Source organism: Micromonospora inaquosa, assembly GCF_003857055.1.
Classification (GTDB): domain Bacteria; phylum Actinomycetota; class Actinomycetes; order Mycobacteriales; family Micromonosporaceae; genus Micromonospora; species Micromonospora inaquosa.
The window spans coordinates 1-42,850 of the sequence record NZ_QGSZ01000257.1; the positions used below are offsets into that span (position 1 = coordinate 1).

The following is a 42,850-nucleotide window of genomic DNA, read 5'->3' on the forward strand; positions in this document are numbered from 1 at the left end:
GTCCCGCCGCGTCCGGCGGCCCCGTTTCCGCCGCGCCGGGAAGATCCACTCGGGTTCCATGAAGTCGGGCTATCGCAGGGCTCCAGACACCCCGATTTCCGTGAACCCGAGTCGATCAGGGCGGTGGGGCTACTCCTCGGGCGGCAGGTCGGCCACACCGACGGCCAGGAGGACCCGGCCGTCCGCCACCGAACCGATCCGGTCAGCCGGTACGTAGACCGCGCCGGTGCGGGTCAGCTCGGTCGAAACCTTCAGGTAGCCGCTGTGCAGCAGCCGCGCCGCCAGGTCGGCCGGCACGTCCGGCTCCTCTACCGCGGTCGCCTCGATCAGCTCGTCCAGGCTGCTGCCCGGGTCGGCGGTCGGCGTCTGGACGGTCACCGCGTTCGGGTCACCCCGCTGGACGAGGTCAACGGTCCCGACCTCGGTGCCGGCTGAATCGATCACCGGCATCCCGGTGGTGATCCGCGAAATGGTCGCCTGCTGCTCGTCCTGCTGATCCATCCCGCTGCGGTTCCCAGCGCGGCACGCCGCTAAACGCCGCCACCAGCCCAACGCGCAGCACCCGCATCACACCCGCGCGCGCATCGCGTCGTGCCGGCTCAGCTGTTCGGGAGGGTCCAGCCGCCCGGTGGGCGGGGGGACAGCTCCCGCCAGGTGTCCGGGCCGTCGAGCAGCGCCCGGACGGTCTCCTCAGCCTCGTCCACACTGCCGTACTCGTAGAAACGGGAGATGCCCTCGGCGCCGCCGGCCCGCTGCTCGACGTGCCACCGGTCGGCGTCCACCCGGAGGAAGACGTCCCGCCGGGCCAGTCGCCCCCACTTCCCGTTCCACCAGTGCTTTCGCTGCTCCATGGCCGGACTCTATCGAACACACGTACGAGAGGGTGCGGCCCCTGCGGGAATCCCACAGGGGCCGATGTGCATCCGTTCGGCGTCAGCGCTGCGTCGGCGGCTCGGGACGGCGGCCCAACACGTCGTCCAGTGCCCCGCGCTGCTGGACGGGGGTGGTGTGGCCGGCGGAGACCAGGGCGTCCCGGATCTCGGTGAGCAGCTTGACCTCCTCGCTCGGCGCCGCCGGCGGCGGCTCCTCGCCCCGCTGCCGCCGCTCGGCCAGCTTGTTCATCGGGTAGACCACCAGGAAGTAGAGCGCCAGCGCGGTCAACCCGAAAGTGATCACGGCGTTGATGAAGCTCACCCAGTCGAACTTGACGCCCTCGATATCCCAGGCGGTTCCCTCGAGGCCCTTGTCGCTGCCCGTGATCAGCACGCTGATCAACGCGATCAGCGGCTTGAGGAAGGAGGTGGTGAGCTGGGTGACCACGCCGGTGAACGCGGCGCCGATGACGACACCGACCGCCAGATCGACGACGTTGCCGCGCATGATGAAGTCTTTGAAGCCCTTGAGCATTCGTACTCCCGAGGTGTCCGCTTTTCTGTCGGGCACAACCTATGCCCGTACGGCGGGTTCCAGAAAAGCGCCGGCTTCGAGCGCCGCCCGGCCGGGATCGCCGGCCCGGATCGCCTCGATCAGCCGGGTGTGGTCGACGTAACGCTCGGGGGTGAGCGCCCCACCCATGGCCTGGGCGACGGTGCTGCGCAGGGCGGTGCCGACCGAGGCGTACAGCTCGGCGAGCATGGCGTTGTGCGCGGCGGCGACGACCGCGGTGTGCAGTGCCGCGTCGGCCTCGACGAACGCGTCGACCCGGCCGCCGTGCCAGGCGGCCTCGCGTTCGGTGAGCGCGCCGTCGAGCGCCGCCAGGTCCTCCGGTGTACGCCTCAGCGCGGCGAGTCGGGCGGCCTCCACCTCGAAGGCGCGGCGTACTTCGATGACCTCGGTCATCCGGTCGTCGCCGAGCCTGCGGGCGACCACCGGTGCCAGTTCGTCGGTGGACACCACGTAGGTGCCGGAGCCCTGCCGGCATTCCAGCACCCCGGCGTGCACCAGGGCGCGGACCGCCTCGCGGACCGTGTTGCGCCCGACGCCCAGCGCGGCGACCAGTTGTGGCTCGGTGGGGATGCGCCCGCCGATGGGCCATTCGCCGCCGAGGATCCGGGCGCGGAGCTGCTCGGTGGTCTGCCGGACCCGATGACCGCGGGGCGGCACGGGTGGCTGGCCGCGGGGCGGCACCGGCGGTGCGGAGGGGGAATCGACCGAAGGTGGCACTGGTTACATCACCCGTCCCGAATTCATCCCATGATTGTAGGTTAGCGGTTATGACCCCGCCACCAACCGCCGCTCCGGCGCTGCCTGCACCCGCCACCGTCGACCCTCGCCCGACGCGGGACCCCGGTGCCGGCCGGCGGACGCACCCGGCGACCGGTGGCGCGCTGGTGCTGGTCGGGATGCTGCTGGTCGCGCTCAACCTGCGGGCCGTGGTGACCAGCCTCGGCGCACTGCTCGACGAGGTGCGCGACGGGCTGGGCCTCTCCGGCGTCACCGCCGGTCTGGTCACCACCCTGCCGACCATCGCGTTCGCCGGCCTCGGCGCGCTAACCCCGTGGCTGGTCCGCCGGGTGGCACCGGCCCGGGTGCTGGTGGTCGCCATGCTGGCCCTCGCCGTCGGCCAGGTGCTCCGGGTCGCCACCGACTCGGCCTTGATCTTCGTGCTGACCAGCGCGCTGGCGTTGTCCGGCATCGCGGTCGCCAACATTCTGCTGCCGATGCTCGTCAAGCAGCACTTCCCGCACCGCACCGGCCTGGTCACCGGGGCGTACACGATGACGTTGACAGTGGGCACCACGGTGGCCGCCGCGTCCGCGGTGCCGATCGCGCACGCCTTCGGGTCGTGGCGGGCCGGGCTCGGCGTCTGGGCCGCGATGGCCGCGGTGGCCGTACTCCCGTGGGTGCCCCTGGCGCTGCGGACCCGGGCCGCGGCGCGGCGGTCGACCCAGACGGCGGCCGTCGCCACGCCGACCCGGGTCCGGCCGGCGCGGACCCGGCTCGGTTGGGCGATGGCCGTCTACTTCGGGGCGCAGTCGCTCAGCGGGTACGCGATCATGGGCTGGCTGGCCCAGCTCTTCCGCGACGCCGGATACCAGCCGGAGTCGGCCGGGCTGCTGCTCGCCGGGGTGACCGCGCTCGGCGTGCCGATCGCGCTGCTGATGCCCACCCTGGCCGGTCGGCTGGGCAGCCTGCGTCCGCTGGTGCTCGGGCTGACCGCCGCGTCGGCACTGGCCTACCTGGGGTTGGCGCTCGCGCCGCACGGTGCCGCGCTGCTCTGGGTCGCCCTGATGGCGATCGGCCAGGGCGCGTTCCCGATGATCCTGACCGCCATCGGCCTTCGCGCCCGCACCGCCGAGGGGACGGTCGCGCTCTCCGCGTTCGCGCAGAGCACGGGGTACGTGATCGCCGCCCTCGGCCCTCTGATGGTCGGCATCCTGTACGAGGCCACCGGCGGCTGGACCGCGCCGATCGGGTTCCTGCTGGGCGCCCTCGCCGTGCAGACGACGGCGGGCATGGCGATCGCTCGTCCCCGTTACGTCGAGGACGAGTGACGAGCCGAAGCGGTCAGGAGGAAGCCGGCGTCGATTCGCCGGCGACTGCCTCATCCACCGTCGGGTAGGTGTGCAGCACCTCGACCAGCCCGCTCACCTCAAGGATGCGCAGCACACCCCGCTGCGGGGCGGCCAGCCGGACCACGCCGCCAGCCTCGTCGCAGCTGTTCTTGGCGCGGACGAAGACCGACAGCCCGGTCGAGTCGCAGAACGAGACGTCCGCCAGGTCGAACACCAGCCGGTTGCGGCCCTTGTCGAGCAGGTCGGTGATCTGGTCCTGCAGCTGCGGTGCGGTGGCCATGTCCAGCTCGCCCGCGACCGCCACGACGACCACGTCGCCGCGTTGTTCCGTGTGCACCGTCAACGACATTCGCCAGACCTCCTGTTATCGGGGGAACGGTATCCCACGACCACGGCCGGATGCAGAACGGGAGCCGTGATCCGGTGGCCATCATCATTCCGTTGCTACGGGGCAAGTAGTTGATCAGGCCCCGGTGATAGAGTCCGCCCGGTCCAGGTCAAGGGGGTTCGAAATGGCGTTGAGCACCGAAGAAAGTGGTCGGCTCGTCGCGCTGCTCAGCGGGCAGGACGAACGGGTCACGACTCGGTGGACCGAGATCGTCACCAGTTCGTTGCGGGGCCGGCTGAGTCAGGCGGAGCTTCGCCGACAGGTTCAGGACCTGCACCGTGCCATCGTCGCCACCGGCGACCGAGGCACCATCGACCTGTCCGCCGACAACGCTGCGGAACTGCGCGCCGCGCTCTCCGAGTTGTCCCGTGGTCGGGCCCGGCAGGGCTTCTCCGCCACCGAAACCACGATCAGCATCTTCGCGCTGAAGGACGTGCTGGCCGAGCTGGTGCAGGAGACCGGCGGCCCGAACGCGCTGCACGACTACGTCGCCTTCTCGAAGCTGGTCGACGAGATGGGCCTGTTCACCTTCGAGAGCTTCGTCCGCACCCGGGAGAGCCTGATCGCCGACCAGGCCGAGCAGCTGCTCGAACTCTCCACGCCGGTGGTCAAGCTCTGGGAGGGCGTCGTCGCCGTGCCGCTGGTCGGCACCCTGGACTCGGCCCGGGCCCAGGTCGTCATGGAGCGGCTGCTGCAGACCCTGGTCGACACCAGCTCGCCGTACGCGATCATCGACATCACCGGCGTGCCGGCGGTGGACACCCAGGTCGCCCAGCACATCCTGAAGACCGTGGTGGCCGCCCGACTGATGGGCGCCGACTGCATCATCTCCGGCATCCGCCCGCAGATCGCGCAGACCATCGTGGCGCTCGGCATCGAGTTCGGCGACATCGCCACCAAGGCGAGCCTCGCCGACGCGCTGCGCCACGTGCTGCGGCTCAACGGGGTGGAGACCGCCCGCCGTCAGCCGCGCCGGGACGCCTGATGGAACGGGTGCCGATCCTCAAGATCGGGGACATCCTGCTGGTCTCCATCCAGCTCGACATGTCCGACCAGACGGCGGTCCAACTCCAGGAGGCACTCGCCGAGCGGATCGTCGACACCGGCTGCCACGGCGTCATCATCGACATCACCGCGCTGGACATCGTCGATTCCTTCGTCGGGCGGATGCTCTCCACCATCGCGTCGATCTCCAAGGTGCTCGACGCGGAGACGGTGGTGGTCGGGATGCGTCCGGCCGTCGCCATCACCCTTGTCGAACTGGGGCTGTCGCTGAACGGCATCCGTACCGCGCTGAACGTCGAACGCGGTATGGAGCTGATCGCGGCGGCCCACGCCGACGAGCTCGACTACCAGCTCGACGACGACCCGGACGCCGAGACGGCCAGGCCGTGACCGTGGGCATCGACCTGGGCCAACCACAGGCGCAGTCGGTCCGCAGCGATGAGGACGTGGTGCGCGTCCGGCAACTGGTCCGCGCCGTGGCGGTGGCCAGCAAGTTGTCCCTCGTCGACCAGACCAAACTGGTCACCGCGGCGAGCGAGTTGGCCCGCAACACCCTGGTGTACGGCGGCGGTGGTTCGGTCGAGGTGACGGTCGTGGACAACGGCCGACGCAAGGGCGTACAGATCGTGTTCGCCGACTCCGGGCCGGGCATCGCCGACCTCGACCTGGCCATGACCGACGGCTACACCAGCGGCGGCGGCCTCGGCCTCGGGCTCAGTGGGTCGCGCCGCCTGGTCGACGAGTTCCAGATCGAGACGTCACCGGAGACCGGCACGCGAATCACGGTCACCAAGTGGTCCAGGTGAACGCCGAGGCGGTCACCGACAGTGGCATCTGGTTCCGGGTGGAGGCCAGCAGCGCGGCGAGCGCTGTCCGACGCGCCGCCGAACGCCTGGGCGCGCAGGTGGAGATGGGTGCGGCGCGCATCGCCAACCTGGCCATCGTCGCGGCCGAGCTGACCAGCAACCTGGTCAAACACGCTGACGAGGGTGTGCTGCTGCTCCGGCCGGTACGCCGCGCCGGGCAGGCCGGGGTGGAGTTGGTGGCCATCGACTCCGGGCCCGGCATGGCCGACCTGACCGTCTCGTCCCGGGACGGGCACTCCACCACCGGCACCCTCGGCATCGGTCTGGGTGCCATCGTCCGGCAGGCCAGCTGGTTCGACGGATACTCGCTGCCCGGGCGGGGCACCGTCCTCGCCGTGCAGGTCTGGCCGGCCGAGACGGCCCGGCCGTCCTGGGCCGGTGCTCTCACCCGACCGCTGACCGGCGAGACGATCAGCGGCGACGGCTACGCGGTCCGGGTCGCCGACGGGCGGCACCAGGTGCTGGTCAGCGACGGGCTGGGGCACGGCCCGCTGGCCGGTGCCGCCACCGAGGCGGCCCTGGCCGCGTTCCGCGACGCCCCCGCCGGCCCGCCGACGGTGGTGGTTGGTCACCTGCACCGGAGCATGTCGCACACCCGGGGCGCCGCTCTTGCCGTCGCCGAGCTGCGGCCGGAGGCCGGTGTGTTGCACTACGCCGGCCTGGGCAACATCTCCGGCGTGATCGTCGAGGGTGACGGCCAGCGCCGAGGGCTGGTGTCGCTGCCCGGCATCGCCGGCCACCAACGACCGACAATCCGGGAGTACGACTACCCATTCGGTCCCGGTGCCCGGCTGGTGATGCACAGCGACGGGGTGGTCGACCGGTGGCGGATGGCCGACTACCCGGGCCTGGCGGAGAGATCCCCGCTGGTCATGGCGGCGACCCTGCTACGTGACGCCGGGGTGCGCCGCGACGACGCCTGCGTACTGGTCGCGAGGTCGTGGGCATGACCGAGGAGTCGGCCGCGCTGCCGCTGCTGCAGATGGCGCTGCGGGTCGAGCAGGACATCTTCGTGATCCGCCAGCGGGGCCGCGAGGTGGCGATGGTGGTCGGCCTGGAACACCAGGACCAGGTCCGGATCGCCACCGCGCTCAGCGAGGTCGCCCGGGACCTGCTGCGGACGACAGCTGGAGCGGACGTCTCCTTCCACGTCGACGCCGGTGCCGACGGCCGGTTCCACCTGCGCGCCGACCTGGCCCCGGTGTCCCCGCTCCCGGACGGCCGCTACCAACCGCAGTCCGGCGCGGTGTCCCGACTGGTTGACACACTGAGCGTGTCGACCGTCGAGGGGGTTACGGTCGTGAGGATGTCCCGACGAGTCCCGGCCAGCGCGCCGACGCCGACCCCGGAGCGGCTCGCCGAGTTCCGCACCGAACTCGGCCGCACCGCGCCGGCCAGCGCGCTGGACGAGCTCACCACGCAGAACGGTCAGCTCATCGCCGCGCTCGACGAGGTGCGCAGTCAGCGCGACGAGCTGGCGGTGCTGAACGAGGAGCTGGCCGAGACGAACCGTGGTGTGCTGGCGCTCTACAACCAGCTCACCGAGGAACTGGAGGAGACCAACCGCGGCGTCGTCGCCCTCTACGCCGAGCTGGACGAGAAGTCGGCCCAGCTCCGCGCGGCGAGTGAGTCGAAGAGCCGGTTCCTGGCCAATGTGAGCCACGAGCTGCGCGCCCCGGTGACCGCGATCATCGGCCTGGGGCGGCTGCTCACCGACTCCGCCTCCGACCCGCTCACCGACGAGCAGGGCCGCCAGGTCGACCTGATCCGCTCGTCAGCGGCGGATCTGCTCAACCTGGTCAACGAACTCCTCGACCTGGCCAAGGCGGAATCCGGCCGGATCGAGCCAGACGTGGCCGAGGTCGACCTGCGCCCGGTCTTCGGTCAACTGCGCGGCACCCTGCGCGCCCTGGCCACCCGCCCGCAGGTGGAGCTGGTCGTGGAGGAGCCGACCGGACCGGCTCTGCTGCGCACCGACGAGGTGCTGCTCGGCCAGGTGCTGCGCAACCTGTTGCACAACGGGTTGAAGTTCACCGAGCGCGGCGAGGTGCGACTGCGGGCCAGCCAACACGGCGACCGTTGGCAGTTCGAGGTCACCGACACCGGGCCGGGCATCGCCCCCGAGCTGCATGACCGGATCTTCGAGGAGTTCTACCAGGTGCCCGGAGCCACCCGGGTCGGCGGCACCGGCCTCGGCCTGCCGTACGCCCGGCGGTTGGTGACGCTGCTGGGCGGGACGCTGGAGCTGACCAGCGTGCCGGGCGAAGGCAGCAGGTTCACCGTCTCCCTGCCCACAGGCAGGGCGTGACGGCGTGGACGGCGTGCCGACAACCATCCTGGTGGTCGACGACAGTCGTACCAAGCGTTACCTGCTGGTCAGCTGGCTGACCCGGGCCGGGTTCACAGTGCTGGAGGCCGAGAACGGCGCCGAGGCGTTGGCTCGCGTCGAGGTGGACCGGATCGACCTGGTGGTTCTCGACGTCCGGTTGCCCGACCTGAGCGGCTACGAGGTCTGCGAACAGATCAAGGCGCGGCATCCGGTGATGCCGGTGATCCACGTCTCGGCGCACGCGGTGGACGTGGCCGACCGCGCCCAGGGGTTGACCCGGGGCGCGGACGCGTACCTGACCGAGCCGATCGAACCCGAGGAGCTGATCGCCACCACCCGGGCGGTTTTGCGCTACTACCAGGCCCGGCAGCGGGCCGAACTGCTCGCCGAACGGTTGCTCGGGTTGGCCGACACGACAGTGGCCGTGCACGCCGCGCCGACCTTCGCGCGCCTGCTGGAGGCCGCCGCCGAGGGCGCCGCCCAGATCTTCAAGAGCCCGGCTGCGGTGATCGCCGAGACCTTCGACGGTGACTGCCTCGCGGGTGTCTGCGCCGGGCCGGGCGCGGTGGCCGCCGTGGTGCCGTGGGTCGTCGACGACACCGGGGTGCCGACCGGTGCCACGGTCCGGGTGGAGGCCCCGGCGAACTGGGCGCTTGTCGACTGGCCGGCGGACGACACGGTGACCGTCGCCGCCGCCCGACTGCGCGAGGACCGGGCCCCGCTGTACGTGGTGGTCCCGACCGCCACCCAGACCGCGCGGACCCCGGTGCTCAAGCAGTTGGCTCAGGCGGTGGCGGCGGCCGTGGAGGCGCAGCGCTCCTTCGACGAGGAGCACCGGATCGCCGTCACCCTGCAACGCAGCCTGCTCCCGCGTGGGCTGCCCACCGTGGCCGGCCTGGACCTCGCGGTGCGTTACGAGCCGGCCAGCGCGCAGACCGAGGTGGGTGGCGACTTCTACGAGCTGGTGATGCTCGACGGTCACCTCCTGCTGGCGATCGGGGACGTGGCCGGCCACTCGCTGCACGCGGCGACCGTCATGGCCGAGCTGCGGCACGCGGTGCGGGCGTACGCGGTCGAGGGCCACCAGCCCGGCGAGATCCTGCACCGGGTCAACGAGCTGATGCGGACACTGCTGCCGAACGAGCTGGCGACACTTTGCGTACTGCTGCTGCACCCGCCGACCGGGCGGGTCCGGCTGGCCAGTGCGGGGCACCTTCCGCCGCTGCTGGTCATCGACGGCAAGGTCGAGTTCGTGCAGCACTCGGCACCGCTGCTCGGCGTTCGCGCCCCGCGCCCGGCCGACCTGGAGTTCGTGGTGCCGGCCGGGGCCACGCTGGTCTTCTACACCGACGGGCTGATCGAGCGACGGGACGCCACCATCGACGAGGGGCTGGCCGCGCTGGCCGCGGTCGCGGCGACGGTCGACGGTGACCTGGACCAGTTCTGCGCCCGACTGCTGGTGGAGTTGGCCCCACCGGAGATCCAGGACGACGTGGCAGTGGTCGTCCTGCGTCGCCGCTGATCTGTCAGCTCTGTCGGCTTCCTCAGCGCACCGAGCGCGCGTACGCGGCGGGGGACACCCCGGCCACGGCGGTGAAGTCGCGGACCAGGTGGGCCTGGTCGCTGTAGCCGAGGTCGGCGGCGAGGGCAGCCCAGTTCGGCGGGGTGCCGGCGGCCTGCTCGACCGCCTCCTGGAGCCGGTAGCGGCGGATCACCCACTTCGGCCCGACCCCCACGTACTCCGTGAAGAGCCGTTGCAACCGGCGGACCGGAACGTCGTGCCGCGCGGCGAAGTCGTCGACGCGCAGCACGGTCCGGTCGGTACGGATCGCCTCGGCCAGCCGGACGGCCTCCTCGACCATCGGGTCCGGCTCGGGCTGCCAGCCGGTGAGGAGGGTGTCCAGTGCCCGGCAGCGTTCATCGTCGCCGCTCGCGCACACCACCTCGTCCGGTGCCGCCAGTCGGCCGGCGGGCAGCGGCACCCGACGGTCGGTCAACCCGTTGACCGGTCGCCGCCAGAACGGGTGGAACCCGCCGGGGCGGAACTGCACCCCGGCCACCCGGCCGGTGCCGCTGAGCGTGATCCGGAACAGGTCGCGGCCCACCCCGGCCACCTCGCCGGACTCGGGGCCGTCCCCGTCACGTTGGAACACCACGTTCACGGCCGGGTGCGGCACGACCCGCTGCTCGAACGGCGAACTCAACGCCCAGTCGATCAACCAGTAGTGCTCGACCCACTGGCGCAGCGACTCCGTCGGCAGGTGTCGACGGAAACGCACCTCGCGCAGCAGCCGCCCGGGGTCGAGGATTCCCCGGCTGTCGCCCCGCGGTCGCTGTCGCATTTGTTCAAGACCACCCTCATACGCTGGCCCTATGTCCACTCAGACTAGCGATCTGCTGGCGGCCGCCGCGCCGCGAACCGTCGAGGTGGTGCGGGGCATCTCCGACGATCACCTCGACCTGCCCACCCCGTGCAGCGACTATCTGGTCCGTGACCTGCTCAACCACCTCTTCCAGGTGGTGGTCAACTTTCAGGCGCTGGCCGAGAAGCGGCAGGTGGAGTGGGCCGAGAAGCCCGACCACCTGGGCGACGGCTGGCGGGACCGGTTCGAGGTGGAGACCGGCCGGTTGGTGGCCGCCTGGTCGGACCCGTCCACGCTGGAGGGCGTGTCACCGGGCATGGGCTTGCCGCAGTCCGTCGTCGGCGGGATGGTCCTGCTGGACCTGACCGTGCACGGCTGGGACCTCGCGGTGGCCACCGGCCAGTCGTACCACCCGGCCCCGGAGGCGGTGGCCGAGCTGCACGCGCTGGTGGAGCAGTTGGGCCCCACCGCCCGCAAGATGGGCGTCTTCGCCGAACCGGTCCCACTCGCCACCCCCACCGGGGCAACCACAGCCGAGCTGACCCACCTCCTGACCCAAACCGGCCGCACCCCCACCTGGCCCCAAACCCCCTGACGGTCGCCTCGAACGCGACGCGCTGGTGGCGGCCGCTCTTTCTGCGTGTCAGCACGGCCCCCGACGAGCTGCGCACGATCTGAGGGCTCAGGTCGGGGTGTGGAAGAGCCCGGCCGACCAGGAGATCAGCAGGCCGACGGCGGCGGAGCAGCAGCAGACGAGCAGGGCGGCGGCGACCACGGCGAGGATCAGCCACGCGGAGGTACGCCGGGGCGCCGACCCCTGCTCGTCCTCGTCGGTCATCGCCGCCGCCCCGTCGTCAGGCGCTGCCGATGCGGTCCAGGATCCAGGCGTTGATGAACGCCTCCTCGCGCCAGGAGTCGTAGCGACCGCTCGGGCCGCCGTGCCCGGCGCCCATCTCGGTCTTCAGCAGGTAGTCGCCACCCGGGGCGAGGGCCCGCAGCCGGGCGATCCACTTCGCCGGCTCCGAGTAGAGAACCCGGGTGTCGTTGAGGCTGGTCACCGCGAGGATCGCGGGGTAGTCCACGGCGGCCACGTTCTCGTACGGCGTGTAGGACTTCATGTACGCGTACACCTCGGGGTCGTCGAGGGGGTTGCCCCATTCCTCCCACTCGGTGACGGTCAGCGGCAGCGACGGGTCGAGGATCGAGGTGAGCGCGTCCACGAACGGCACCTGCGCCACGATCCCGGTGAACGCGTCCGGCGCGAGGTTGGCGACCGCACCCATCAGCAGGCCACCGGCCGAGGCGCCCCGGGCGACCAGTCGGTCGCTGGTCGTCCAGCCGGCCTTGACGAGGTGCCGGGCGCACGCCACGAAGTCGGTGAACGTGTTCTTCTTGGCCAGCAGCTTGCCCTGGTCGTACCACCGCCGGCCCAGCTCACCGCCGCCCCGGATGTGCGCCACCGCGAAGACCACACCCCGGTCCAACAGGGACAGTCGGGCCACCGAGAACCACGGGTCCATGCTGGCCTCGTACGAGCCGTAGCCGTACAGCTCGCAGGGTGCCGAGCCGTCCCGGGGGGTGCCGACCCGGCAGACCAGTGAGATCGGCACCCGGGTGCCGTCGTCGGCGAGCGCCCAGTCGCGGTGCTGCTCGTACTCGGCCGGGTCGTACGGTCGCCCGTCCGGCCCGGGCAGCACCGGCTTCTGCTTGAGCAGCACCATCTGCCGGGTGACCAGGTCGTAGTCGTACACCGAGTCGGGGGTGATCAGGGAGGAGTAGCGCAGCCGGACCCGGCCGGTGCGGTACTCCGGGTTGGCGTCCAACCCGACGCTGTACAGCGGCTCGGGGAAGTCGATGTCGTATCCGTCGTCACTGCCCACCGGCAGCACCCGCAGCCCGGTGAGCCCGTCGGTGCGCAGCGACACCACCAGGTGGTTGGCGAAGGCGTCGACGGCCTCCAGCCGGGTGCCGGGGGTGTGCTCGATCAGCGGGACCCAGTCGCCCGGTACGTCCGCCGAGGTGAACGCCAGCGCGAAGTCCTCCGCGTTGTCGTTGTGCAGGATCAGGAAGCGGTGGCCGTGGTGCTCCACCGTGTATTCGACGCCCTGTCGGCGGGGAGCGATCACGGCCGGCGCGCCGGTCGGGTTGCCGGCGGGGATCACCAGCACCTCGCTGGTCACCTTGCTGTGCACGTCGATGAGGATGAACTTCTCCGACCGGGTGAGCTCCACGCCCACCCAGAACCGCTCGTCGTCCTCCTGGTGGACCACCACGTCGTCGGCGGCGGGGGAGCCGATGGTGTGCCGCCAGACCCGGTTCGGTCGCCAGGCGTCGTCCACTGTCACGTAGAACAGCACCGAGGCGTCGGTCGACCAGGCGCTGCCGTAGAACGTGTCCGGCACCTCGTCCGGCAGCAGCTCGCCGGTGGTCAGGTCCTTGACCCGCAGGGTGAACCGCTCGTCGCCGGAGAAGTCGGTGGAGTAGGCCAGCCAGCGACCGTCCGGGCTGACGTCGAACGCACCGAGCGAGAAGAAGTCGTGTCCCTCGGCCAGCAGGTTGCCGTCGAGCAGCACCTCCTCGCCGTCGAGTGGGGCGCCGTCGGCGCTGACCGGCGGGTCGGTCTCGCCGTCGCGGACGGCCCGCCGGCAGTGCACTCCGTACTGTTGTCCCTCGACCGTCCGGGTGTAGTACCAGTGCCCGCCCTTGCGGGTCGGCACGGACAGGTCGGTCTCCTGGGTGCGTCGGCGAGTCTCCTCGAACAGGTCGGCGCGCAGGTCGGCCAGGTGTGCCGTGCGCGCGTCGGTGTACTCGTTCTCGGCGGTCAGGTAGGCGATCGTCTCCGGGTCGTCCTTGGCGGCGAGCCAGGCGTACTCGTCGACGACGGTGTCGCCGTGGTGGGTGCGCTCGCTGGGCACTCGCTTCGCCGCGGGCGGGGCAGTCTCGGTGGTCACGGCGGCCACGTTACCGGCCGGCAGCCGCAGTGCGCCGGACCAGCGGCATCCCGATACCCCCTACCACTGCATTCGAACACATGTACGATTGCCGGCATGGCGGCAGCAGCGAGTTCCCTCGGCCGGTCCGGAGCCCTTGAGATCACCCGGCGGTTGGCGGCGATCTGCGGCCCACCCTTCTCCCGGCTGGCCGGGCCCGCCGACGAGGTGGCGGGGCGACCGGCGCGCTGGGTGGCCGTCCCCGGCGGCCCGCACGCCGCCGCCGAGGTGCTGCGGCTGGCCGCCAGGCACGACCTGACGGTGGTGCCCCGAGGTGCGGGCACGAAGATCGACTGGGGGGCTACTCCCGTTCAGGTCGACATCCTGCTCGACACCGGCCGGCTGGCCGGCATCGGTCACGAGCCGGCCGACTCGCTGGTGACCGACGTGGGGGCCGGCACTCCACTGCGGGCGGTGCAGGCCACCCTGGAGCGCATCGGGCAGCGGCTTGCGATGGACGCCCCGTCACCCGGCGCGACAGTGGGTGGGGTGCTCTCCGCCGGAGAGGCCGGTCCGCTCCGTCACCGCCACGGCAGCCCCTGCGACCAACTGCTCGGTGTGCGCTACCTCGCCGCCGACGGCGAGCTGGTCAGCGTCGACGGTGGTGCGCCTGGGCTCGACGTGGCCCGCCTGCTCTGCGGCTCCCAGGGCGCGCTCGGCGTGCTGGTCTCGGCGAGCCTGCGGGTGCAGCCGGTGCCGGCCAGCAGGCTCTGGGTGTCCCGCCCGGTGTGGACGCCGTTGGAGGTGCACGACCTGGTCCGGGCGATCCTCGCCGCTCGGCTGGAGCCGTCGGCCATCGAGCTGGACCTGCCCGGAGGCACCCCCCGCCCGCGTACGCCGTACCCGCCCGGTCACCCGGCGGCCACCGCCCGGGAACGTCATCCGTCGATGTCCGGCCGAGCGGGTGCCCCGTCCCGGGCCGGCAGTCTGGTGGTGCTGCTGGAGGGCAGCCCCGCCGACGTCACCGAGCGGGCCGAGCGGCTGGTCGGCCTGCTGCACGGGGAGGCGACGATCGCCCACTCCGCGCCGACGTGGTGGCGCCGCTATCCGTTCGCGCCCGGTGACACGGCGCTGCGTCTGGAGGTGCCGATCGGCGACCTGCACGCCGCCGTCTACGCGCTACGCGACGCGGCCGGCTCGCCGGTCCCGGTGCGCGGGTCCGCCGGGCTGGGTGTGGTGCACGCGGCGCTGCCCGGGGCGCTGGCACCCGACCGGGTGGCGTCCATCCTGGCCGCCGTCCGAGGGGTGTTGCTGGCCCGGCAGGGTCGCTGCGTGGTGGTCTCCGCTCCGGCGGCGGTCCGCCAGGCGGTCGACCTCTGGGGCGAGCTGGCCGGTCTGGCCCAGTTGCGAGCCGCGAAGCGGCACCTGGATCCCGAGCACCGGCTCGCGCCCGGACGCCTCCCCGGCGGCCTGTGACGCCGGGCCGCTCAACAGCGCATCGACATGGCGGACCAGCCAAAGCGGGGGTGCGATCTTCCCGTACGGCTCGTCGAGGTCAGGATCAGCGGTGCCGCACCGCCGCCGAGTCGACCGACATCCTCAGGTCGCGTCGTTGCGGAGCACCAGGACGGCGATGTCGTCCCGGGGTGGCTCGACCGAGAAGTTGATCGCCGCGGCGCGCAGCCGGGCGGCCACCACGTCGGCCGAATAACCGGCCAGCGGCGCGGCGGCATCCCGCAGCCGGTCGGTGCCGAACAGCTCCCGGCCGCGCCGCCGCTCGGTGACGCCATCGGTGTAGAAGATCAGCGAATCGCCCGGCGCGAGCGTGATCTCCGCCGTCGGCGAAGTGATCGTGTCGAGCAGACCGAGCGCGGTGCCTCCGGCGCCAACGAACTCAGCGCCGCCCGCCCCGGCCAGCAGCACCGGCCGGTCGTGCCCGGCGAGGTGCAGCGACACGGCCAACCGGTCACCCTCGCCCGGCCCGACCGCCGCCAGCGCCAGCGTGCAGTAACGGCCGCCACCCCGCTCGACAAGCGTCTCGTTGAGCCGCGCCAGCACCTCCGGCAACGGTTTGCCGTCGCCGACCAGGACCCTGATCACGTCCCGGACCAGCCCGGTCACCGCGGCGGCCTGGACACCCTTGCCCGAGACGTCCCCGATCACCACCAGCCAGCGCCCGTCGGGCAGCGGCACCACGTCGTAGAAGTCGCCCCCCACCTCGGCGTCGTCGCCGGTCGGGACGTACTCGGCGGCGAACCCGATCCCGTCCACCACCGGCAGCACCGGCGGCAGCAGCGACTGCTGGAGCGTCTGCGCCACGCGACGGCGCTCGGCGTGGATCCGGGCGTTCTCGATGGCCAACGCGGCCCGCCGGGCCACGTCCTCCAACACGGCCACCTCGTCCGGGTCGTGGCGGTGCCGCTGGTGCCTTCCCACCGCCAGGGTCCCGAGGCGCTGACCACGAGCGATCAGCGGGACCGCGAAACCCTCCATCGGCCCGCCCAGCGGGATCTGCGCCGCGCTGCGGGACGCCTCCCGCAGACGGGCCTGGATCGAATCCGGCCCGGTCTCGGCCAGCACCTTGTGCAACTGCGGAAGCATCGACTCGTCCGCGTGGCTGGCCGCTGCCAGCCGGAGCCGGCCCCACTCGTCGGCGGTGTGCACCGCGCACCACTGACCGAGTCGCGGCACCACCAACTGCGGCACCAGCGCCATGGTCAGGTCGACGTCCAACGACTGAGCCAGCAGCTCGCTCGCCTCGGCCAGGAACGTCAGCCACACCTGCCGGCGGACGTCGGCCCGGCGCAGCCGGTCGTTCTCCAGGTGCAGCGACAGCCGCTCGGCGGTGAGCACCGCCAACGGTTGGGCGTACGCCGACGGCGCGGCGTCCAGCTCCAACTCCCCGGCGTACGGGCGGTGCACAGTCAGCGGCACCCGGAGCAGCTCGCTGTCGGGGCGGGGCGGCCGACCGAAGCGGGCCAGCACCTGGCGGCCCTGCCCGTCGCCCCGGTCCAGTCGGATCGTGCCGCCGGCCGCGCCCACCATCTCGGCGACCCGGCTGAGCAGGCTGGCGGCGAAGTCGGGCAACGGGTCGTCGGCGTACAGGTCGGGGGCGGTCTGCATGAGTTCGCTCATCGCGCTGGCGCTCGGCGCGGACCGGTCGGTGCCCGTCGGTGGGCCAGCGCTGGCCGGTGTCGACTCGCCGACGGTGCCCGCGGCGGGTGGGTCGACACCGGGGCGGTCCAGCCGGAACCAGACGCCCTTCCCGGTGGGCAGGTACGTGGTGCCCCAGCGGCTGGCGAAGTGGTCGACCAGCAGCAGGCCCCGGCCCCGCACGGAGACCTCGTTGATCTCGGTGGAGTCGTTGCGGTCGCCGACGGTCAGCTCGTCGCCCGAGCCGGGGGCGAAGTCGGAGACGGTGACGGTCAGCCCGATCTCGTCGGCGACGACCTCGACGTCCAGTTCGGTGCCGGCGTGTTCGACGGCGTTGGTGGTCAGCTCGGTGGTGAGCAGCAGCGCCTCGTTGGCCAACTCGTCCAGGTGTGACTCGGTCAACACCGAGCGGACCACGGCGCGGGCGGCGGCCGGCGTGCGGCGGTCGGCGGGCAGCCGAACACGCCGGACGGCCCCGTCCCGGGCCCCGGCCGTCGCGGGCCCCGCCTCGGCTGACACCCCCGTATCCTCCACCGTCGCACTGCCGGGTGCCAAGCCGATCATCAATCGGCGCTGTCGCGTCGGTCAGCGCCACCTGGGGCGGGGCACGGGCTGACGCGTCGAAACGACAGGTGCGGGAGCCGGGAGAGGTTTGCGTCGCGCCGTGCCGGCTCGACCCCGATCGGGCGGGTCGGCGGGGCGATCGATGTCATCTGGCGGGTCGCGCACCCTGGCACCACGGCGCGCGCGGGCACAATATGGGGTGCCGGCGTGTCCGCACGGACCGGCGCCCCCAAGTTGAGCGAGGAATGATGACCACGGCGAAGCAGTCGGTCGCGGATCCGTCCGCGCCTGACCACGAGGCGCTCCTCGGTGAGTTGACCGAGGCTCTGCGACGGATCGGTCGCGGCGACCTGAAGGTCCGGCTTCCCCGCCGCGCTGGCGCGGCCGGTGAGGTGGCGGACGCCTTCAACGAGGTGGTCTCGCTCCAGGAGCGGCAGTACCTGGACCTGCGGCGGATCAGTCGGATCGTCGGCCGCGACGGCCGGCTCACCGAGCGGCTCGACGACGAGGGGCTGGACGGCTCCTGGGCGGAGGGGCAGCGGGCGATCAACTCGCTGATCGACGACCTGGGTCGACCGACCACCGAGATCGCCCGGGTGATCGTGGCGGTCGCCGACGGTGACCTGTCCCAGCACATGGCCTTGGAGATCGACGGTCGGCCGTTGCGCGGTGAGTACCTGCGCATCGGGCGCACCGTGAACACGATGGTCGATCAGTTGTCGTCGTTCGCCGACGAGGTGACCCGGGTGGCCCGTGAGGTGGGCACCGAGGGCAAGTTGGGCGGGCAGGCCGACGTGCGGGGCGTCGCCGGCACCTGGAAGGACCTCACCGACTCGGTGAACACCATGGCGTCGAACCTGACCGGCCAGGTGCGGTCGATCTCGCAGGTGGCGACGGCGGTGGCGAAGGGTGACCTGTCGCAGAAGATCACGGTTGGCGCGCGTGGTGAGGTCGCCGAGCTGGCCGCCACGATGAACTACCTCACCGACACGCTGCGGCTCTTCGCCGAGCAGGTGACCCGGGTAGCCCGTGAGGTGGGCACCGAGGGCAAGCTGGGCGGCCAGGCCGAGGTGCCGAACGTGGCGGGCACCTGGAAGGACCTGACCGACAGCGTCAACTCGATGGCGTCGAACCTGACCGCCCAGGTCCGTAACATCGCGCAGGTTTCCACGGCGGTGGCGCGCGGCGACCTGTCGCAGAAGATCACGGTGGCGGCGCAGGGCGAGATCCTGGAGCTGAAGGACACCGTCAACACGATGGTGGACCAGTTGTCGTCGTTCGCCGACGAGGTGACCCGGGTCGCGCGTGAGGTGGGCATCGAGGGCAAGTTGGGCGGCCAGGCCCAGGTGCGTGGCGTCTCCGGCACCTGGCGGGACCTCACCGAGAACGTCAACCAGCTCGCCGGCAACCTGACCAGCCAGGTCCGCAACATCTCCCAGGTTTCCACGGCGGTGGCCAAGGGTGACCTGTCGCAGAAGATCACGGTGGACGCCCAGGGCGAGATCCTGGAGCTGAAGAACACCGTCAACACGATGGTCGATCAGCTGTCGTCGTTCGCCGACGAGGTGACCCGGGTGGCCCGTGAGGTGGGCACCGAGGGCAACCTGGGCGGTCAGGCGCAGGTGAAGGGCGTCTCCGGCACGTGGCGGGACCTGACCGACAACGTCAACTCGATGGCGTCGAACCTGACCAGCCAGGTCCGCAACATCGCCTCGGTGACCACGGCGGTGGCGAAGGGTGACCTGTCGCAGAAGATCACGGTGGACGCGCGGGGCGAGATCCTGGAGCTGAAGTCGACTGTCAACACGATGGTCGATCAGTTGTCGTCGTTCGCCGACGAGGTGACCCGGGTGGCCCGTGAGGTGGGCACCGAGGGCAAGCTCGGTGGTCAGGCGCAGGTGCGCGGGGTCGCGGGCACCTGGCGGGACCTGACCGACAACGTCAACTCGATGGCGTCGAACCTGACCGCCCAGGTCCGCAACATCGCGCAGGTCTCCACGGCGGTGGCGAAGGGTGACCTGTCGCAGAAGATCACGGTGGACGCGCGGGGCGAGATCCTGGAGCTGAAGTCGACTGTCAACACGATGGTGGACCAGTTGTCGTCGTTCGCCGACGAGGTGACCCGGGTGGCCCGTGAGGTGGGCACCGAGGGCAAGCTCGGTGGCCAGGCGCAGGTGAAGGGCGTCTCCGGCACGTGGCGGGACCTGACCGACAACGTCAACTCGATGGCGTCGAACCTGACCAGCCAGGTCCGCAACATCGCCTCGGTGACCACGGCGGTGGCCAAGGGTGACCTGTCGCAGAAGATCACCGTGGACGCCCAGGGCGAGATCCTGGAGCTGAAGTCGACAGTCAACACGATGGTCGACCAGCTGTCGTCGTTCGCCGACGAGGTGACCCGGGTCGCCCGTGAGGTCGGTATCGAGGGCAAGCTCGGTGGCCAGGCCCAGGTGAAGGGGGTCTCCGGCACCTGGCGGGATCTCACCGAGAACGTCAACCAGCTCGCCTCGACGTTGACCACGCAGTTGCGGGCCATCGCCCAGGTGTCCACGTCGGTGACCCGCGGCGACCTGACCCAGCGGATCGCGGTCAAGGCGCAGGGCGAGGTCGCCGAGCTGAAGGACAACATCAACCAGATGATCGTCACCCTTCGGGAGACGACCAAGAAGAACGCCGAGCAGGGCTGGCTGGATTCCAACCTCGCCCGGATCGGCGGCCTGTTGCAGGGTCAGCGCGACCTCGGCGAGGTCTGCCGCATGATCATGACGGAGGTGACCCCGCTGGTCGACGCCCAGCTCGGGGCCTTCTTCCTGGCCGACGACGCCGACGGCAGCATGCGGCTGCGGCTGACCTCCTCGTACGGGTACGTGGCGCGGGGGCACGACGTCACCTTCGGGCCGGGTGAGGGGCTGGTCGGTCAGACCGCGCTCTCCCGTCGCACGATCCGGGTCAGCGCATCCCCGAACAGCCGGCTCACCCTGCGCTCCGGGCTGGCCGAGACACCCCCGTCCGACCTGGTGGTGCTCCCCGTCCTGTTCGAGGGTGAGCTGCTCGGGGTGATCGAGTTCGCCAGCGTGTCGGCCTTCTCCGAGCTGCACCTGTCGTTCCTGGAGCGGCTGGTGCTCACCATCGGCATCGCTGTCAACACCATCCAGGCCAACCGTCGTACGGAGGAGCTGCTGGCCCAGTCGCAGCGGCTGGCGCACGAGATGCAGGAGCAGTCGGCGGAGTTGCAGCGCACCAACGCCGAGCTGGAGGAGAAGGCCACTCTGCTGTCCGAGCAGAAGGGCAACATCGAGACGAAGAACCGGGAGATCGAGCTGGCGCGGCTGGGCCTGGAGGAGAAGGCGCAGCAGCTGACCCGGGCGTCGGCGTACAAGTCGGAGTTCCTGGCCAACATGAGCCACGAGCTGCGGACCCCGCTGAACTCGTTGCTGCTGCTGGCCCGTCTGCTGGCGGAGAACTCGGAGCAGAACCTCAGCCCGAAGCAGATCGAGTTCGCCAAGACCATCCACGGGTCCGGCTCCGACCTGCTGCGTCTGATCGACGACATCCTCGACCTGTCGAAGATCGAGGCGGGCCGGATGGACGTCGAGCCGACCGAGATCCGCTTCACCGAGCTGCGCGGCTACGTCGAGCAGGCGTTCGCGCCGCAGGCCGAGGAGAAGAACCTGGACTTCCAGGTACGGGTGAGCAATGATCTGCCGCCGGCGTTGGTGACCGACGCGCAACGGTTGCAGCAGATCCTGCGAAACCTGCTCTCCAACGCGGTGAAGTTCACCGACAACGGTGCGGTGACGCTGCGGATCGCCCCGGCCGCGGAGAACGCGGTCTTCGACGTGCCGGCGTTGACAAACGCCCAGCAGGTGATCGCGTTCACCGTGATCGACACCGGGATCGGCATCTCCGACGACAAACTGTCGATCATCTTCGAGGCGTTCCAGCAGGCGGACGGCACAACCAGTCGCCGGTACGGCGGCACCGGCCTGGGCCTGTCGATCAGCCGCGATCTGGCCCGACTGATCGGCGGCACCATCACCGTCTCGTCCGCGCCCGGTCAGGGCTCGACGTTCACCCTGTTCGTGCCGCACGTGCTGGCCCCGGACGCCGTGGTCGCACCGCAGAATCCGTCTCCGCAGCGCGCCGGCCTGCCGTCGTCGCTGCTGATGCCGCCGCTGGAGCTGCTGCCGGAGCGCCCGGACGCACCGGCCACCCGCCAACTGGACGGCGCCACCGTGTTGATCGTGGACGACGACGTACGCAATGTCTTCGCCTTGACCAGCGCGTTGGAGCTGCACGGGATGACCGTGCTGTACTCGGACAACGGGGCGGACGGTGTCCGCCTACTGGCCGAGCATCCGGAGGTGGACATCGTGCTGATGGACGCCATGATGCCCGACCAGGACGGCTACGAGACCACCCGTCAGATTCGCCGCAACCACCGGTTCGCGGACCTTCCGGTGGTCTTCCTGACCGCGAAGGCGATGCCGGGGGACCGTGAGTCGGCGCTCGCTGCCGGCGGCAGCGACTACATCACCAAGCCGGTCGACCTGGATGACCTGATCGAGTTGATGTCGTCCTGGATCAATGGCAGCCGGACCGAGGAGACTTCGTGACCCAGATGGCCAAAGCGCTGCTCGTGGACGACCGGCGGCAGAATCTGACGGCCCTGGAGGCGATCCTCCAGGGTCTGCCGGTCCAGTCCGTGGCGGTGGAGAGCGGCGAGGCGGCGCTCAAGCAGTTGCTGGTGGACGACTTCGCGGTGATCCTGTTGGACGCGCAGATGCCGGACATGGACGGCTTCGAGACGGCGAGCCACATCAAGCGCCGCGAGCGGACCCGGCATGTGCCGATCATCTTCCTCACCGCCGCCGACCGGGACGCCCAGCTCGCCCTCCGCGGGTACCAGGTGGGCGCGGTGGACTACCTCACCAAGCCGTTCGACCCGTGGGTGCTGCGGGCCAAGGTGTCCGTCTTCGTCGAGCTGTGGGTGAAGACCCGGCAGTTGGCCACCCAGTCGGACCTGGTCCGGGAGCGCGACACGCAGTGGCGGCGGCTCACCGACGCGGTCGACGAGGCGACGGCCCTGCTCCGCTCGGATGACCCGGAGGTCCGCGACCGGGCGGTACGGCTGCTCGAACAGGCCCGCTGGGGCAACACCGCCTGAGGCGGTGGGGCGGCTCAGCCGGTGGGCTGGTCGTTGCGGATCATCAGGGCGCTGCGGAGGCCCGTGATGTCCAGCACGCGGATCAGAAAGTCGCCAACGTGGGTCAGCATCAGCAGGCTCTGCGCGTGGCTGGCCTTGCGGCTGAGCACGACAAGGGTGCCCAGACCCTGCGAGTCGCAGAAGGTGACGCCGCCGAGGTCGAGCACGATCCGTGGGGGTGGGTCGGCCAGCACCTCATTGACGACGGTGGAGAGTTGCGCCGCCGTGAGCATGTCGATCTCACCGGCCAGGCGCAACACTGCTTCGTCGCCCGTCCGGTGTAGCGTGATGGACAGTTCGGCACGATCCACTCGATCAGCCTAGCGCGATCCGACCGACCTGGCCTGTCGAGGCCGTGAGCCACGCCTGTCCGGCCCGTGAGCCACGGCTGTCCAGGCCGCGAGACCCCCCCGGGGCGGCGGCGTGCTGACGGGCGCAGGTCACGGGTGAGCCGGGTAACCCCACCACGGGGTGGCTGCTCGTTGACCGTCTGGCGCTGTCACAATGGCGGCATCGTGACCGACATCTTTCCCGCCGGATCAGGCCGCTACCCAGCCGACGCGCCGGCCTCCGAGGCCCTGTTCGACCGCGCCCGAGCCATCGTGCCGGGCGGGGTCAACTCCCCTGTGCGCGCCTTCCAGGCGGTTGGCGGCACCCCGCGTTTCATGGTCCGTGGCGAGGGCCCGTGGCTGTATGACGCCGACGGTCGCCGCTACGTCGACCTGGTCTGCTCGTGGGGTCCGCTGATCCTCGGGCACGCCCACCCGGAGGTGGTGGAAGCCGTCCAGGCCGCCGCCGCCCGGGGCACCAGCTTCGGCACGCCCACTCCGGCTGAGGTGGAGTTGGCGGCCGAGATCGTCGCCCGGACCCCGGTCGAGCAGGTCCGCCTGGTCAACTCCGGCACCGAGGCGACCATGTCGGCGATCCGGCTGGCCCGCGGCTTCACCGGCCGCTCGAAGATCGTCAAGTTCGCCGGCTGCTACCACGGCCACGTCGACGCGTTGCTCGCCGCCGCCGGCTCCGGCGTGGCCACCCTGGGCCTGCCCGACTCGCCCGGCGTCACCGGCGCGGCGGCCAGCGAGACGATAGTTCTCCCCTACAACGACATCCGGGCCGTCGAGGAGGTCTTCGCCGCCGAGGGCCCGCACATCGCCGCGGTGATCACCGAGGCCGCCGCCGGCAACATGGGCGTGGTGGCCCCCCGCGACGGCTTCAACCAGCAGCTCGCCCGGATCGCGCACGCCCACGGCGCCCTGCTCGTGGTCGACGAGGTGATGACCGGGTTCCGGGTCTCCCGTGCCGGGTGGCACGGCCTCGACGCGTCCGACGCCGACCTGTGGACGTACGGCAAGGTCATGGGTGGTGGTCTGCCCGCGGCGGCGTTCGGCGGGCGGGCGGACATCATGGCGCGACTCGCGCCGGCCGGCCCGGTCTACCAGGCCGGCACCCTCTCCGGTAACCCGCTCGCCTGCGCGGCCGGCCTGGCCACCCTGCGGCTCGCCGACGACGCGCTGTACCAGCGCCTCGACGAGACGGCCACCGTCGTGGGCAAGCTGGCATCCGAGGCCTTGGCGGCCGCCGGGGTCCCGCACCGTCTGTCGTACGCGGGCAGCATGTTCTCGATCTTCTTCACCGACGCCGACGTGGTCGACTACGACAGCGCGCGCACCCAGCAGGTGCCGGCGTTCAAGGCGTTCTTCCACGCGATGCTCGCCGCCGGCGTCTACCTGCCGCCGAGCGCGTTCGAGTCGTGGTTCGTGTCGACGGCGATCGACGACGCCGCTCTGGAGCACATCGCCGCCGCGCTGCCCACGGCAGCGAACGCGGCGGCAGCGGCTGGTAACGGGGGGTAAAAAACCTTGAGTAAGACGGTGGTGCACGTGCTTCGGCACGGCGAGGTGTACAACCCCGACCAGATCCTCTACGGCCGGTTGCCCGGTTTCCGCCTCTCCGAGTTGGGCGTGCAGATGGCCAAGGCCGCTGCGGAGGGCCTGGCCGAGCGGGAGGTGGTGCACGTGGTGGCCAGCCCGCTGGAGCGCGCCCAGCAGACCGCCGAGCCGATCGCCGCCCAGTTCGGGTTGCCGGTCGGGGTGGACGAGCGGCTGATCGAGAGCGCCAACTGGTTCGAGGGCAAGAAGGTCTCCCCGGGTGACGGGTCGTTCCGCGACCCGCGCAACTGGTGGGTGCTGCGCGATCCGGTGACCCCGTCCTGGGGCGAGGCGTACCGGGTGATCGCCGAGCGGATGTTCGCCGCCGTGCACGCCGCCCGGGTCGCCGCCGAGGGACGCGAGGCGGTGCTGGTGTCGCACCAGCTCCCGATCTGGACGCTGCGTCGTCACGTCGAGCGCAAGCGGCTCTGGCACGACCCGCGCAAGCGCCAGTGTGGGCTGGCGAGTCTCACCTCGTTCCACTTCGACGGCGCGAAGGTGGCGGGCATCGGCTACAGCGAGCCGGCCGCGCACCTGATCGCCCTCTCCGCGACCGCCCGGACGGCCAAGGGGGCCTGATGAACGCCCGGAGGTGGACCGCCGGTCTGCTCGCCAGCGTCGCCGCGGTGGCGCTGGTCGGCTGCACGTCGTCGAAGGCGCAGGAGAAGACCTGCACGACCACCACCGACGGGATCTTCGAGTGCGCCCCGGACCAGCGCTCCGCCCCACCGAAGCTCGCCGGTGAGCTGCTGCTCGGCGGCAGCTATGACGTCAGCGAAGCTCGCGGTCAGGTGGTGGTGGTCAACTTCTGGGGTTCCTGGTGCGCGCCGTGCCGCGCCGAGGCGGACGACCTGGAAGCCGTCTACCAGGCCACCAAGGGGTCCGGGGTGAACTTCCTCGGCATCAACGTCCAGGACTCGCGGGACAAGGCCAAGGCGTTCGAGAAGGGCCGGGTCACCTATCCGAGCCTCTTCGACCCGTCGAGCAAGACGGCCCTCGCGCTGGACATCCCGCCGAACAGCGTGCCGGCGACGGTGGTGCTCGACCGGGACGGTCGCATCGCGGCGGTGATCCGTGCCGCCGTCAAGCAGGAGGGCCTGCAACCGATCGTCGAACGGATCGCCGCCGAGAAGCCGGCGCCGAACTGATGGGCGAGACGTTCAGGCAACTCGCGCTGGATGGGCCGCTGCTGCTCGCCATGGCTGCGGCGGCGCTCGCCGGCCTGGTCAGCTTCCTCTCCCCGTGCGTGCTTCCGCTGGTCCCCGGTTACCTGTCGTACGTGACCGGCCTGGCCGGCGCCGACCTGGAGGGTCGCCGACCGGCCGCGGACCCCGCGCCGACCGGTGGTGGTGTGGCGGTCAAGGAACGGGTCGCGCGGGTCGGCGCGGTCAAGGGCCGGGTGCTCGCCGGGACGCTGCTCTTCATCGGCGGCTTCACAGTGGTCTTCGTGGCCAGCGCGATCCTCTTCGCCAGCATCGGCCGGGTGTTCTTCGACTACAAGCGTGAGCTGCAGATCGGCGTCGGTGTGCTGATCATCGTGCTCGGCCTGAGCTACCTCGGCATGATCCCCGCTCTGCAACGGGAGTTCCGGATCTCCCGGCTGCCGTCGGCCGGGCTGCTCGGCGCACCGGTCTTCGGTGCGGTCTTCGCGCTCAGTTGGGTGCCCTGCACCGGCCCCACCCTCGGCGCGGTGATGGGCCTGGCCGCCACCAGCGGGCAGAGCGACCGCGCGGTGGTGCTCGCCGTGGCGTACTGCCTCGGGTTGGGGATACCGTTCGTCGTCTTCGGGCTGGGCTTCGAACGCCTGCTCGGGGTGTTCCGCGCCGTCCGGCGCAACAGCCGCTGGGTCACCCGGGTCGGCGGCGCCCTGCTCATCCTGATCGGCCTGGCCCTGGTCACCGGCGGATGGCAGAGCTTCGTGATCTGGTTGCAGACCACCGTCGGGGTGGGCGAGGTGAGCATCTGATGACGGTCGTCGACGACCGACCGGAGACCGCGGCCCCCGCACCGCGCCGCCGCCCGAACCGGCTGCTGGCCCTGCTGCGCAACTCGTGGCGGCAGCTCACCAGCATGCGTACGGCGCTGATCCTGCTCTTCCTGCTCGCGGTCGCCGCCATCCCCGGCTCGGTGCTGCCGCAGCGCGGAATCAGCCCGGAGAAGGTCAACGAGTACTTCGTCGACCACCCGGACTGGGCTCCCCGACTGGACCGGATCGGCGCGTTCGAGGTCTTCGGCTCGGTCTGGTTCTCCGCGATCTACCTGCTGCTGTTCACCTCCCTGATCGGCTGCATCACGCCCCGGCTGCGGGACCATGTCCGGGCGTTGCGGTCCCGGCCGCCGGCCGCGCCGAAGCGGATGGCCCGGCTGCCGCAGCACACAGTGCTGCCCGCCCCGCCCGGCGGTGCGACGGCGATCGCCGAGGTGCTGCGCAAGCGCCGCTGGCGCGTCGAGGTGCGCGGCGACGAGGTTTCCGCCGAGAAGGGCTACCTCAAGGAGACCGGCAACCTGCTGTTCCACACCTCGCTGATCGCGGTGCTGATCGGCGTGGCGCTCGGCTCCTGGTACGGCTGGAGCGGCAACCGGCTGCTGGTGGCGGGCGCGGACAACGCGTTCTGCAACACCCGCCAGCAGTACGCCGAGGCGAAGCTCGGCCCCCGGGTGGACAGCGCCGACCTGCCCCGCTTCTGCCTGCGACTGGACGACTTCCAGGCCCGGTTCCTCGACAGCGGTCAGCCGGAGTTCTTCAACGCCACGGTGACCGTGGACGGCCCCGACGAGGCGACCCGCCGTGCGGACTTCTCGGTGAATTCGCCGCTGCGCCTGAACGACGCGAGCGTCTACCTGCTCGGCCACGGGTACGCCCCGGTGATCCGCTACACCGACCGGTTCGGCAACAGCCAGATCAGTGACGAGCCGTTCCTGACCACCGGCGACATGGGCCTGACCAGCGAGGGGTTGGCTGCCTTCCCGGACGCGAACGTCGACCCGGCGACCGGGCAGCGCGCACCGGACCAGCAGATGGCGTTCACCGGCATCTACCTGCCCACGGCACCCGAGCAGGCGCCGTTCGTCCGCTCGCAGTACCCGACCGAGCGCAACCCGGCGCTGAACCTGGTCGCCTACCGGGGCAACCTCGGTCTGGACGCCGGCATCCCCGGCTCGGTCTACCAACTCGACCAGCGGCAGGTGCGGACCGGCAAGGTCAAGGAGGTCGGCACCAAACTGCTCCGCAAGGGCGAGACGTGGACGTTGGACGACGGCACGACTGTCGAGTTCCTGGGCACCGAGCGGTACGTCACCCTCTCCATCCGGCACGATCCCGGCTCGACGATGCTGCTGATCAGCTGCGGTGTCCTGCTGATCGGGCTGATGGGTTCGCTGTTCGGCAAGCGCCGTCGGGTGTTCTTCCGGGTGGTGCCGGCCGACCCCGGGGAAGGATCTCCGACGAGCGGTAGTAGCTTGATGGAGGTCGGCGGGTTGCCGCGTACCGACTATCCGGGGTTCGCCGACGAGTTCACCCAGCTCATCGCTGCGGTCAAGGGTGGCGACCCAGCGGCCGAACGGGCCGGCGTGCGAGAAGGAGCCGAGTGATGTCCGCACTCTCCGACAATCTGGTGACCTTCGCGATCCTCTACTACCTGATCGCGATGATCGGGCACGCCGTCGAGTACGCGCTGGGCAACGTGCGTACCCGGGTCGCCACGGCGGCTCCGGTGCGCGAGCTGGTCGGTGCCGGCGGCGGTGTCATCCCGACGCCGCCCGCGCCGGTCCCGTCGCCGCCCACTGCCGACCGCTCCGCCCGGAAGGCCCGGCTCGCGGGCCTGATCGGGGTGGGCGCCACCGCGGTCGCCGCCGCGCTGCACCTGGCGGCGCTGGTCACCCGGGGGCTCGCCGCCGACCGGATGCCCTGGGGCAACATGTACGAGTTCGTGCTCACTGTGACGTTCATCGGGGTCGCCGCCTGGCTGGTGGTGCTCTGGAAGCGACCGTCGCTGCGCAAGCTCGGGCTGTTCCTCACCCTGGTGATGGTGCTGCTCGTCGCCACCGCCGAGCTGGTGCTGTACGTGCCGATCGTGCCGCTGGTGCCGGCGCTGAACTCGTACTGGTTCGTCATCCACGTCTCGACGATCGTCTTCGCGTCCGGCATCTTCCTGTTCGGCGTGGTGCCGGCGGTCGGCTTCCTGATGCGCAACGGCTACGAGCAGGGCAAGCGGAGCTTCCCGTACACCCTGGCCAAGCGGCTGCCCGGCGCGGCCGGCCTGGAGCGGCTGACCTTCGCGCTGCACGCCTTCGCGTTTCCGATCTTCACCTTCGCGGTGATCGCCGGTGCCATCTGGGCCGAGGCGGCCTGGGGCCGGCCGTGGGGCTGGGACCCGAAGGAGACCTGGGCGTTCATCTCCTGGGTGGTGTACGCCGGTTACCTGCACGCCCGCGCGACGCCCAGCGTGAAGCGCAACGTGGCGACCTGGATCGCGGTGCTCGGCTTCCTCACCATGCTGATGAACCTGTTCGGCGTGAACATCTTCTTCACCGGCCTGCACTCGTACGGCGGGCTGGACTGATCCTGGCAACGCGGTGCGGGCCGGTCACGGATTCCGTCAGTGAGCGGCCCGCGTCCACCGGGTGGGTTGCCAGGCCCGCAACGCCCGCTCGACCTGGATGGTGACCTGGTAGGACACCTCCGGTAGATCGGCCAGCTCGATCCGCTCACCGCGCATCGCCAGTTGGGCGTGCAGTTCCCGGGCGACGGCGTCACGAAGCTCGACCAGCAGGGGCGACAACCCGTCCGGGTCGCCGACGACGTACGCGTCCGACATGAGGCCACTCTGCGCCCGCGTCCCGCCCTCCGGCCAGGCACGGTGAGATGTCCCCGCCGGTCTTGACGAATGTCGAGCCCCCCGGTCGCCGTTGATCCACTCGACTTTCATGAAGTCGGGGTGTCCTGCCGCCTGGGATACCGCACTTTCCTGAAGCCCGAGTGGATCACGCGATGGCCACCGTCGAGCCCCGAACTGCCGTCGAGTCAGACGGTCGTTACCCCGATATGAGTGTCACGGGATGACGCAGTGTTGAGGGATCGCTACCGTGCGCAGGTGGGTCCGGTTGCCCAACGTTCGCGGCGGAAGGTGGGACGAAGTGACCTCAGTGGTGTCCACGGCGGCGCTGATCCGGGAGCAGCTCCGGCGATCCCGGATCGCGGCTGGGCTGACTCAGGAGGAGTACGGCAAACGCGCGCACTACTCGCCGTCCATGGTGTCGGCCGTCGAGCTGGGGCAGGCGGCGCCCAACGAGGCGTACCTGAAGCGGGCCGACGAGGTGCTCGATACCGGTGGCTTGCTGACCTCGCTCCGCGACCTGGGCCGCCGCGATGGCGAGCCGGTCTGGTTCCGCCCCTGGCTGGAGGTCGAGCGGGTCGCCACCCAACTGCGCTGCTTCGGCGCGACGATGATTCCCGGGCTGTTGCAGACCGCCGACTACGCGCGGGCGGTGTTCCGGCTCGACCTGGGCCTCACCGCCGACCGCGTCGAAGAGTTGGTGGCGGCCCGGTTGGAGCGGCAGACGATCCTCGACCGGGAGCACCCGCCGCAGCTCACCGCCGTGATCGACGAGGCCGCGCTCCAGCGCTTCGCGGAGGGATGCGCCGGAGTGCTGGCCGGGCAGCTTCGACACCTGGTGGCGTGCGCACGCCGTCCGCACATCAGGGTGCATGTGCTGCCGCAGGGGGTGGGGCTGCACGCGGGCCTCTTCGGGCCGTTCATCCTCGGGCGCACCGCCGACGGCAGTTGGCTCGGTTTCCTCGACAATCAGACCGGCGGCACTGCCGTGGACGACATCAACGAGGTGGCGACCCTACTCGGAAGGTGGGAGAGTCTGCGCAGTGACGCGCTGCCCCGGCAGCAGTCGATCGACCTGCTCGAGGAGATCGTGAAGCCATGGATCTGACCGGAGCCCGCTGGCACAAGTCCACCCGGAGCGGCAATGACGCTGGCGCGTGCGTCGAGGTCGCCGACAACCTGCCCGGCCGGGTGCACGTCCGCGACTCCAAGGACCGCGACGGCGGCCTGCTCACCTTCACCCCGGCCGCATGGCGGGCCTTCGTCGAGCTGGCCCGCACCCACTGACCGGCACACTGAGCCGCGCAGCCCGCGATCAGCCGCCGAACCAGCCGGGCACATCGAGCCGGAACCAGTTGGCCGAGGCCATCGTGCCGAGGTCGTCCTCCATGGCGGTGACCCGTTCCGGGCCGAGCGTGTCGGCCCACTGTGCGCGCAAACGGTCGAAGATCTCGGCCGAGCGACGTAGCCCGTCGGCGCCGCGCGGCGTCACCCGGACCAGCCGCCGTCGGGCGTCGGTGGGGTCGTCGACCCGCTCCAGGTAGCCGACGCCGACCAGCCGGTCGACGGTCTTGCCGGCGGCCTGCTTGGAGATGCCCAGCCGCTGGCCCAGCTCGGTGGCGGTGGTGCCGTCCGCGCCGACGGCCTGGAGCACGAACCCGTGCAGCGGTCGCAGCTCCGGATGCCCCTCCCGGGCCAGTTCGGCGTGCAGGTCGTCGATCAGCGTCCGGAAGCCGGCCAGCAGCAACAGCGGTAGCGCGAAGCCGGGCCGCGGGGGATCAGGGGTTGCCATGTTCGACAACCACGTTTACTATTTCGTCAACCACGTTGACTATCTTACGTCACCCGATCCGAACTCTGGAAAGTAGGCAGCCATGCCCGTCTTCACCGCTCACACCGCCGAGACCGCGCCCGCCGCCGCCCGACGAGCCATCGAGGGCGTACGCGGCCGGTTCGGCTGGCTGCCCAGCGCGGTGGCGCTGATAGCCGACTCGCCGCAGTTGCTCACCGGCTTCCTCACCGCCAGCGCGGGCTTCGAGCAGACCGACCTCGCCCCGCTGGAGCGGGAGGTGGTCATCCTGACAATCTCCACCAGTCACGAATGCCATTTCTGCGTCGCCCTGCACACCGGCAAGCTGACCCAGCTCGGAGCGACCACCGAGCTGATCACCGCACTGCGGGCCGGCTCGGCGCTGCCCGAGCCGCGACTGGAGGCGCTGCGCCGGTTCACGCTGGCCGTGCTCGACCACCGAGGCGCGGTGCCCGACGACGAGCTGGACGACTTCCTGACCGCCGGCTACCAGTCCCGCCACGCGCTGGACGTGGTGCTCGGCGTCGGCGCGTACACCATGTCCACCTTCGCCAACCGGCTCACCCGGGCACCGCTCGACCCGCCGCTGGCCGCCCACGCCTGGACGCCGGCAGCCTGACCGGAGACGCCGTTGGGCCGCTGCTCAGGCCGCCCCGAGGAAGTCGCGCAGCAGGGCGAGCATCTCGTCCGGGCGTTCCTCGTACAGCCAGTGCCCGCAGTCCTCGATCACCTCGCCGCGGACCGTGTCGGCGTACCGGCGAACCTGCTCGGCGACCTGCCCGCCGAGGCTGGCCGCCGCGCCGACGGCGAGCACCGGCATCGTCAGCTTCGTGTCCCGGTACGCCGCGTTGTCGGCGATGTCCTGCTGGAACGCCCGGAAGTAGGCGAAGCTGGCCCGCAGATGCGCCGGGTTGCGCAGATGGTTGGCGAACTCCTCGATGTCGGGCGCGGCGATGCTGCCCTTGCGCACCATCAGGGCATCGGTGAACCGGTCCACCCAGAGCGACTCCCGCCCGTCGACCAATGCCTCCGGAAGCCCGTTGCCGAGGGAGAAGTAGCCGAAGTTCCACACCCCGGGCCCGGCCGAGGCGAGAGCGGGGAACGTGTAGATGCTCTCGTCGGGGATGGGCGCTTCGCTGAGCACCAGCCGACTCACCCGCTGCGGATGGGCGGCCGCGTACGCGTACGCCACCATGGTCCCCAGGTCGTGCCCGACCAGCCGGAGGTCGCTGTCCAGGCCCAACTGGTCAAGCAGTCCGTGCAGGTCGGCGGCGACGGTCTTCTTGTCGTATCCGCCGTCCGGGGCGTCGCTTTCGCCGAAGCCACGCAGGTCGGGCGCGACCACGTCGAAGGAACGCCCCAACTCGGGCAGCAGGTGCCGCCACATGTGCCAACACTGCGGATATCCGTGCAGCAGCACCAGTGGCGGGCCGGTACCGCCCCGGACGTAGTTCGGGGTGATCTGGCCGACCCACGCCCGTTGCTCGGTGAACCCCGCCGGGACCCGCTCCCCGCCCATCGCCGCCTCCGTCCGCCGGCTGCCCGGCTACCCGCTCAACCGACCGCCATACCTGCGGCATCTGCGCGCACGCGTTGATCGACTCGGTTTTCAGGAAGTCGGGCTATCGCAGGCCGCTGGACACCCCGACTTTCTGAAACCCGCTCGCGCGTCGACGACCTCTGAGGGGTCATCGCGAGCGTCACAGCACCCGGCCTGGGGCGTGCGGGAGCCGGTGCGGGAGACTGGGCGACATGGCGGCTCGTGGCTTCCCGTACACCGATCTCAAGGACTTCATCGCGGCGCTGGAGCGCGCGGGGGAGTTGCGCCGGGTCGACGTCCCGGTCGACCCGACCCTGGAGATCAGCGAGGTGGTCACCCGCACAGTGCGGGCCGGCGGCCCGGCGCTGCTCTTCGAGCGTCCGACCCGGGGCGAGATGCCGGTGGCGATCAACCTGTTCGGCACCGAGAAGCGGATGGCGATGGCCCTCGGCGTCGACTCGCTGGACGAGGTCGGTGCCCGGATCGGCGCGCTGATCAAGCCGGAGTTGCCGGTCGGCTGGTCGGGCATCCGGGAGGGCCTGGGCAAGGTCATGCAGCTCAAGTCGGTGCCGCCGCGCAAGGTGAAGACCGCCCCCTGCCAGGAGGTCGTCTACCGGGGTGAAGATGTCGACCTCAACCGGTTGCCGGGGTTGCAGGTCTGGCCGGACGACGGCGGGATCTTCCACAACTACGGGCTGACCCACACCAAGCACCCGGAAACCGGCAAGCGCAACCTCGGCCTCTACCGACTCCAGCAGCACGGCCGCAACACCCTGGGCATGCACTGGCAGATCCACAAGGACTCGACGGCGCACCACGCGGTCGCCGAGCGGCTCGGGCAGCGACTGCCGGTCGCGGTCGCGATCGGCTGCGACCCGGTCGTCTCGTACGCCGCCAGCGCGCCCCTGCCCAGCGACATCGACGAGTACCTGTTCGCCGGGTTCCTGCGCGGCGAGCGGGTGGAGATGGTCGACTGCCTCACCGTGCCGTTGCAGGTGCCGGCGCACGCGCAGATCGTGCTGGAGGGCTACCTGGAGCCGGGTGAGCGGCTGCCCGAGGGGCCGTTCGGCGACCACACCGGCTTCTACACGCCGGTCGAGCCGTTCCCCGTGCTGCACATCGAGGCGATGACCATGCAGCGCAAGCCGGTCTACCACTCGATCGTCACCTCGAAGCCGCCGCAGGAGGACCACGGCCTCGGCAAGGCCACCGAGCGGATCTTCCAGCCGCTGCTCAAGCTGATGATCCCGGACATCGTCGACTACGACCTGCCGGCCGCCGGGGTCTTCCACAACTGCGCGATCGTCTCCATCCGCAAGCGTTACCCGAAGCACGCGCAGAAGGTGATGAACGCGATCTGGGGCGCGCACCTGATGTCGCTGACCAAGCTGATCGTGATCGTCGACGAGGACTGCGACGTGCACGACTACAACGAGGTCGCCTTCCGGGCCTTCGGCAACGTCGACTACGCCCGCGACCTGCTGCTCACCGAGGGTCCGGTGGACCATCTCGACCACTCGTCGTACCAGCAGTTCTGGGGTGGCAAGGCCGGCGTCGACGCGACCCGCAAGCTGCCCACCGAGGGCTACACCCGCGGTTGGCCGGAGGAGATGAGCATGGCCCCCGAGGTCACGGCCCTGGTCGACAAGCGCTGGAAGGAGTACGGAATCTGATGGCCACCACCAACAACCCCCGCGATCTTGCACTTCCGGTCGCCGATTCCTCCCCTTCCTCCGGTTCTGCCCCAGCAGAAAGTGCAAGATCGGGGACGCGGGTGCGGGCCTTCCTGAAGCTCGTCGCCGTCGAGCACTCCGTCTTCGCGCTGCCGTTCGCGTTCCTCTCCGCGCTGGCCGCGATGCAGATCAACGGCGGCCGGGTGCGGTGGCTCGACCTGCTGCTGATCACCGTGGCGATGGTCGGGGCGCGGACGTTCGCCATGGCCGCCAACCGGATCCTCGACCGCAAGATCGACGCGCGGAATCCGCGTACCGCCGGTCGGGAACTGGTCACCGGAGCGGTGAGCGTGCGGACGGCCTGGACCGGCGCGGCCGTCGCGCTGGTGGTCTTCCTGGTCGCTGCCGCCCTGCTCAACCCGCTCTGCCTGGTGCTCGCGCCGCTCGCCGTGGTGCCGCTGGTCGTCTACCCCTACGCCAAGCGGTTCACCAACTGGCCGCACGCCATCCTCGGGATCGCCCAGGCGGTCGGCCCGGTCGGCGCCTGGCTGGCCGTCACCGGCACCCTGGACGGCTCCGGGCCGGCCTGGCTGCTCGGCGCGGCCGTGGGGCTGTGGATCGGCGGCTTCGACCTGATCTACGCCTGCCAGGACTCCGAGATCGACCGGGAGATCGGCGTGCACAGCGTGCCCGCCCGGTACGGTCGGCGCTTCGCGCTGCACGCCTCCACCGTCGCGCACGTGGTGACGTTCGCGCTGTTCATCTGGTTCGGCGCGGTGATCGGTCTCGGCTGGCTCTGGTGGATCGGGCTGGCGTTGACCGCTGTGGCGTTCGCCTACCAGCACCTGGTGGTCACCCCGACCGACCTCAGCAAGGTCAACCGGGCGTTCTTCACCGCCAACGGGTTCGTCGGCATCGCGCTGTTCGTCTTCGCCCTGCTCGACCTGGTCATCCGGCTCGGCCTACGGCCCTGAGGCTCGGCCTACGGCCCTGAGGTGGGTGGCGCGGTGCTGACGGGGTAGCGGGCGCTCTCGAAGGTCCAGTCGATGGTCCCGCGCACGGCGTACGCGATCCCGTCGAGCTGGTCGGTGACCGCCTTGTCCAACGCCGGGCCGAACGACGGCACCGCGGCGCGCAGCGTGACGAAGCGTCGCATCGCCTCCCGCCAGTGCTCGGCTGCCCGTTCGAGCGCCTCCGCCTCCGGCACACCCAGGTCGGCCTGTAGGGCGAGGACCAGGTTGTGCCCGCCGGCGGTCGCCCGGTCCCGTTCCAGCGAGGCCACGTCGTTGTACCAGGAGAGCAGGTCGTTGCCGGTGCCGGCGATCTGACGCAGCAGCGGGTGGTGGTAGACCGGGTCGGGCAACGGTCGGCCGCTGACGAACTCCACCAGCGGGTACGACACCTCCGCCGCCGACGTCGACCGACGCAGCTCGACGTACTCGTCGACGCTGGGACGGCGGCCGGCCTCCTTGTTGACCGCCTCCTGCCAGGTGCCGTCGAGGTGCCGGGCCACCGCGTCCGCGAAGCGATGCCGCCACCGGGCCGGCATCCGGCGGCGCGGCTCCCGCCATGCCAGCACCAGCAGTCGCCGCAGCGGACCGGTCAGCCCGGTCTGCCGCAGCCGGGTGCCGCCGTGCAGCAGCGCCAGGGTGCCGTTGCGCAACGCGCGGATCTGCTGAGGGGCCAGCCGATTCGGCCCGTCGCAGGCGTCATCGACCAGGAAGAACCAGGTGAACAGGGCGGTCAGCACCCGCAGGTCGGCTTCGGTCGCCTCCGGGTAGAGCCGCCCGGCGTACCGGGCGAAGGCTCCCCGGGACAGCCGGCGCAGCGCGGCGTCGTCCAGTGGCAGGCCAAGCTCGGGCAGCAGGTTGAGGAGCCAGCCCTGCACCCGATCGGCGTGTGGTGGAAGCCGGGACGGGATCGGACATTCCTCACGCAGCGCCCGGAGGATCTCGCCGGTCGTCACCGATGCCTCCTCCGCGAGATGGTTCCGGTGCGAATCGCCAGCGGCAGCATGTCAGGTCGGCGGGATGCGCAGGTGCCCGCCCGACATGTCGGACCGTACCAACCCCGGGGGTGCCCACCGGCAGGCCAGCCGGACCAGGCAGGCTGGGGGGATGCGGGAACCATGGGTGGTCGGGGTCTCCGGTGCCTCCGGTACGCCGTACGCGGCTGCCGTCATCGGCGGGCTGCTCGACGCGGGCGAACCGGTGGACCTGATCGTGTCCCGGGCGGCACGACTCACCGTGCTCGACGAGACCGGCCGGCCCTTCCGTGACGGGCACTGGGCCGAGGACCTCGCCGCCTGGCTCGGCCGGGACCTGACCTCGGCGGATGTGCGGCACTGGCCGGCCGGCGACCTGGCCGCCGGGCCGAGCAGCGGCTCCTACCGGGTACGCGGGATGGCCGTGGTCCCGGCCAGCACGGCAGCCTGCGCGGGCGTCGCGATCGGGCTCTCCAAGGACCTGTTGCAGCGCGCCGCCGAGGTCAACCTCAAGGAACGGCGCCCTGTGGTGCTGGTCCCCCGGGAGACACCGGTGACCCGCAGCCACCTGGAGCACCTCATCGCGCTGCACGACGCGGGCGCGGTGGTGCTGCCCGCCAGCCCCGGCTTCTACGGTGCCGGCGCGGCAGCCAGCGCCCAGCAGCTGGTCGACTTCGTGGCCGGCAAGGTGTTGGACGCGCTCGGCGTCCCACACACCCTGTTCCGGCGGTGGTCCGGCCAGCTCGGCGCAGCGCGGAGCTGAGCCGTCCGCCCGCGCTGAGCCGTCCGCTCGCGCTGAGCACCGGCGTCGGGCTCAGGACGAGCGCTGTTCCCACGCGGCGGTTGGCCGAAGCGGGACGCGGACCGGACTGGTGTCCGGTCCGCGTGGCGTTGTCCGCACCAGTTCAGTACATGCCGGCGTTGGCCGGACCCGGCCCCGTGGAAGCGGCCGGCCCCACATTGCGTGGCTTTCCGACCTCATCCACCTCGTCCAGCATGCCCTCCCCCTCAAGCAGGGCTCGCACCTCGGATTCCCGAAACCGGCGATGCCCGCCTGGAGTCCGGATGCTTCCTATCCGGCCGGCCGCCGCCCATCTCGTCACAGTTTTCGGGTCTACCCGAAACAGCGCGGCGACCTCACCCGGTGTCAGCAGGCGATCTCCAGTGTCCACAGCCCCCTCCTCGCGTCGACGAAGCCCCCGGCTGAACACACTGCCCCCGGCTGGTGCGTAGCCCAGAGCCGTCATGAGGGACGTATGGCAATTACAGCACCAGGGACATGGCCTGTCCGCCCAAACGCGAAAAATGCACTGAGTGGGGAGTTAGTAATGTTACTGGTGCTACCTCTGCCCTGACCGCCGGTTTATGAACAGTGACTCACCGCTCAGTCCAACGGGTGCCGAAGGTCGCACGTTACGTAGGAACGGTTAAGGTCACTCTCTGTGGATGCCATCGACCTGAGCCTCGTCGACCTGCTGCGCGGCAACGCGCGCCTCTCGTACGCCGAGCTGGCCCGACAGGTGGGCCTCTCGGCCCCGGCCGTACACGAGCGGGTCGGCAAGCTGGAAAGCAGCGGTGTGGTGCGGGGCTACCGCGCGGACGTGGCCCCGGAGTCGATCGGGCTGGGTGTCACCGCGTTGATCGGCATCGTCGAGGACTCCGGTGCCGACACCGACGACATGCTCGAGTCGCTGCGGGTGCTGCCCGAGATCGAGTCCTGCTATTTCATGGCCGGCGTGGAGTCGTTCCTCCTCAAGGCGCGGGTCGGCACGATCGCCGAGCTGGAGCAGTTGATCGTGCGGTTGAATCGGACGCCCGGGGTCGCCTCCACCCGTACCACCATCGCGCTCTCCACCAAGTGGGAGAACCGCCCTCAGCCGGTCGGCCCGGCCGTGGGCTGACCACCCCGTCCGGTGGTCAACCCGCCGGCCAACGCCGCCGGTCAGCATCGCCGGACCGGCGCTGAGCACCGCTGACCTGCTTGCTACGTTTCCGGGCGTGACTCATCTCGACCGGTGCGACGAATCCAGCCGGACCTGGGTGACCGAGGCGATCGCCTCCGTCGAGGCGGACGCGAACCGCTCGGCCGACACCCACCTGCTGCCATTCCCGCTGCCCCGGGAATGGGGGATCGACCTCTATCTCAAGGACGAGTCGTCACACCCCACCGGCTCGCTGAAACACCGGCTGGCTCGCTCGCTGTTCCTCTACGGGCTCTGCAACGGCTGGATCGGGCCGCGCACCACGATCGTCGAAGCGTCGTCGGGCTCCACGGCGGTCTCCGAGGCGTACTTCGCCCGGATGCTGGGCCTGCCGTTCATCGCCGTGATGCCCGCCTCCACCTCGCCGGAGAAGGTCGCGCAGATCGAGTTCCAGGGCGGCCGCTGCCACCTGGTGGACGACCCGGCGAGCGTGGTGGTCGAGGCCCGTTGGCTCGCCGAGGACTCCGGCGGGCACTTCATGGACCAGTTCACCTACGCCGAGCGGGCGACCGACTGGCGGGGCAACAACAACATCGCCGAGTCGATCTACGCGCAGTTGGAGCTGGAACGCCACCCGATCCCCACCTGGGTCGTGGTGGGCGCGGGCACCGGGGGCACCAGCGCGACCATCGGCCGGTACGCCCGGTACCGTCGGCTCGCCACCAAGCTCTGCGTGGTCGACCCGGAGAACTCGGCGTTCTACCCGGCCTGGCTGGCCGCCGACTGGTCGGTACGGACCGGGAAGGGCTCCCGCATCGAGGGGATCGGCCGGCCCACCGTTGAGGCGTCGTTCCTGCCCTCGGTGGTGGACCGGATGGTCCAAGTGCCGGACGCGGCGTCACTGGCCGCGATGCGCGCCGGATCGGCGCTGCTCGGCCGACGGGTGGGCGGATCCACCGGCACCAACCTGTGGGGCGCGTTCGGCCTGATCGCCGCGATGCTCGCCGAGCGTCGGACCGGTTCGGTGGTCACCCTGATCTGCGACCCGGGCGACCGGTACGCCGACACGTACTACGCCGACGACTGGGTGGCCGCGCAGGGCCTCGACCTGACCCCGCACCTGGCCACGATCGACCGCTTCCTGGCCAGCGGCGACTGGCCCGGCTGAACCGCGCAGCGGGGCTTGGCGCGGGTGAGCCGCGCAGCGGGGCCTGGCGCGGGTGAGCCGCGCGGCGGGGCCTGGGCCCGGCTCAGCGCCGGTCAGCGTGGGTCGATGCGTTCGGCCAGCCCGGGGTAGCGCACCACGTAGCCGCTGTCGTCCAGATCGATGTCGGCGGTGAAGGTGCCGCTGGCGAAGCGCACCCGACCCGGCCCGAGCCCGGTGTAGATCTGCTCGGCAGCCACCACCTCCAGGCCGGGAAGCAGCACCCAGGCGACGGTGATCCGGTGTGCCACATCGGCCGGCTCGGCCGCCATCCTGAGCCGGTGATACGGCAGGGCGTTGAACAGCGGCGATCCGCTCAGATCGACGTCGAGCGCGTCGGCCAGCCGGTCCGGGTCGTCCGTGCCGGGCAGGCCGGCCCGGGGATGACCGGCCGCGACGAGGGCGGAGTCCAGGTCGCCCTGCTCGGCGGTGGTCACCCGCCACCGGCCTGCGGCCCGATCCAGCGTCACCCGGCGCAGCCAGCCGAGCCCTTCGGCCTCGACCTCGACCCGGGCGGTGGCCCAATCCGGTGTGGTGGTCAGTTGGTAACGGGCGGTCCACGGGATCGGATCCACGGCGAGCAGGGTGCCCCGGGCCGCCAGTCCGTGGCCGTCGTCGAGCAGGACCTGCTCGCTGCCGGCGGTGTCCGTCCGGGACCAGAAGATTGACTTCGGCATGGTCGGCATGAGCCGGACGTTACGCGACCTTGTCGGCATCGGCAGGGCATGCGCGAACGCCGCCGCGAAGCCCGGGCTTCGCGACGGCGTTCGGTGGATCAATCAGTGGGTACGCGCTGCCGGTCGCCCGCCGAAGCCGCGCCGATCGTCACGCGGGCGGTCCTCGCGGGGCCGGTCGTCGCGGGGCCGGTCATCGCGGACCCGGCCCTCCGAGCGGAAACCACCCCGAGCGTCCCGGTCGCCGAAGCGCCGGTCACCCTGCGGCCGGTCGCCGAAGCGCCGCTCGCCGGTCGGTCGATCGCCCCGACCGTCCCGGTCACCGAACTGCGGCCGGTCACCGAAGCGCCGCTCGCCCTGCGGCCGGTCGCCGTACCCCCGGGTGTCCCGATCGGCGTAACGCCGCTCGCCCTGCGGCCGGTCGCTGTAGCCCCGGTCGCCCTGCGGGCGGTCGCCGTAGCCGCGGTCGCCTTGCGAGCGGTCGCCGTAGCGCCGCTCACCTTGCGGCCGGTCGCCGTACCCCCGGTCACCTTGCGGGCGGTCGCCGAAGCGGCGTTCGCCGGTGGGTCGGTCGCCGTAGCGCCGGTCACCTTGCGGCCGGTCGCCGTAGCCCCGGTCGCCCTGCGGGCGGTCACCTTGCGGGCGGTCGCCGAAGCGGCGTTCGCCGGTGGGTCGGTCGCCGAAGCGCCGGTCACCCTGCGGGCGGTCACCGTAGCGACGCTCGCCGCCCGAACGGTCACCGAACCGACGCGGGCCCCCGGCCCGATCGTCGAACCGGCGCGGGCCGCCGGAACGGTCGCCGTAGCCCCGGGGCTCCGCCTCGACGCGGACCGGGACGCCACTGGGCTCGCGGGCGCCGACCAGCTCGGCCAACGCCGCGTCTCCGACCCGGACCCGGGTCTCGGCCGGCGCGACGCCGGCCTTCTCCATCATCGCCAGGGTGGTGCGGCGCTGCTTGGGCAGCACCAACGTGGCGACCGCGCCCGACTCGCCGGCCCGGGCGGTACGACCCGCGCGGTGCAGGTAGTCCTTGGGGTCCTTCGGAGGGTCGACGTGCAGCACCAGGGTGACCCCGTCGACGTGGATGCCCCGGGCCGCCACGTCCGTGGCGACCAGCACGTTCATCCGGCCCTCACGGAACTCGGCCAACGTCTTGGTGCGCATCCGCTGGGTCTTGCCGCCGTGCAGCCCACCGGCGCGTACGCCGACGGCCGCGAGCTGCTCGACCAGCCGGTCCACCCCGAGCTGGGTACGGGCGAAGACCATCGTCCGGCCATCCCGGGCGGCGATCGAGGCCGCCACCGGGAACTTCTCGTGCGGCGGGATCAACAGCATGTGGTGGTCCATGGTGGACACCGAGGCGGTGGACGGCGCGGTGGAGTGGGTGACCGGGTCGGTCATGAACCGCTTGACCAACGCGTCGACGTCACCGTCCAGGGTGGCCGAGAAGAGCAGCCGCTGACCGTTCGCGGGCGTCTTCGCCAGCAGATCGGTCACCTCGGGCAGGAAGCCCATGTCGGCCATCTGGTCGGCCTCGTCGAGCACCGTGACCTCGACGTCGTCGAGCTGGCAGATGCCCCGCTCGATGAGGTCGCCGAGCCGGCCCGGGGTGGCCACGATGATCTCCACGCCGCGGCGCAGCGCGTCGATCTGGCGGTCGTACGGAACGCCGCCGACGGCGGTCTTGAGGAAGATGCCCACGGACTTGCCCAGCGGCACCAGCGCGTCGTTGACCTGCATGGCCAGCTCGCGGGTGGGCACCAGGACCAGGGCGCGCGGACGCATCGGCCGGGCCCGGTTGCGGTTGGCCAGCCGGGCGATCATCGGCAGACCGAAGGCGAGCGTCTTGCCTGAACCGGTCTGGCCTCGACCGAGCACGTCGCGGCCTGCGAGCGCGTCCGGAACGGTGGCCCGCTGGATCTCGAACGGGCTGGTGATGCCCTGTTGCGCCAGTGCGCGGACCAGCGGCTCGGGCAGGCCGAGAGCGGCGAAGCTGATCGGCTCGGCGGTCTCGGTCGGCACGGGCTCGGCCTGCGGGGTGGCGTTCGCTTCCGGCGTGGTGCCGGCCTCGCTCGGAGCGACGTCGAGCTGCTCCTGGGCGGCGTCGGTCGCCGGGACTGAGTTGAAAACGGACGAAACGGTGCTGGGGTCAGCAGAGGTGGTCAACAAAAACCTTTCGAGCGGGGCGCATCTTCGCGATGGCCTGCCGCGGCTGTGCCGCCGGATCGCCCGCAAGATCGCCCAGGGGCGCACACCACGCGCGCCGGGTCAGTGATCTCAGCCAGTGTACGGCGGTCTGGCGAAGCCGCCAGCCGGTTGTCCGACGGTAGTGGGCGGACTCACCATCGCTGTCACTCGCTGACTCACCCGTTGAGCACGCTGCCCACCAGACCGTCCAGTGCGTCGCCGGCCAGCAGAACGACCGCGACACTGATCGCCACCAGCAGCCCCAGCGCGGCGGCCAGGACGATCATCACGCGGGCGTTACTGGACCGCTCGGTCGGCGTGTCGGACCAGCCCTGGGCCAGGATGTGCCCGGTCAACGAGCCGGACGTCTCCACCGCGTTGGCGGGTATCGCGACAGTGGTGAAGCCGGCCCCCTCGCCGTTGCCGTAGACGGTGCCGGCCAGGTCGGAGCTGCCGTCCTGCCGCCCACCACGGGTGCCGGCCGCGCTCCGCCCGGCGGAACCGGCCGGGGAGGTGCTCGACGGCGCGGTCATTCGGGAGCCGCCGGTGCTGTTCCGGGTCGACGAGGGGATCCCAGCGGTGGACGGTGGCCAGCTCGGCAGCGCGGGCGCGGGCACCACCGGCGGCGCGGAGGAGGGTGTCGGGGTCCACCCGCCGCCGGACGTCGGGCGGGCCGCCCCACCTGTGGACGGCCACCCGGACGGCGGCGCGGAGACCGACGCGCTGGCCCGTACGCCGGGGGTGTCGGTCATCGCCAGCGGAGGCGGAAACGGG

At 71.2% G+C, this 42,850-nt stretch carries 44 protein-coding genes; 26 read left to right on the plus strand and 18 right to left on the minus strand.

The genetic code is table 11. From position 1 onward, the window contains the following. Positions 1-129: 129 nt before the first annotated feature. From DLJ59_RS22975 to DLJ59_RS22990, 4 genes are all read right to left on the minus strand, one after another. Positions 130-501, minus strand: a complete 372-nt coding sequence (locus DLJ59_RS22975) for a hypothetical protein (protein WP_030486187.1) — start codon at positions 499-501, stop codon at positions 130-132. A gap of 98 nt (positions 502-599) precedes the next feature. Next, entirely contained in the window at positions 600-851 is a 252-nt protein-coding gene (locus tag DLJ59_RS22980; RefSeq protein ID WP_124774684.1) for a hypothetical protein, read from the minus strand. Between the two features lie 82 nt (positions 852-933). After that, a complete protein-coding gene (gene mscL / locus DLJ59_RS22985) occupies positions 934-1,407 on the minus strand; it encodes a large conductance mechanosensitive channel protein MscL (RefSeq protein WP_124774685.1) in 474 nt (157 codons plus the stop codon). 39 nt (positions 1,408-1,446) lie between these two features. Continuing rightward, positions 1,447-2,127, minus strand: coding sequence for a FadR/GntR family transcriptional regulator (locus DLJ59_RS22990; RefSeq protein ID WP_124774686.1), 681 nt, complete (start codon positions 2,125-2,127; stop codon positions 1,447-1,449). An 86-nt stretch (positions 2,128-2,213) separates the two neighbouring features. Here DLJ59_RS22990 and DLJ59_RS22995 point away from each other — a divergent pair, with 86 nt between their 5' ends. Next, positions 2,214-3,494 (plus strand): MFS transporter, encoded by a 1,281-nt coding sequence (locus tag DLJ59_RS22995; RefSeq protein ID WP_124774687.1) that lies wholly within the window; start codon positions 2,214-2,216, stop codon positions 3,492-3,494. Between the two features lie 13 nt (positions 3,495-3,507). Here the strand turns inward: DLJ59_RS22995 and DLJ59_RS23000 are convergent, their stop codons facing one another. Continuing rightward, positions 3,508-3,864: an STAS domain-containing protein gene (locus DLJ59_RS23000; protein ID WP_091395791.1), complete on the minus strand. Its 357-nt coding sequence runs from the start codon at positions 3,862-3,864 to the stop codon at positions 3,508-3,510. A gap of 163 nt (positions 3,865-4,027) precedes the next feature. Here DLJ59_RS23000 and DLJ59_RS23005 point away from each other — a divergent pair, with 163 nt between their 5' ends. The 6 genes from DLJ59_RS23005 to DLJ59_RS23030 are packed head-to-tail and all read left to right on the plus strand — an operon-like array spanning position 4,028 to position 9,625. Continuing rightward, positions 4,028-4,888, plus strand: a complete 861-nt coding sequence (locus DLJ59_RS23005) for an STAS domain-containing protein (protein WP_124774688.1) — start codon at positions 4,028-4,030, stop codon at positions 4,886-4,888. Further along, positions 4,888-5,298 carry an STAS domain-containing protein gene (locus DLJ59_RS23010; protein WP_124774689.1) on the plus strand — a complete coding sequence of 137 codons (411 nt, stop codon included), beginning with the start codon at positions 4,888-4,890 and terminating at the stop codon, positions 5,296-5,298. Before DLJ59_RS23005 ends, DLJ59_RS23010 begins: the two co-directional genes overlap by 1 nt. Continuing rightward, positions 5,295-5,714: an anti-sigma regulatory factor gene (locus DLJ59_RS23015; protein WP_124774690.1), complete on the plus strand. Its 420-nt coding sequence runs from the start codon at positions 5,295-5,297 to the stop codon at positions 5,712-5,714. The genes DLJ59_RS23010 and DLJ59_RS23015 overlap by 4 nt, the downstream gene beginning before the upstream one ends. Beyond that, positions 5,711-6,724, plus strand: coding sequence for a SpoIIE family protein phosphatase (locus DLJ59_RS23020; protein WP_124774716.1), 1,014 nt, complete (start codon positions 5,711-5,713; stop codon positions 6,722-6,724). Before DLJ59_RS23015 ends, DLJ59_RS23020 begins: the two co-directional genes overlap by 4 nt. After that, complete coding sequence (locus tag DLJ59_RS23025; RefSeq protein WP_124774691.1) at positions 6,721-8,082, plus strand: sensor histidine kinase; 1,362 nt, start codon at positions 6,721-6,723, stop codon at positions 8,080-8,082. The genes DLJ59_RS23020 and DLJ59_RS23025 overlap by 4 nt, the downstream gene beginning before the upstream one ends. Before the next feature lie 4 nt (positions 8,083-8,086). Next, entirely contained in the window at positions 8,087-9,625 is a 1,539-nt protein-coding gene (locus DLJ59_RS23030; protein ID WP_124774692.1) for a SpoIIE family protein phosphatase, read from the plus strand. 22 nt (positions 9,626-9,647) lie between these two features. Here the strand turns inward: DLJ59_RS23030 and DLJ59_RS23035 are convergent, their stop codons facing one another. Continuing rightward, a complete protein-coding gene (locus DLJ59_RS23035) occupies positions 9,648-10,445 on the minus strand; it encodes a helix-turn-helix domain-containing protein (protein ID WP_124774693.1) in 798 nt (265 codons plus the stop codon). A gap of 31 nt (positions 10,446-10,476) precedes the next feature. Here DLJ59_RS23035 and DLJ59_RS23040 point away from each other — a divergent pair, with 31 nt between their 5' ends. Continuing rightward, the gene (locus DLJ59_RS23040; protein WP_124774694.1) at positions 10,477-11,061 is read left to right on the plus strand and encodes a TIGR03086 family metal-binding protein; all 585 of its coding nucleotides are present in this window, start codon (positions 10,477-10,479) and stop codon (positions 11,059-11,061) included. 87 nt (positions 11,062-11,148) lie between these two features. Here the strand turns inward: DLJ59_RS23040 and DLJ59_RS36660 are convergent, their stop codons facing one another. Further along, entirely contained in the window at positions 11,149-11,304 is a 156-nt protein-coding gene (locus DLJ59_RS36660; protein WP_167493885.1) for a hypothetical protein, read from the minus strand. Between the two features lie 16 nt (positions 11,305-11,320). Continuing rightward, the gene (locus DLJ59_RS23045) at positions 11,321-13,417 is read right to left on the minus strand and encodes a S9 family peptidase (RefSeq protein WP_124774695.1); all 2,097 of its coding nucleotides are present in this window, start codon (positions 13,415-13,417) and stop codon (positions 11,321-11,323) included. Positions 13,418-13,513: 96 nt separating this feature from the next. On the opposite strand from DLJ59_RS23045, the gene DLJ59_RS23050 reads away from it, so the two are divergent. Next, a complete protein-coding gene (locus DLJ59_RS23050) occupies positions 13,514-14,872 on the plus strand; it encodes an FAD-binding oxidoreductase (RefSeq protein ID WP_124774696.1) in 1,359 nt (452 codons plus the stop codon). A gap of 123 nt (positions 14,873-14,995) precedes the next feature. On the opposite strand, the gene DLJ59_RS23055 is transcribed toward DLJ59_RS23050, so the two are convergent. Further along, on the minus strand, positions 14,996-17,068 hold the full coding sequence (locus DLJ59_RS23055; protein ID WP_124774697.1) for a SpoIIE family protein phosphatase: 2,073 nt from the start codon (positions 17,066-17,068) through the stop codon (positions 14,996-14,998). A gap of 293 nt (positions 17,069-17,361) precedes the next feature. Here DLJ59_RS23055 and DLJ59_RS23060 point away from each other — a divergent pair, with 293 nt between their 5' ends. Both DLJ59_RS23060 and DLJ59_RS23065 read left to right on the plus strand, forming a co-directional pair. Beyond that, positions 17,362-21,729, plus strand: coding sequence for a HAMP domain-containing protein (locus DLJ59_RS23060; RefSeq protein WP_124774698.1), 4,368 nt, complete (start codon positions 17,362-17,364; stop codon positions 21,727-21,729). Beyond that, positions 21,726-22,280, plus strand: coding sequence for a response regulator (locus DLJ59_RS23065; protein WP_030334012.1), 555 nt, complete (start codon positions 21,726-21,728; stop codon positions 22,278-22,280). The genes DLJ59_RS23060 and DLJ59_RS23065 overlap by 4 nt, the downstream gene beginning before the upstream one ends. Positions 22,281-22,294: 14 nt before the next feature. Here DLJ59_RS23065 and DLJ59_RS23070 read toward each other — a convergent pair whose 3' ends face one another. Continuing rightward, positions 22,295-22,630 (minus strand): STAS domain-containing protein, encoded by a 336-nt coding sequence (locus DLJ59_RS23070; protein WP_007454492.1) that lies wholly within the window; start codon positions 22,628-22,630, stop codon positions 22,295-22,297. A 204-nt stretch (positions 22,631-22,834) separates the two neighbouring features. On the opposite strand from DLJ59_RS23070, the gene hemL reads away from it, so the two are divergent. Genes hemL through ccsB form a run of 6 tightly spaced genes read left to right on the plus strand, consistent with a single transcriptional unit; the run spans position 22,835 to position 28,809 of the window. Next, entirely contained in the window at positions 22,835-24,172 is a 1,338-nt protein-coding gene (gene hemL, locus DLJ59_RS23075; protein ID WP_124774699.1) for a glutamate-1-semialdehyde 2,1-aminomutase, read from the plus strand. A 6-nt stretch (positions 24,173-24,178) separates the two neighbouring features. Continuing rightward, entirely contained in the window at positions 24,179-24,826 is a 648-nt protein-coding gene (locus tag DLJ59_RS23080) for a histidine phosphatase family protein (protein ID WP_124774700.1), read from the plus strand. Then, positions 24,826-25,395: a TlpA family protein disulfide reductase gene (locus DLJ59_RS23085; protein WP_124774701.1), complete on the plus strand. Its 570-nt coding sequence runs from the start codon at positions 24,826-24,828 to the stop codon at positions 25,393-25,395. Before DLJ59_RS23080 ends, DLJ59_RS23085 begins: the two co-directional genes overlap by 1 nt. Then, on the plus strand, positions 25,395-26,213 hold the full coding sequence (locus DLJ59_RS23090) for a cytochrome c biogenesis CcdA family protein (RefSeq protein WP_124774702.1): 819 nt from the start codon (positions 25,395-25,397) through the stop codon (positions 26,211-26,213). The genes DLJ59_RS23085 and DLJ59_RS23090 overlap by 1 nt, the downstream gene beginning before the upstream one ends. Continuing rightward, positions 26,213-27,838: a cytochrome c biogenesis protein ResB gene (gene resB / locus DLJ59_RS23095; protein ID WP_124774703.1), complete on the plus strand. Its 1,626-nt coding sequence runs from the start codon at positions 26,213-26,215 to the stop codon at positions 27,836-27,838. Before DLJ59_RS23090 ends, resB begins: the two co-directional genes overlap by 1 nt. After that, a complete protein-coding gene (gene ccsB / locus DLJ59_RS23100) occupies positions 27,838-28,809 on the plus strand; it encodes a c-type cytochrome biogenesis protein CcsB (RefSeq protein ID WP_124774704.1) in 972 nt (323 codons plus the stop codon). The genes resB and ccsB overlap by 1 nt, the downstream gene beginning before the upstream one ends. Before the next feature lie 36 nt (positions 28,810-28,845). Here ccsB and DLJ59_RS23105 read toward each other — a convergent pair whose 3' ends face one another. After that, entirely contained in the window at positions 28,846-29,064 is a 219-nt protein-coding gene (locus tag DLJ59_RS23105) for a hypothetical protein (protein WP_124774705.1), read from the minus strand. Positions 29,065-29,383: 319 nt separating this feature from the next. Between DLJ59_RS23105 and DLJ59_RS23110 the strand changes: the two genes are divergently transcribed. Both DLJ59_RS23110 and DLJ59_RS23115 read left to right on the plus strand, forming a co-directional pair. After that, on the plus strand, positions 29,384-30,190 hold the full coding sequence (locus tag DLJ59_RS23110) for a helix-turn-helix domain-containing protein (protein ID WP_124774706.1): 807 nt from the start codon (positions 29,384-29,386) through the stop codon (positions 30,188-30,190). Then, positions 30,187-30,369, plus strand: a complete 183-nt coding sequence (locus DLJ59_RS23115) for a DUF397 domain-containing protein (protein WP_030334025.1) — start codon at positions 30,187-30,189, stop codon at positions 30,367-30,369. The genes DLJ59_RS23110 and DLJ59_RS23115 overlap by 4 nt, the downstream gene beginning before the upstream one ends. A 28-nt stretch (positions 30,370-30,397) precedes the next feature. Here the strand turns inward: DLJ59_RS23115 and DLJ59_RS23120 are convergent, their stop codons facing one another. Next, positions 30,398-30,874 (minus strand): MarR family winged helix-turn-helix transcriptional regulator, encoded by a 477-nt coding sequence (locus DLJ59_RS23120; RefSeq protein ID WP_124774707.1) that lies wholly within the window; start codon positions 30,872-30,874, stop codon positions 30,398-30,400. Between the two features lie 82 nt (positions 30,875-30,956). Between DLJ59_RS23120 and DLJ59_RS23125 the strand changes: the two genes are divergently transcribed. Then, complete coding sequence (locus DLJ59_RS23125; RefSeq protein WP_124774708.1) at positions 30,957-31,511, plus strand: carboxymuconolactone decarboxylase family protein; 555 nt, start codon at positions 30,957-30,959, stop codon at positions 31,509-31,511. A 24-nt stretch (positions 31,512-31,535) separates the two neighbouring features. On the opposite strand, the gene DLJ59_RS23130 is transcribed toward DLJ59_RS23125, so the two are convergent. Continuing rightward, the gene (locus DLJ59_RS23130; RefSeq protein WP_124774709.1) at positions 31,536-32,411 is read right to left on the minus strand and encodes an alpha/beta fold hydrolase; all 876 of its coding nucleotides are present in this window, start codon (positions 32,409-32,411) and stop codon (positions 31,536-31,538) included. Between the two features lie 233 nt (positions 32,412-32,644). Between DLJ59_RS23130 and DLJ59_RS23135 the strand changes: the two genes are divergently transcribed. Both DLJ59_RS23135 and mqnP read left to right on the plus strand, forming a co-directional pair. Beyond that, entirely contained in the window at positions 32,645-34,105 is a 1,461-nt protein-coding gene (locus tag DLJ59_RS23135; protein ID WP_124774710.1) for a menaquinone biosynthesis decarboxylase, read from the plus strand. Then, positions 34,105-35,079, plus strand: coding sequence for a menaquinone biosynthesis prenyltransferase MqnP (gene mqnP / locus DLJ59_RS23140; protein WP_124774711.1), 975 nt, complete (start codon positions 34,105-34,107; stop codon positions 35,077-35,079). The genes DLJ59_RS23135 and mqnP overlap by 1 nt, the downstream gene beginning before the upstream one ends. 8 nt (positions 35,080-35,087) lie before the next feature. Here the strand turns inward: mqnP and DLJ59_RS23145 are convergent, their stop codons facing one another. Beyond that, positions 35,088-36,071, minus strand: coding sequence for a terpene synthase family protein (locus tag DLJ59_RS23145; protein ID WP_124774712.1), 984 nt, complete (start codon positions 36,069-36,071; stop codon positions 35,088-35,090). A gap of 151 nt (positions 36,072-36,222) precedes the next feature. Between DLJ59_RS23145 and DLJ59_RS23150 the strand changes: the two genes are divergently transcribed. Further along, the gene (locus tag DLJ59_RS23150; protein WP_030334042.1) at positions 36,223-36,852 is read left to right on the plus strand and encodes a UbiX family flavin prenyltransferase; all 630 of its coding nucleotides are present in this window, start codon (positions 36,223-36,225) and stop codon (positions 36,850-36,852) included. Positions 36,853-36,994: 142 nt separating this feature from the next. Here DLJ59_RS23150 and DLJ59_RS23155 read toward each other — a convergent pair whose 3' ends face one another. Then, the gene (locus tag DLJ59_RS23155; protein WP_007454516.1) at positions 36,995-37,261 is read right to left on the minus strand and encodes a BldC family transcriptional regulator; all 267 of its coding nucleotides are present in this window, start codon (positions 37,259-37,261) and stop codon (positions 36,995-36,997) included. A gap of 270 nt (positions 37,262-37,531) precedes the next feature. Between DLJ59_RS23155 and DLJ59_RS23160 the strand changes: the two genes are divergently transcribed. Beyond that, positions 37,532-37,990 (plus strand): Lrp/AsnC family transcriptional regulator, encoded by a 459-nt coding sequence (locus DLJ59_RS23160; RefSeq protein ID WP_124774713.1) that lies wholly within the window; start codon positions 37,532-37,534, stop codon positions 37,988-37,990. A 97-nt stretch (positions 37,991-38,087) separates the two neighbouring features. After that, positions 38,088-39,179: an L-cysteine desulfhydrase Cds1 gene (cds1, locus tag DLJ59_RS23165; RefSeq protein WP_124774714.1), complete on the plus strand. Its 1,092-nt coding sequence runs from the start codon at positions 38,088-38,090 to the stop codon at positions 39,177-39,179. A gap of 92 nt (positions 39,180-39,271) precedes the next feature. On the opposite strand, the gene DLJ59_RS23170 is transcribed toward cds1, so the two are convergent. From DLJ59_RS23170 to DLJ59_RS37590, 3 genes are all read right to left on the minus strand, one after another. Continuing rightward, positions 39,272-39,892, minus strand: coding sequence for a putative glycolipid-binding domain-containing protein (locus DLJ59_RS23170; protein ID WP_124774717.1), 621 nt, complete (start codon positions 39,890-39,892; stop codon positions 39,272-39,274). Between the two features lie 102 nt (positions 39,893-39,994). Continuing rightward, the gene (locus tag DLJ59_RS23175; RefSeq protein ID WP_124774715.1) at positions 39,995-42,055 is read right to left on the minus strand and encodes a DEAD/DEAH box helicase; all 2,061 of its coding nucleotides are present in this window, start codon (positions 42,053-42,055) and stop codon (positions 39,995-39,997) included. Positions 42,056-42,252: 197 nt separating this feature from the next. Then, on the minus strand, positions 42,253-42,609 hold the full coding sequence (locus tag DLJ59_RS37590; protein ID WP_244236178.1) for a hypothetical protein: 357 nt from the start codon (positions 42,607-42,609) through the stop codon (positions 42,253-42,255). A 13-nt stretch (positions 42,610-42,622) separates the two neighbouring features. On the opposite strand from DLJ59_RS37590, the gene DLJ59_RS23185 reads away from it, so the two are divergent. Continuing rightward, positions 42,623-42,850, plus strand: a 228-nt coding sequence (locus DLJ59_RS23185; protein ID WP_208648801.1) for a hypothetical protein, incomplete at its 3' end; no start/stop codon positions are given.

What these genes read in the sequence shown, in the direction of transcription:
- DLJ59_RS23040 (WP_124774694.1), top strand. Translation starts at nt 10,477, where the DNA reads ATGTCCACTCAGACTAGCGATCTGCTGGCGGCCGCCGCGCCGCGAACC.
- DLJ59_RS23000 (WP_091395791.1), bottom strand. Translation starts at nt 3,864, where the DNA reads ATGTCGTTGACGGTGCACACGGAACAACGCGGCGACGTGGTCGTCGTG.
- DLJ59_RS23005 (WP_124774688.1), top strand. Translation starts at nt 4,028, where the DNA reads ATGGCGTTGAGCACCGAAGAAAGTGGTCGGCTCGTCGCGCTGCTCAGC.
- DLJ59_RS23050 (WP_124774696.1), top strand. Translation starts at nt 13,514, where the DNA reads ATGGCGGCAGCAGCGAGTTCCCTCGGCCGGTCCGGAGCCCTTGAGATC.
- DLJ59_RS37590 (WP_244236178.1), bottom strand. Translation starts at nt 42,609, where the DNA reads ATGACCGCGCCGTCGAGCACCTCCCCGGCCGGTTCCGCCGGGCGGAGC.
- DLJ59_RS23135 (WP_124774710.1), top strand. Translation starts at nt 32,645, where the DNA reads ATGGCGGCTCGTGGCTTCCCGTACACCGATCTCAAGGACTTCATCGCG.
- DLJ59_RS22975 (WP_030486187.1), bottom strand. Translation starts at nt 501, where the DNA reads ATGGATCAGCAGGACGAGCAGCAGGCGACCATTTCGCGGATCACCACC.
- DLJ59_RS23120 (WP_124774707.1), bottom strand. Translation starts at nt 30,874, where the DNA reads ATGGCAACCCCTGATCCCCCGCGGCCCGGCTTCGCGCTACCGCTGTTG.
- resB (WP_124774703.1), top strand. Translation starts at nt 26,213, where the DNA reads ATGACGGTCGTCGACGACCGACCGGAGACCGCGGCCCCCGCACCGCGC.
- DLJ59_RS23085 (WP_124774701.1), top strand. Translation starts at nt 24,826, where the DNA reads ATGAACGCCCGGAGGTGGACCGCCGGTCTGCTCGCCAGCGTCGCCGCG.
- ccsB (WP_124774704.1), top strand. Translation starts at nt 27,838, where the DNA reads ATGTCCGCACTCTCCGACAATCTGGTGACCTTCGCGATCCTCTACTAC.
- DLJ59_RS23150 (WP_030334042.1), top strand. Translation starts at nt 36,223, where the DNA reads ATGCGGGAACCATGGGTGGTCGGGGTCTCCGGTGCCTCCGGTACGCCG.
- DLJ59_RS23125 (WP_124774708.1), top strand. Translation starts at nt 30,957, where the DNA reads ATGCCCGTCTTCACCGCTCACACCGCCGAGACCGCGCCCGCCGCCGCC.
- DLJ59_RS22980 (WP_124774684.1), bottom strand. Translation starts at nt 851, where the DNA reads ATGGAGCAGCGAAAGCACTGGTGGAACGGGAAGTGGGGGCGACTGGCC.
- mqnP (WP_124774711.1), top strand. Translation starts at nt 34,105, where the DNA reads ATGGCCACCACCAACAACCCCCGCGATCTTGCACTTCCGGTCGCCGAT.
- DLJ59_RS23090 (WP_124774702.1), top strand. Translation starts at nt 25,395, where the DNA reads ATGGGCGAGACGTTCAGGCAACTCGCGCTGGATGGGCCGCTGCTGCTC.
- DLJ59_RS23060 (WP_124774698.1), top strand. Translation starts at nt 17,362, where the DNA reads ATGACCACGGCGAAGCAGTCGGTCGCGGATCCGTCCGCGCCTGACCAC.
- DLJ59_RS23170 (WP_124774717.1), bottom strand. Translation starts at nt 39,892, where the DNA reads ATGCCGAAGTCAATCTTCTGGTCCCGGACGGACACCGCCGGCAGCGAG.
- DLJ59_RS23130 (WP_124774709.1), bottom strand. Translation starts at nt 32,411, where the DNA reads ATGGGCGGGGAGCGGGTCCCGGCGGGGTTCACCGAGCAACGGGCGTGG.
- DLJ59_RS23035 (WP_124774693.1), bottom strand. Translation starts at nt 10,445, where the DNA reads ATGCGACAGCGACCGCGGGGCGACAGCCGGGGAATCCTCGACCCCGGG.
- DLJ59_RS23105 (WP_124774705.1), bottom strand. Translation starts at nt 29,064, where the DNA reads ATGTCGGACGCGTACGTCGTCGGCGACCCGGACGGGTTGTCGCCCCTG.
- DLJ59_RS22995 (WP_124774687.1), top strand. Translation starts at nt 2,214, where the DNA reads ATGACCCCGCCACCAACCGCCGCTCCGGCGCTGCCTGCACCCGCCACC.
- DLJ59_RS36660 (WP_167493885.1), bottom strand. Translation starts at nt 11,304, where the DNA reads ATGACCGACGAGGACGAGCAGGGGTCGGCGCCCCGGCGTACCTCCGCG.
- DLJ59_RS23010 (WP_124774689.1), top strand. Translation starts at nt 4,888, where the DNA reads ATGGAACGGGTGCCGATCCTCAAGATCGGGGACATCCTGCTGGTCTCC.
- DLJ59_RS23025 (WP_124774691.1), top strand. Translation starts at nt 6,721, where the DNA reads ATGACCGAGGAGTCGGCCGCGCTGCCGCTGCTGCAGATGGCGCTGCGG.
- mscL (WP_124774685.1), bottom strand. Translation starts at nt 1,407, where the DNA reads ATGCTCAAGGGCTTCAAAGACTTCATCATGCGCGGCAACGTCGTCGAT.